The sequence below is a fragment of the Olivibacter domesticus genome (assembly GCF_900109575.1).
GTDB classification, from domain to species: domain Bacteria; phylum Bacteroidota; class Bacteroidia; order Sphingobacteriales; family Sphingobacteriaceae; genus Olivibacter; species Olivibacter domesticus.
Window position 1 is genome coordinate 115,344 of sequence record NZ_FOAF01000001.1, and the last position, 57,671, is coordinate 173,014.

Annotated in this window: 56 protein-coding genes (2 of these 56 cut by a window edge); 38 read left to right on the forward strand and 18 right to left on the reverse strand. The window is 39.6% G+C overall.

Going from position 1 to position 57,671, the window contains the following annotated elements:
- Positions 1 to 61, forward strand: the final stretch of a protein-coding gene (locus BMY50_RS00410; protein ID WP_093316480.1) for a hypothetical protein. The gene continues 377 nt to the left of window position 1, outside the view; 61 of the gene's 438 nt are visible here — the last part of the coding sequence; its start codon lies beyond the left edge, outside the window; the stop codon is at positions 59 to 61.
- Between the two features lie 79 nt (positions 62 to 140).
- Positions 141 to 533 (forward strand): DoxX family protein, encoded by a 393-nt coding sequence (locus BMY50_RS00415; RefSeq protein ID WP_093316485.1) that lies wholly within the window; start codon positions 141 to 143, stop codon positions 531 to 533.
- A gap of 72 nt (positions 534 to 605) precedes the next feature.
- On the opposite strand, the gene BMY50_RS00420 is transcribed toward BMY50_RS00415, so the two are convergent.
- Complete coding sequence (locus BMY50_RS00420) at positions 606 to 1,349, reverse strand: glucose 1-dehydrogenase (protein WP_093316489.1); 744 nt, start codon at positions 1,347 to 1,349, stop codon at positions 606 to 608.
- A gap of 85 nt (positions 1,350 to 1,434) precedes the next feature.
- Here BMY50_RS00420 and BMY50_RS00425 point away from each other — a divergent pair, with 85 nt between their 5' ends.
- Complete coding sequence (locus BMY50_RS00425) at positions 1,435 to 1,776, forward strand: winged helix-turn-helix transcriptional regulator (protein WP_093316493.1); 342 nt, start codon at positions 1,435 to 1,437, stop codon at positions 1,774 to 1,776.
- A 196-nt stretch (positions 1,777 to 1,972) separates the two neighbouring features.
- Here the strand turns inward: BMY50_RS00425 and BMY50_RS00430 are convergent, their stop codons facing one another.
- Both BMY50_RS00430 and BMY50_RS00435 read right to left on the reverse strand, forming a co-directional pair.
- Positions 1,973 to 2,476, reverse strand: coding sequence for a lipocalin-like domain-containing protein (locus BMY50_RS00430; protein WP_093316497.1), 504 nt, complete (start codon positions 2,474 to 2,476; stop codon positions 1,973 to 1,975).
- 14 nt (positions 2,477 to 2,490) lie between these two features.
- Positions 2,491 to 3,054 carry a short chain dehydrogenase gene (locus tag BMY50_RS00435; RefSeq protein WP_093316501.1) on the reverse strand — a complete coding sequence of 188 codons (564 nt, stop codon included), beginning with the start codon at positions 3,052 to 3,054 and terminating at the stop codon, positions 2,491 to 2,493.
- 86 nt (positions 3,055 to 3,140) lie between these two features.
- Here BMY50_RS00435 and BMY50_RS00440 point away from each other — a divergent pair, with 86 nt between their 5' ends.
- The 3 genes from BMY50_RS00440 to BMY50_RS00450 all read left to right on the forward strand — a co-directional run bounded on the left by BMY50_RS00440 (position 3,141) and on the right by BMY50_RS00450 (position 6,161).
- Positions 3,141 to 3,986 (forward strand): AraC family transcriptional regulator, encoded by an 846-nt coding sequence (locus BMY50_RS00440; protein ID WP_093316504.1) that lies wholly within the window; start codon positions 3,141 to 3,143, stop codon positions 3,984 to 3,986.
- A 339-nt stretch (positions 3,987 to 4,325) separates the two neighbouring features.
- Entirely contained in the window at positions 4,326 to 5,456 is a 1,131-nt protein-coding gene (locus BMY50_RS00445) for a sensor histidine kinase (protein WP_093316507.1), read from the forward strand.
- A gap of 3 nt (positions 5,457 to 5,459) precedes the next feature.
- Positions 5,460 to 6,161 carry a LytR/AlgR family response regulator transcription factor gene (locus BMY50_RS00450; RefSeq protein WP_093316510.1) on the forward strand — a complete coding sequence of 234 codons (702 nt, stop codon included), beginning with the start codon at positions 5,460 to 5,462 and terminating at the stop codon, positions 6,159 to 6,161.
- Here the strand turns inward: BMY50_RS00450 and BMY50_RS00455 are convergent.
- The 3 genes from BMY50_RS00455 to BMY50_RS28035 are packed head-to-tail and all read right to left on the reverse strand — an operon-like array spanning position 6,144 to position 9,796.
- Positions 6,144 to 9,212 carry a lantibiotic dehydratase gene (locus BMY50_RS00455; RefSeq protein WP_093316513.1) on the reverse strand — a complete coding sequence of 1,023 codons (3,069 nt, stop codon included), beginning with the start codon at positions 9,210 to 9,212 and terminating at the stop codon, positions 6,144 to 6,146. The two genes, BMY50_RS00450 and BMY50_RS00455, sit on opposite strands and share 18 nt — an antisense overlap.
- Positions 9,213 to 9,228: 16 nt before the next feature.
- The gene (locus BMY50_RS00460; protein ID WP_093316516.1) at positions 9,229 to 9,603 is read right to left on the reverse strand and encodes a LytR/AlgR family response regulator transcription factor; all 375 of its coding nucleotides are present in this window, start codon (positions 9,601 to 9,603) and stop codon (positions 9,229 to 9,231) included.
- Between the two features lie 34 nt (positions 9,604 to 9,637).
- Positions 9,638 to 9,796: a hypothetical protein gene (locus tag BMY50_RS28035; protein ID WP_162276493.1), complete on the reverse strand. Its 159-nt coding sequence runs from the start codon at positions 9,794 to 9,796 to the stop codon at positions 9,638 to 9,640.
- Positions 9,797 to 10,630: 834 nt separating this feature from the next.
- On the opposite strand from BMY50_RS28035, the gene BMY50_RS00465 reads away from it, so the two are divergent.
- The 7 genes from BMY50_RS00465 to BMY50_RS00495 all read left to right on the forward strand — a co-directional run bounded on the left by BMY50_RS00465 (position 10,631) and on the right by BMY50_RS00495 (position 20,410).
- Positions 10,631 to 11,290 carry a TetR/AcrR family transcriptional regulator gene (locus BMY50_RS00465; RefSeq protein ID WP_093316520.1) on the forward strand — a complete coding sequence of 220 codons (660 nt, stop codon included), beginning with the start codon at positions 10,631 to 10,633 and terminating at the stop codon, positions 11,288 to 11,290.
- Positions 11,291 to 11,985: 695 nt separating this feature from the next.
- Positions 11,986 to 12,912, forward strand: coding sequence for a phage upper tail fiber protein (locus BMY50_RS00470; protein ID WP_093316523.1), 927 nt, complete (start codon positions 11,986 to 11,988; stop codon positions 12,910 to 12,912).
- On the forward strand, positions 12,909 to 14,165 hold the full coding sequence (locus tag BMY50_RS00475) for a hypothetical protein (RefSeq protein WP_093316528.1): 1,257 nt from the start codon (positions 12,909 to 12,911) through the stop codon (positions 14,163 to 14,165). Before BMY50_RS00470 ends, BMY50_RS00475 begins: the two co-directional genes overlap by 4 nt.
- A gap of 126 nt (positions 14,166 to 14,291) precedes the next feature.
- Positions 14,292 to 15,068 carry a hypothetical protein gene (locus BMY50_RS00480; protein ID WP_093316532.1) on the forward strand — a complete coding sequence of 259 codons (777 nt, stop codon included), beginning with the start codon at positions 14,292 to 14,294 and terminating at the stop codon, positions 15,066 to 15,068.
- Positions 15,069 to 15,070: 2 nt separating this feature from the next.
- A complete protein-coding gene (locus tag BMY50_RS00485; RefSeq protein WP_093316537.1) occupies positions 15,071 to 16,252 on the forward strand; it encodes a hypothetical protein in 1,182 nt (393 codons plus the stop codon).
- Positions 16,253 to 16,654: 402 nt separating this feature from the next.
- A complete protein-coding gene (locus BMY50_RS00490) occupies positions 16,655 to 17,809 on the forward strand; it encodes a sialidase family protein (protein ID WP_093316541.1) in 1,155 nt (384 codons plus the stop codon).
- A 204-nt stretch (positions 17,810 to 18,013) separates the two neighbouring features.
- Positions 18,014 to 20,410, forward strand: coding sequence for an ABC transporter permease (locus tag BMY50_RS00495; RefSeq protein ID WP_093316546.1), 2,397 nt, complete (start codon positions 18,014 to 18,016; stop codon positions 20,408 to 20,410).
- Between the two features lie 345 nt (positions 20,411 to 20,755).
- Here the strand turns inward: BMY50_RS00495 and BMY50_RS00500 are convergent, their stop codons facing one another.
- Together BMY50_RS00500 and BMY50_RS00505 are read right to left on the reverse strand one after the other, a co-directional pair.
- Positions 20,756 to 21,397, reverse strand: a complete 642-nt coding sequence (locus BMY50_RS00500) for a DNA alkylation repair protein (protein ID WP_093316550.1) — start codon at positions 21,395 to 21,397, stop codon at positions 20,756 to 20,758.
- A 37-nt stretch (positions 21,398 to 21,434) separates the two neighbouring features.
- Positions 21,435 to 22,001, reverse strand: coding sequence for a dihydrofolate reductase family protein (locus BMY50_RS00505; protein WP_093316553.1), 567 nt, complete (start codon positions 21,999 to 22,001; stop codon positions 21,435 to 21,437).
- 201 nt (positions 22,002 to 22,202) lie between these two features.
- Here BMY50_RS00505 and BMY50_RS28535 point away from each other — a divergent pair, with 201 nt between their 5' ends.
- The gene (locus BMY50_RS28535) at positions 22,203 to 22,337 is read left to right on the forward strand and encodes a hypothetical protein (RefSeq protein ID WP_262496869.1); all 135 of its coding nucleotides are present in this window, start codon (positions 22,203 to 22,205) and stop codon (positions 22,335 to 22,337) included.
- Positions 22,338 to 22,502: a hypothetical protein gene (locus BMY50_RS28040; RefSeq protein WP_162276494.1), complete on the forward strand. Its 165-nt coding sequence runs from the start codon at positions 22,338 to 22,340 to the stop codon at positions 22,500 to 22,502.
- Positions 22,503 to 22,892: 390 nt separating this feature from the next.
- Here the strand turns inward: BMY50_RS28040 and BMY50_RS00510 are convergent, their stop codons facing one another.
- Positions 22,893 to 23,768, reverse strand: a complete 876-nt coding sequence (locus BMY50_RS00510; RefSeq protein ID WP_093316558.1) for an AraC family transcriptional regulator — start codon at positions 23,766 to 23,768, stop codon at positions 22,893 to 22,895.
- Positions 23,769 to 24,124: 356 nt separating this feature from the next.
- Between BMY50_RS00510 and BMY50_RS00515 the strand changes: the two genes are divergently transcribed.
- The 15 genes from BMY50_RS00515 (at position 24,125) to BMY50_RS00595 (ending at position 41,970) form a co-directional block, all read left to right on the forward strand.
- Complete coding sequence (locus BMY50_RS00515; protein WP_093316569.1) at positions 24,125 to 25,690, forward strand: sodium:solute symporter; 1,566 nt, start codon at positions 24,125 to 24,127, stop codon at positions 25,688 to 25,690.
- A gap of 27 nt (positions 25,691 to 25,717) precedes the next feature.
- A complete protein-coding gene (locus BMY50_RS00520; protein ID WP_093316573.1) occupies positions 25,718 to 26,656 on the forward strand; it encodes a dihydrodipicolinate synthase family protein in 939 nt (312 codons plus the stop codon).
- 80 nt (positions 26,657 to 26,736) lie between these two features.
- Positions 26,737 to 29,802: a SusC/RagA family TonB-linked outer membrane protein gene (locus BMY50_RS00525; protein WP_093316578.1), complete on the forward strand. Its 3,066-nt coding sequence runs from the start codon at positions 26,737 to 26,739 to the stop codon at positions 29,800 to 29,802.
- Between the two features lie 46 nt (positions 29,803 to 29,848).
- On the forward strand, positions 29,849 to 31,276 hold the full coding sequence (locus tag BMY50_RS00530) for a RagB/SusD family nutrient uptake outer membrane protein (protein ID WP_202907709.1): 1,428 nt from the start codon (positions 29,849 to 29,851) through the stop codon (positions 31,274 to 31,276).
- Positions 31,277 to 31,287: 11 nt separating this feature from the next.
- Entirely contained in the window at positions 31,288 to 32,469 is a 1,182-nt protein-coding gene (locus BMY50_RS00535) for a sialidase family protein (RefSeq protein ID WP_093316586.1), read from the forward strand.
- 3 nt (positions 32,470 to 32,472) lie between these two features.
- On the forward strand, positions 32,473 to 33,849 hold the full coding sequence (locus BMY50_RS00540; RefSeq protein ID WP_238383628.1) for a DUF3748 domain-containing protein: 1,377 nt from the start codon (positions 32,473 to 32,475) through the stop codon (positions 33,847 to 33,849).
- Positions 33,850 to 34,010: 161 nt separating this feature from the next.
- A complete protein-coding gene (locus BMY50_RS00545; protein ID WP_093323387.1) occupies positions 34,011 to 34,451 on the forward strand; it encodes a pyridoxamine 5'-phosphate oxidase family protein in 441 nt (146 codons plus the stop codon).
- Between the two features lie 431 nt (positions 34,452 to 34,882).
- On the forward strand, positions 34,883 to 35,455 hold the full coding sequence (locus BMY50_RS00550; RefSeq protein WP_093316589.1) for a hypothetical protein: 573 nt from the start codon (positions 34,883 to 34,885) through the stop codon (positions 35,453 to 35,455).
- Positions 35,456 to 35,678: 223 nt separating this feature from the next.
- Complete coding sequence (locus tag BMY50_RS00555; RefSeq protein WP_093316592.1) at positions 35,679 to 36,209, forward strand: DUF922 domain-containing protein; 531 nt, start codon at positions 35,679 to 35,681, stop codon at positions 36,207 to 36,209.
- 164 nt (positions 36,210 to 36,373) lie between these two features.
- Positions 36,374 to 37,591, forward strand: a complete 1,218-nt coding sequence (locus tag BMY50_RS00560) for a carboxypeptidase-like regulatory domain-containing protein (RefSeq protein ID WP_093316595.1) — start codon at positions 36,374 to 36,376, stop codon at positions 37,589 to 37,591.
- 465 nt (positions 37,592 to 38,056) lie between these two features.
- The gene (locus BMY50_RS00570; protein ID WP_093316601.1) at positions 38,057 to 38,935 is read left to right on the forward strand and encodes an Rpn family recombination-promoting nuclease/putative transposase; all 879 of its coding nucleotides are present in this window, start codon (positions 38,057 to 38,059) and stop codon (positions 38,933 to 38,935) included.
- Between the two features lie 120 nt (positions 38,936 to 39,055).
- On the forward strand, positions 39,056 to 39,190 hold the full coding sequence (locus tag BMY50_RS28540; RefSeq protein ID WP_262496870.1) for a hypothetical protein: 135 nt from the start codon (positions 39,056 to 39,058) through the stop codon (positions 39,188 to 39,190).
- A 497-nt stretch (positions 39,191 to 39,687) separates the two neighbouring features.
- On the forward strand, positions 39,688 to 40,440 hold the full coding sequence (locus BMY50_RS00585) for an SDR family NAD(P)-dependent oxidoreductase (RefSeq protein WP_093316610.1): 753 nt from the start codon (positions 39,688 to 39,690) through the stop codon (positions 40,438 to 40,440).
- Between the two features lie 26 nt (positions 40,441 to 40,466).
- Positions 40,467 to 41,237 carry a glucose 1-dehydrogenase gene (locus BMY50_RS00590; RefSeq protein WP_093316613.1) on the forward strand — a complete coding sequence of 257 codons (771 nt, stop codon included), beginning with the start codon at positions 40,467 to 40,469 and terminating at the stop codon, positions 41,235 to 41,237.
- 148 nt (positions 41,238 to 41,385) lie between these two features.
- Positions 41,386 to 41,970 (forward strand): Crp/Fnr family transcriptional regulator, encoded by a 585-nt coding sequence (locus BMY50_RS00595; RefSeq protein WP_093316616.1) that lies wholly within the window; start codon positions 41,386 to 41,388, stop codon positions 41,968 to 41,970.
- Positions 41,971 to 42,279: 309 nt separating this feature from the next.
- On the opposite strand, the gene BMY50_RS00600 is transcribed toward BMY50_RS00595, so the two are convergent.
- Together BMY50_RS00600 and BMY50_RS00605 are read right to left on the reverse strand one after the other, a co-directional pair.
- Positions 42,280 to 43,284, reverse strand: a complete 1,005-nt coding sequence (locus tag BMY50_RS00600; RefSeq protein WP_093316619.1) for a phosphotransferase enzyme family protein — start codon at positions 43,282 to 43,284, stop codon at positions 42,280 to 42,282.
- On the reverse strand, positions 43,281 to 43,520 hold the full coding sequence (locus tag BMY50_RS00605) for a hypothetical protein (protein WP_093316622.1): 240 nt from the start codon (positions 43,518 to 43,520) through the stop codon (positions 43,281 to 43,283). Before BMY50_RS00605 ends, BMY50_RS00600 begins: the two co-directional genes overlap by 4 nt.
- Before the next feature lie 90 nt (positions 43,521 to 43,610).
- On the opposite strand from BMY50_RS00605, the gene BMY50_RS00610 reads away from it, so the two are divergent.
- The gene (locus BMY50_RS00610) at positions 43,611 to 43,892 is read left to right on the forward strand and encodes an ABC transporter permease (protein ID WP_093316625.1); all 282 of its coding nucleotides are present in this window, start codon (positions 43,611 to 43,613) and stop codon (positions 43,890 to 43,892) included.
- A gap of 291 nt (positions 43,893 to 44,183) precedes the next feature.
- Here the strand turns inward: BMY50_RS00610 and BMY50_RS00615 are convergent, their stop codons facing one another.
- The 7 genes from BMY50_RS00615 to BMY50_RS00650 form a co-directional block, all read right to left on the reverse strand.
- The gene (locus tag BMY50_RS00615) at positions 44,184 to 45,218 is read right to left on the reverse strand and encodes a Fic family protein (protein WP_093316628.1); all 1,035 of its coding nucleotides are present in this window, start codon (positions 45,216 to 45,218) and stop codon (positions 44,184 to 44,186) included.
- Between the two features lie 277 nt (positions 45,219 to 45,495).
- Positions 45,496 to 46,980 (reverse strand): serine hydrolase, encoded by a 1,485-nt coding sequence (locus tag BMY50_RS00620; RefSeq protein ID WP_093316632.1) that lies wholly within the window; start codon positions 46,978 to 46,980, stop codon positions 45,496 to 45,498.
- 154 nt (positions 46,981 to 47,134) lie between these two features.
- Entirely contained in the window at positions 47,135 to 47,968 is an 834-nt protein-coding gene (locus tag BMY50_RS00625; RefSeq protein ID WP_202907710.1) for an alpha/beta hydrolase, read from the reverse strand.
- 66 nt (positions 47,969 to 48,034) lie between these two features.
- Entirely contained in the window at positions 48,035 to 49,672 is a 1,638-nt protein-coding gene (locus tag BMY50_RS00630) for a S41 family peptidase (protein WP_093316635.1), read from the reverse strand.
- 851 nt (positions 49,673 to 50,523) lie between these two features.
- Positions 50,524 to 50,952, reverse strand: a complete 429-nt coding sequence (locus BMY50_RS00640) for a hypothetical protein (RefSeq protein WP_093316642.1) — start codon at positions 50,950 to 50,952, stop codon at positions 50,524 to 50,526.
- An 8-nt stretch (positions 50,953 to 50,960) separates the two neighbouring features.
- Positions 50,961 to 51,377, reverse strand: a complete 417-nt coding sequence (locus BMY50_RS00645) for a helix-turn-helix domain-containing protein (RefSeq protein ID WP_093316643.1) — start codon at positions 51,375 to 51,377, stop codon at positions 50,961 to 50,963.
- 1 nt (position 51,378) lies between these two features.
- Positions 51,379 to 51,900, reverse strand: coding sequence for a hypothetical protein (locus tag BMY50_RS00650; protein WP_093316647.1), 522 nt, complete (start codon positions 51,898 to 51,900; stop codon positions 51,379 to 51,381).
- Between the two features lie 742 nt (positions 51,901 to 52,642).
- On the opposite strand from BMY50_RS00650, the gene BMY50_RS00655 reads away from it, so the two are divergent.
- The 7 genes from BMY50_RS00655 to BMY50_RS00685 all read left to right on the forward strand — a co-directional run.
- Positions 52,643 to 52,915, forward strand: a complete 273-nt coding sequence (locus BMY50_RS00655) for a hypothetical protein (RefSeq protein ID WP_093316651.1) — start codon at positions 52,643 to 52,645, stop codon at positions 52,913 to 52,915.
- Positions 52,916 to 53,440: a hypothetical protein gene (locus BMY50_RS00660; protein ID WP_093316653.1), complete on the forward strand. Its 525-nt coding sequence runs from the start codon at positions 52,916 to 52,918 to the stop codon at positions 53,438 to 53,440.
- Between the two features lie 242 nt (positions 53,441 to 53,682).
- The gene (locus BMY50_RS00665; protein WP_093316656.1) at positions 53,683 to 54,546 is read left to right on the forward strand and encodes an Rpn family recombination-promoting nuclease/putative transposase; all 864 of its coding nucleotides are present in this window, start codon (positions 53,683 to 53,685) and stop codon (positions 54,544 to 54,546) included.
- A gap of 805 nt (positions 54,547 to 55,351) precedes the next feature.
- Positions 55,352 to 55,651, forward strand: coding sequence for a hypothetical protein (locus tag BMY50_RS00670; RefSeq protein ID WP_093316659.1), 300 nt, complete (start codon positions 55,352 to 55,354; stop codon positions 55,649 to 55,651).
- 422 nt (positions 55,652 to 56,073) lie between these two features.
- A complete protein-coding gene (locus BMY50_RS00675) occupies positions 56,074 to 57,132 on the forward strand; it encodes a type I restriction endonuclease (protein WP_093323394.1) in 1,059 nt (352 codons plus the stop codon).
- A 74-nt stretch (positions 57,133 to 57,206) separates the two neighbouring features.
- Entirely contained in the window at positions 57,207 to 57,527 is a 321-nt protein-coding gene (locus BMY50_RS00680; RefSeq protein ID WP_093316662.1) for a hypothetical protein, read from the forward strand.
- A protein-coding gene (locus tag BMY50_RS00685) for a PfkB family carbohydrate kinase (protein WP_093316664.1) crosses the window boundary here: on the forward strand, positions 57,524 to 57,671 show its 5' portion. Its footprint extends 1,070 nt past the window's final position; 148 of the gene's 1,218 nt are visible here — the first part of the coding sequence; its start codon is at positions 57,524 to 57,526; its stop codon lies off the right edge, out of view. The genes BMY50_RS00680 and BMY50_RS00685 overlap by 4 nt, the downstream gene beginning before the upstream one ends.

Consider the following 57,671-nt stretch of genomic DNA (forward strand, 5'->3'; position numbering starts at 1 on the left):
CGAGGTAGCAGATAAACAGGAGAGAATAAAATACATAATGAGCTATAAACCGGTTTTCTAGCTGGCCTATCAGTAAATCCCTTTATACACACAGAAAGGTCGGCTACTTTTTAACGCAATAATTAATAAACGCAACAAAAATGAACACTAAAACAACAAAAATCATCTACTGGTCGGGTATTATTTTCATGTCGCTTTGGTTTGGAGCAAGTGGCTATTTTGAACTGACCAAGAATCCAATTGTATGGGGTATTACACAACAATTGGGTTATCCACCACATTTTATCTATCTCTTGGGTGTTTTTAAACTTTCAGGTATTATGATACTCTTAATCCCCAATAAGCTGCTGCGGTTAAAAGAGTGGGTATTTGCAGGCATGTTCTTTGATATCGTATTTGCTTTCTTTTCGAAGATAAGTGTGATTGGCTTCCCTGCAACAATTGATGCGCTGCTTGCCTTCAGCATATTAACGATAGCATACATTCAGTTTAGAAAGCTTTATCCTTTTAGTTATACATTATTTTTCAGGTAGTTAAAAAAAACAGCAAGCCATTTACGGTTTGCTGTTTTCTTGTTTGAATAAGGCCTATACAAGTGATCTTCATTAAAGGGTCAGCCCACCATCCACAATAATTTCGGTACCGGTAATGAAAGATGCAGCATCGTCACACAAGTAAGTAACCAATCTCGCAACATCCTCCGCTTCACCCATTTTTTTCAGTGGAATTTCGTTTATCAAGCGTTCATGGATTTGCTGCAAAGTTGCTTCGTCCAAACCAGCTTTACCCATAATTTCAGTTTTATGCGGCCCAGGGCTCACAATATTCACTCTGATTTTTCTTGGGGCTAATTCTGCCGCTGCTGTTTTCGCTATGGAGTTTAAGGCCGCCTTGCTTGCCTGATAAATAGAGCTATTAGGGTTATGTGTAGAGGCGACGATAGATGAGAGTATTACAACCGAAGCCCCATCGTTTAGCAAAGGGATAAATTTGCTCAAGGTAAAATAGGCGCCTCTAAAGTTAATATCCATTACACGATCGAAATTTTCAACACTAGCATTTTCGATGAGTCCAAGCGTCCCTGTAACTCCCGCATTGATAAACAAAATATCTACTTTGCTAAATCGTTCTTTAACGGCTGTAGCTAAAAGTTCTGTATCATGCAGTTCTGCTTGGTCGGCTAAGAAGGGAATGGCGCCCAATTCCTGGGCAGCTGCTTCTATTGCTTCTCTACGTCTACCAGTAATGATGACTTTTGCACTTTGCGCTATTAACTCTTTTGCAGTGGCATAACCAATCCCGCTATTTCCGCCGGTTACAATGGCCACCTTATCTTTTAAATTGTTCATTTTTTTTGTTTTTTCTACAAAGTTATGCTGAAAATGGTATACTTTTGTAATCAGTATAACAGAGTATATCAGATAACATGTAGAAATGGAACGTAACCAAGAAGAAGAATTGAGGGCTTTGCAAGACACTCTCTACTTTATAGGAGGGAAGTGGCGAATACCCATTATCAACTCCATTTGCAATGGTAATAGGCGTTTTCGGGAAATTGAACGCAGCATTCCTGGAATCACGACACGTATGTTATCAAAAGAATTGAAAGAAATGGAAATGAATAAACTCGTAAAGCGAACAGTTTATGCAGATACACCTGTATTGATTGAGTACGAACCAACAGGGTACTGCAGAACATTTGGAAATATCATTCAAGAAATGATCAACTGGGGGCGGGCGCATCGAAATGTAGTGACCAAAGAAGCTATTCCTTAGATTTTATTTAAAAATAGGAAGGAGGATCGTAATAGATGCGAACGGTACGTATTATGATCCTCGTAATCTCTTATGTAGCGCTTATTGGGGATGGGCAAGTCGTATTTCAGGTATGGGGCTCCCTCACGTTCGTGGAAAAATGCTTTCTAGAGCGAGCGCGTCAAGAAAATTCAGATAGAACAAAATACACCAACAACTATTTTTTCTTCCACACCACAGTTGCCGTAACAGCCCCGCCATTAGTTGTATTCGTTACAACATAGTGCAGCATATTGTTTTCAAGTTTGTAAGAACGCACCTGCATATTGCCTTCCCAGTTAGGATAAAAAGCATGCTGCACATTGAAATTAATAGTGTGCTTTTCAGGGTGAACAGTATAGGTGCCAAAATGCGAATTATTGCCCTGCACCAAGGCTGCATTTTCATCTGGCGTAGCCTTATTTTTATCTCCCGCTGCAACTTTCGGACGAGTAGCTTTTAAAATTTGTATAGCATAATCACCAATGTCAGTAAACACGAGCAAACCCACAGGATTTTCGCCGTAAGGCAATGTTTTGCTTCCATCGGCATTGGTATTTACGACAGCTATTAATGACCATGTACCGACAAATTGTTTTTCGATTTTTTTTGATGGCTTTACGTCTTGCGCCTGTAACGCAGTAAATGACATTATAAATGCAACACACAGTAAGTATTTCATAAATCATTGTTTGTTTAATTGTAACCAATTCTTATAATTCCTCCATTAGCCGAAGTTGTAATGCTTTTTAAATAGCCATTAATCAAATCTTCGGTAGCAATGTCTGTGATTTTTGATGGGCTTATCACATTAATCCGTACACCTCTTGGCATTTCCAATGCAGCTGCCAATACGAAGCTGTTTACAGCGCCATTTGCTACAGCTTTGCCTGATGAACCTTTTGTAGGATGTTCACCCATTTTACCTGATATGAGTGTAAATGAACCATTGTCGCTGATGTGTTTCAAACCAGTGATTACGAGATTTATTTGAGCCAGTAATTTTTGTTGCACTCCGGTAAAATATTTTTCATCCGTCATAGAGAGTAGGTCGCTTGTAATACTATCACCTGCTGCACAAACAGCTGCATCTACAGTTCCTATTTGTGCAAATAGATTTTCAAGGGAAGCGACGGAAGAGATATCCACCGAAACATCGCCACTGTTTCTTCCTGCCGTAATTATTTCGTGCCTTTGTTGTAAGATAGGTGTAATGATTTTTCCGATATGGCCATTTGCACCGATAATTAAAATTTTCATTTGCTTATAGTTTGATGATACAAAATTATTCAGAAAACATGCCTTTATATTTGTACTATTTTGCACTTTTTCTGTATTTTTACTAAATGAAGGGAGAAGCTTTATACAGTCCTTATGAAATAGAATGGAAAGAAATGCAACGCTTCCCTAGGACCACGAAGCGCAACAATTTTTTTGAATTGATTTATGTAATAGATGGAACAGGCATTCAAATAGTAAACAAAAATAGGTTTAACTACCGCAAAGGCAATTTATTTTTGCTAACCCCACAGGATGTATATTCATTTGATATTGCCACGCCAACAACTTTCTTTTTTCTCCGTTTCAATGAATTATTTGTAAAAGAAAAAACCGGCAAAAACAAAGATGTAGTAAACCAGGTGGAATATATTTTGCAGAATGCCAGCCACCGCCCGGGATGTATTTTAAAAAACAAAGTGGACAAGCCATTAGTCACATCACTTATTGAAAGTATTCTAAAGGAACAAACCAATCAACAGTTGTACTACCATCGCATTACAGAGCAAATAGTTAACACCATCATTACCATTGTGGCGAGGAATATTGCTTTGAAGCTTCCAAAGAACATAAAAGAAAGTACCGGTGAACCAGTGTTAGAGATTCTGCAATATATTCAGGAAAATATTTTTAACCAAGAAAATTTAAGGGCAGAAAAACTCAGCGACCATTTTAATATATCGCTTCATTACTTGGGACGTTACTTTAAAAAGCAAATAGGTGAAACCCTTCAAAGCTATATTGTCAACTACAAATTGAGACTAGTAGAGACAAGGCTGCTGCACAGCGATATGCGAATAAATGAAATCGCTTACGAACTTAATTTCTCCGATGAAAGCCACCTGAACCGTGTATTTAAAAAATATAAAGGGATGAATCCTTCCGAGTTCAGAAAGACAAATAACACAAATTAAAGTTTTAACAACAGAACATGTACACCTAACATACGACCCAAATCAAAGAGAAACTGATGCGAAAATTGGTGAAGGACTAGCTTCCCCAGTAATAAAATCTGAGCAGTGATAAACTTTTTAAAGTATTAAGAATCCTTTTTCTAACTCTTCATATCAAGGCTAAAATAAACGCCAAAGAATATATAGAAGCCGAATCCTTAATGGGTAAAATAGATATGAAATTTTTTAGCTTTTTTATTTCACGAGTGGCCAACAACAAAGAAAATTCACAACATCGGCAATAAATTAACCAAAGCAAGAAATAAAACTTATTTTTATCGAATTTAAAGAACTAGATAGATGAGATTTTACGATATGCTCCGTTTTCCGTCTCCAAGAAGTAAAGGTAATCAAAAAGTGGGATTACGGCTAACCTATCATTTCTGTTTCTGGCTTTTAATTATGGTTGTTTATTACTTCAACTATTACCGTTTGGTCGGAAATGCCCAGCATGTGTGGATCTTTGTGTTAAAAGAAATGACGGTAGTCATGGCCGCCTTCTATTCTCTGTCTTCCAGAAAAGTTGTAAAAATTTTTTCAAATCCACTCGGCATCCTCTATGTTCTGTTATGGATTGTTGTCTTGTACGTTTTGTGGGCGCTAACCACTTATATTGCCTGTTTGCTGTTCCAATCTGTTTTCAAAGACTATGGACCTAGGTTCGGGAAATACCTTGAACTCGTTTTAGCCGACGGCCCTTTCGGTATTGTCAAAAACATCTATATATTTGCGCTCGATTTTATCTTTCTCATCTCGCTGCCCGTAGGTCCAAAATTTGTGAAAATCATGTTAGAACAGGTGCTCACCAAAACAAAGTTGGAACGAGATAACCTAGAGCTCGAGCTAAACTTCTTGAAGTCCCAGGTAAATCCACACTTTTTATTCAATACACTCAACAATATTTATCAACTGCTCGAGATAGACTATGATAAAGGTAGAGACATGGTATTACGCCTTTCCACACTGATGAGGTACACCTTATATGAGTCAAAGAACCACTTTATCCCATTGCGTAAAGAGCTTGATTTCATTCGAGATTTTATTACGTTGATGCGCATCAGATATGGCAAACGAGTTAACATTGAAGAGCATATCATCGACGTAAAAGAACCCTACAAAATAAGTCCCTTAATGCTCATTCCCTTCGTAGAAAATGCCTTTAAACACGGGCCAGATAAAAGTCCCAATAATAATTTCGTTTCCATTAACCTTACTTTGGAAGACGACTTTATAATTTTAAAAGCTATTAACGCAGTAGACGGTCGGCAGCATACAGCAGAAGAAAACGTTCATTCAGCCATAGGCGGGGTGGGGCTGAGTAACATTCTAAGGAGGCTCGATCTTCATTATAGGAATAAATATGAGCTAACATATGGCGTGCATGAGGGGCAATATTTGGTAAATTTGAAGATTAATCTAAAATTTAGTTAGGATATGGTGAGTTGTATATTAATTGAAGATGAGCCTTTGGCTCGAAAAGGAATAGCCGAACACATCAGCCAGATACCTTTTGTGCGCTTAGAAGCCATCTTTGAAAATGCGATGGAGGCCATCACTTTTTTAAACCAGAAAAACGTTGATATCGTGCTTTCAGATATCAACATGCCCGGCATTAACGGCGTTGATTTTCTAAAAAGCCTTTCCAAGCGTCCCCTTTTCATTTTCATTACCGGTAGAGCCGATTATGCTGTAGAAAGTTTTGACCTAGAGGTATTCGATTATATCTTAAAACCCTATTCGTTCGAGCGACTTTTCAAAGCCCTTTCGCGTGCTCAAGCACACCTTTTCAAAAAAGAAGTGCCAGAGAAAGTCGAAACAGGCAAGTTCACCATAAAAGAGAACTATAGAAATTACCTAGTGCCTTATGACGAAATACAATATGTAGAAGGCGATAAAGAATACATACGTATCTCTACCATTGAACGCGAATTTCTGATCATTTATTCATTGAAGAAAATCACGAACGATCTGCCGGCAGAAATATTTATCAGGGTGCACAAATCTTATATCGTTAACAGCGCATTTGTGCGCGCTGTCGATCCCGATAAGATTATTATGAAAGGAAGCATAAAAGACATCCCCATAGGCGTTACCTATCGGGATGATGTATATAAGAAATTAGTGCACCACCATTAAATTATTTTCCCATTCAACCGTAGCTTTTTCATATACGGACGCTTGCTTACTAGTCCTAGCAAGTTTAGAACGATAATATTTAGCCAGGTAAGCATAAATCACCATTTCATTGGCTCGTTGATCAGAAAAGAACAGCCTGTTAAGATGCATGTGGCATAAACTACCAAGCAAACCCATTACTTCAATCTTTTTGATTTTTCTTTGTTGAAGCAAAAGAACTATTTTCGTATATCTCGTTTCAAAAATATCTTCAAAACCACCCAAATCATTCCTGTTAGATTCATTCAACAGCGTTTCAATAGACATGGCACTGTAGCGGTAGTTTAGGTTCAGTTGTTTTTTCTGGTTTTTATTAAGGTCAAATTCTTTGCCCAAGGCGAGGCTCCATGCCTCTGTTAACTCAAACCGTTCATGCATATCAATGCCAAAAATATCCAATAATTGGTGGGTTGCTCTCAATGCAAGCAACCAGCGAGTGGTATGATCCTCTCTGTCCAAGCGCTTCAACAGATTAAGAACAGCAACGCTGTCAATATAAAAGATCGATTCACAAAGCTCCATATTGACTGACCCATACCGTTCCAGCTCCCTCACATAAGTATCATACTGTACCTTCCAAATTTTCCGCTCGGCTATCAGCTGTTCGAAAGTAGCATGTAAAATGCCTTGAATTTTACCGAAAAAGCGCTTATTTTTCTTACACACCAAGAAGCGTAAACGAATATGGAAATCCGGATCGTAGTAACGTGTAAAGAACCATTTCATAATCAACCGATCACCCACTAGCTTTTCCGCTAGCGTCAGCAGTGCATTAACCAGCATTTCATCAGCCGTTTTTTGCGTACAGTAGAGCTTCACATAGATCCATTCACTACCCAAAATAAAGCTTCGTTTTATCTGCTGCTCACCGATAGGTTTCGCTTCTAGCTGCTTAGGTCTTCCAACTACCGATTTAAAAGGAATTATCAGCTCATTTATATAAGCATTTTCCTTTTTATCAAGTAGCACAGCATTGTTATGTGCAAAAAACTCGTAAAGCACCACATCGCCCATAACCAACTTATCCCTAAGAAGTTTTATACCCCAGTCAGTCCGTAAATTAATATACAATTCATTATCTCCCTCAGCGATCAATATCTCATCTGGCAGTGCCATTTCAGCTTGCAACTTATTGATTGATATTTCGTTATAATCTATTTTTTTTACAAACCAACGCGCGCGCGATAAGATGATATGCCTATAATAAATTCTTGGCAAGAACGGGGTTTCCTTAAATCTATCCCATGCCCAATGAATCGCAAACGGTGAGTCCTGATACTGCAGATCGCATAAAAAGCGATAGATCGATATACCCATTTTAAAATTGTGTGCACAGCTCAATCGTGGGATTACCCGTTTTTGAAGCTTCTTCGAAAATAGTATAACCACATTATTTCTAACAGAAATGTAAAGGTCTGTTAGTGGGATTTGTTTTTCATCACTTACTGCTCCATGCGCCAGCAGTGAAATTTGATAGTTGTACAAAGCAGGGCGTTGTAAGATATTAGCAAGTCTGTTTTCCGGTACATGTACAATGTCGGCCAAAACAGCATTTTCAAAACAGCTTTCCTCATAAGCGGCACAGCGCTGCAAGCTTTTCTTCAGGTCTTGATCCATATAAGCAAAGCGCGACATCAGATTTACTGCCGAAGAGCCGCTGCAAGCGGTAAGGTTAAAACTAAAATTTCCCTTATCCAATTCCTCCGAAGTGTTAGCTAACAAATTGCCAATAGCATAAAAAGTAGGCGCAACCGTAACCTCCTCTAACGGTCTTTCCAAGGTTTTATACATCTTTTCGAGATCAATCTGGCCTGATCCATATCCTAAACTGTTTGCTATCAGCAGTTCCTCCAATGCTACAGTAATATTCTTAGTATCTATACGCATGCTTAATTCTCTGATCAGCGGGTGTTCATTTTTATATTGGTCCTCAAGATCGCCATAACCAATTCCTAGGTCGCCATCTAATACTTCTAGAAGAGACACCTCCATCATATCATAACGCGCTTTAAATCGTTTGATAAAAAGCTGAAGATCTGGCGGGATAGATGATTTAAATAATGGATATAGCGCATTTAGCTCGTTCGATATTATCCGTATCACTGATCGGTTTAAGCAAGCCTTTTCCGGAATTAATTTTTTATCCGCCATCAAGACAGCATCCTGCGGTAACTTATTAATGTGCATGTCCAAGGTAGAAGTTGGAAGTGACGCTAATAAGGCCTTCAGCTCTTTACCAATCCCTTTCGCAGTCATTAGCTTAGATTTAAGCCAAGCCGAATAATCAACACCGAGTACAGTAGGTTCAAATTCCCAGATCAGAAACTGGTTGGCTATCAAGCGCAAGAGGTAGGCTGCTGCTTGTTCGTGCGCAATATCAAAAGACTGCAAGAAAAGAAGCAGCTCTTTGAAAGTTCGGCCTTCCTTCGCATGGTCATGCAATACATTCAAGAGCGGGTTTTTCTTTAATCTGATCTGGAAGAAGCTCTTTTTATCCGCAATATATTCATAGCGGATATAACTAAAATAATTGCTGGCGGTACTAATGCTATTGTTAGTATAAAAAGTAATGTCCTCTAAAGTACGATCATCTTTCAATAAGGGGCTAATTTTATCAGCAAGGTAATCGATGCTTAAACGCATGTGTATTTCAGCTTCACCTTTCAACCTTAAAGCCGTAGGTTTATCATCCAGTATACCTATGCTCACACCAGCAAAGCAACCAAAAGGAGTAGGGCGGGTAGCCATTCGTGCAATATACTTATATAAAGTCAATAGCAACTTTTCATCCAGTTCATGGCCGTTTCTCAGCCAGTCGAGATAAGTGTTATACAGCTCCCTATTGGCAAAAGAAATCGCCTGAAGCACCTCTGGATAGTTCGCCAAGGTAGCTTGCAAAGCGCCGTCTAATTGCGTCATCCCATTGTTTGCATTGATTTGCTGGATTACCTTTAGCGGTAAGCTAGGCGCTCTCAATAAAAAGAAATCGAAAGATTCTATATTGCGTGGCATAAAATTAATGATCTCATTATTTGTTCAGCAGGAAGTCAATACACTCATTGAATTTTTCAAATGAAAACGGTTTCAATAACTCGTAGACATTGCGTTTTAAGCTTTTTTGCAAGGTATTAGTAAAGTAAGATACAGGTGAGGCTGATATATTAATAATAACAGACCTAGTAGAAATACTGATCAGAATTTTCCCTATATCACCATCAAAACATGGTGTCTGAAAATCTAAGAAAATAAGATCAGGCGCTATTTTTTTTATCACATCATGAAAATCACACACATTATCCATCACCGAGATTAGTTCTAGATCCGCCCGCCTTGCGATGTAGCCGGTCAGCATTTGTATAGCCAGTGGTTCATCTTCCACAACAGCGCAGGTCAGGCGTTTCATTTGCGTTTTGTCTAATCCTATGCAATCAGTTTTCTTATATGAAATTTGAAGTAGTAAACGTCATACTACTCGCTGTTTCGTCTTTTCCATTCGCAAGGTGAGTACCAAGTGCAGGTCGCGCATCAATACTGCAGATCCGTTCAGTTTCAATTCTTAAGTAGCTTTCCAAAAGCTGTCTGTCAAATATTTCCATGTCATTTTAAGATTAAGTCTGGGACGAATCTGCCCGAAATGGGGCCAAAAAAAACTTTTATTTCACTAACTGAATAGATTTTTATACCAATGAGCTTGAGCGCTCAACATCATCATGCTATTCTGCGGATGATAATTTTTTGTACTATTCCGGACTAATTTGTGGGTGATATTGGTGAATATCCTACAGAATGACTACTTATGTAGAAGATGCTTCAAATAAGCCAAAAGTCTGTTTAAGTAAAGATAAAATACCGTGCTCGTGTCTGAATAATTTTTTAGGGCGAGTAAATATGTGAAAAAATGAGTTGCATTTCATTTTCAACTACTTATGTGAAAATGTAGTAGCAAAAAATATAAATTACATCTAACCCATATTTTCTTGCGTGAAATTTCGTTGAGATATGCTGGTACTATTACTTTTGGATCAGGATATTTCAGATACTAATTTGAAACATGTTTGAAGGTATTCCGGTGATGTATTACTTTATTGGGAAGTACAAGTTAATGTTATACTAATACGCTTTCAAAAATACACTCACCCGTAGAGATTACGGCAGCTGCTTCTTAAGAAGAAGAAAACAGTAAACATTTTGCCTACTTGTAGCATTCCGGCCTTAAATTTTGAATACAAAACCGGGATACCATTCAACGTGAATTTAATAGCTATATCCACATTTCGTTCTTTGATTTTCTTCATCCATTAGTCTATAAAAATAAAGTTGATGCCAGCGTGCAGTTCATAGAAGCTACGGCACCGTTCATGAAAATGATTTTTTTCCGTCAAAAAAACCAATAAAATTTGGGCATGCCTTCGAATAAGGTATTAAAATAGATGGAAGTAAAAAAGAAACATTCACAGCGCAGCAGAGCAATCATTTTAGAAACGGCTGCCAATATTATTAGAGAAAGCGGGTTGAAAGCCTTAAAGATGAGTTCACTTGCCGAACGATCAAAGCTTACACGGTGGACGATATACAATCATTTTGGAGATCTAGGGGGTGTTAAAAAGGAGCTTTACAATCGACATGATTACCTCACTGTAAACTTGCCTAAAATTGCTGCCTTCGCCACCCAAACAAAGGGGGCGATTCAGGTAGAGCTTGTAGCCCACATCATTACCCAGCATTTCGACTCACTGATGAAAGACGCTTTATCACGTGAATTTGCATTGGCAGAATTTATGGGAACAGATCCAGTCGTTGCTCAGATGGTTTCATCTAGAGAGCAACGGATGTTCAAAATGATCAGGGCTTCCAATGTAACAAATGCAAGTGGGCAACAATTACCTTTAGCCCTTCTGTTTCCAATTATCCTGGGAGGTATCACTTATATGGCCTTTCAGTACAGAGTAAGTGGTGAAGTCACGTGTTTTGGTGTAACATGTTTGGAAAAAGAGTTTAAAGCAAACCTGCAGCAGTTTATTGAGCGTCTACTTAGAGCTGCGGTTATTGACACAGATGATAGCTCAGAACAACAAGAAATGGTAGGTTAGCCAATACCTTAATTTCTAATAATAAGTAAAATTATAAAGCGTTCGAACGCTTTGGTACATAAACACACATGAAAAACGATAAGAAATAGAATCAACCTAACCTATTCTAAATCCTATAACTATAAAACCCTAAAGATTTCTTCTTGGAAGTCTTTAGGGTTTACATAAAATGATTCTTCTCACAATTTCTCATTATTCTCTTGCAAATAATAAAACCATTAATTAGATTAGTACTATCAAACTAAAATATACCACTAAACCAAATAGAAAGTTAATAAAAATATAAGTTAACAAGTCGAAGGGACTTCTTTCCATGATGAGAAGAGGCTACCTCGAAGTGTTTTAGTTTAACAAGCTGGTTAATAATAAGATAAATAACTTCCAATAAGGAAAAATCCAGCCTTGTTTCGATTTGCCTTGAAAGAAATGCCTAAGATATATGCACGAAAGCTCGGAATTAACTGTTTTTAATTATTAACATTTTATGTGTATAAATAAATATTCACAATTATGTTTTTTAATTAAAGTTGTTTGCTAAATTGGAGTGTGAAATAAAGTGTGAATTTTAGTAATTAACTGAGAATATTCCGGCCTAAAATGAGGCGGTAATCTTTTCGGTATCTAGCTTTTCAACCATAGTATCTAGATCATTCTGTAGTATACATCTAAAGTTAAACCATTATAAAGAAAAAACCATGGCAACTAAGCAAAAAGACCTAACTAGCAAGAAAGAGATGGCAAATTTGGCGGCGGGAGATCCGATCGTATCAGATTTAGCGAATGTAACCCCCATAGCAAGTATACGTTATCTCACACAAGAGGAGTACGATGCGCTGTCTGTGAAAAGTATCAATACTATTTACATCACACGTGGATACGTTGCTGAACTATTAACCCTAATCGATTTCGCAACAGCCGCGGGTTATACCCTTCCTAATGAACTAGATTTAAGAAAGCTGAACACACTTATCAAAAACCTGAAATTCGATTATATCTGGGATCGCTTAGATCTATTTTATATTTTCGCAAATTCCGGAGATGATAATTTCAGAACACTTAATTATAAAAATCCATCAGCTTTCAAGGGAGATAAATTAGGAGGATTGATGAGAAGCGTAAGTGGGTTCGAAGGAAACGGAATAGACGGATATATAAAAACCAATTTTTCTGGGTCTGCCAATGGCGTCAATTATTTACAGAATGATGCGAGTAGAATATGCTACGCCTATAAAGCAAGTACAGATAGTAGCAATGCTAATCTCTCCGTTATCGATGGTGTTGAAAGCTTATCGCCCAATCGCTTTTCGCTGGCAAACACGGTAACCCATCGCATCAACCAAGAGAATGCAAATCTCGCGACCGCTGCCGATATGAGTGGAACAGGATACAGGGCTATTCAGCGAAATATCGCTGCCAGTATCGGTCTGGTGAAAGATGAAACTATAACAACCCATGCCGCACAGTCCACGACGCGACATTCAAATGCACAAGTTATATTTAGAGCTGCCGTATCATCATGGAGCAATATTGGCCTTAGTTTTTATGCAATGGGAGGCGCTTTAACATTAGAGCAGCATAATGCATTTAGAAAACATTTCATCAATTATTTACAACAGTCATGATATTCTTAGAAAAAGACAGAGCAAGGGGTATATCTCTGGGGCATCAAGAAATAGAAAACGTTTATGTGGGAGGGACGAAAGTGTTTCCGGATCAGATGTATAAACCCGTCATCGAACAACTTGGTTTTGCCGTTTACGCCACGACGAACCGGGCTATGGGAGGAGGAAATACAAAATACACGAAGGCGCTGACCCAGCAAGCGCAGATGAATCTATTAAAGGAATGCAGAGCAAGATGGTGCAGAGCAACCGTCTATCCTAAATGGGATGGCGATTTAAACAATACACCCGGAAATGGTGGAGGAAATTATGGTAACTTCATTACCAGATATACCAACTGGATCAATTTATGTGTGCAAAACAACATTAAGGTTTCGACCTGTGTGATTGATTCGTTAAGCACTGTGTACGGAAATATTGGTGGCGGCACCAATACCACAGATATAAATAGCGCTACCGCGACTGACAAAACAAACGCTTATAACGCCGGATTTTTATTGGGTAGTGGCTTCATGTCACGTTACGGCTATCTTCAGTTAAGACCAGTTATAGAACTATCCAATGAAATAGAACTATTCCGTGATATTCTAAGGGAAGGGAATACAGGTGGAGGGTTACTGGCATCTGACTATTTCCCCAATAAGGTTGCAGTGGCAGTTTCCTATTTTAAAGGCATGGCCGAGGGGATTAAATCTATCAACCCGGATACAATAATCACAACACCGGCAAGCTCAGGTTACAAGCCACTTTATCTGTATGACTTACTAATTAATGAAATACCCATTATAGATTGGGTAAATTGGCATTGGTACTCCGACATGCAGGCGAATGTGGGAGCGGGAAACTTTCCGAATACAGGCCAGGGAGTTGCCAATATTTTTGATTTTTTGTATATGCGTTGGGGGAAACCGCTTATCATGACCGAAATGAATCAGCGTGGCATTGGTTATAATGGCGCAGTTGATGGTCCGGAAAGCGGAGATTTACATCAAGATAAACAGGTCGCTTATTGGAACAAGATGTTGCCATTGGTGCTAGAAAGAAGCTTTATTAAAGCAGCTATCTGTTACGCGCAGTTATCAGACCCCTATAATTCCAGTTCAGTAGAAAGCACTTATGGCGTTTATTATTTTCCAGGGTTGGATACTAGTCTACCGCCAGGAGATCAAGATCTTACGGGTTTGTTAACACCAAAAAAAGTCGTTAGTTTTTTTAAGGAATATGTCGTCAAAGGAAGGAATGGTGACATTTAGATTATTTCATATAAGGAAAAATCTTTATGAAACGTAGTTCAGCCACATTTGCTAAACTCTTGTAAAAAAAATAGAATTAAAAATAATAACGCTAATAAATATTAAATTATAATTAACAATAAGATTATGGCAACAAACGCTGAATTGGTTGAAATAACAACCGGACCTGGCCCTAATGGGCAACTATTTAATGTCGGTACTTACATAATGAATAGACGTATTAATCAGAATTCACCATGGAATGTACAGACCACGGCTCCAGAAACTCCGTATGGCATATCTGCGGTTATTCCCGCAACAGCAGGTTTAAGTTACTTTTTAAGTTGGACAGCTGGTACAGCAATTAGGTCTTATAGATTTTTGGACAGCGCGCAAGTGGCAATTGCAGGAGGGATGTGGGCACGAAACTCCGCTAAAATTGCTCCTGAAAATGCTGCCTATGTGCAAATCACCTGTAGATGGGAGAATGAGACAGCAATACCCAGTGACTTAAAACTGGAAAAAGGTACTGCAAAAACACCAGGTACACAATACGAGGATTACGTGATAGCCTTAAACGGAATGAAAATATTGGCAAATGGCGGTGTAGGTTTAAGGTCAGACCCGGTTCAGGTTTTAGGTACAACGATTGACGGTTCGCTTTCAAGTGTTTTCTATACGGTTATCACTGCTACTACAGCAAATAATTATACCTATACATTGAACTCTTTGATAGAAGGTCAGCGTTATGATTTCATGGTACAGAATGATTCGGCTATCCCTTTAGCTATAGCTTTTTCTGGTTTGGATTATTTCTTTGGTAGCCAAATAAACCTGGTGCCTAGAGATAGAAGGGGCATATTCAGCATTATCCAAATAAATGGTAAATTAAACATTGCCTGTGCAGTACAACCAGAACCTTAATTATGTTTGGAGTAATAGGAAATAAACCTGACATCATTATTCCTCAAGGTAGGGATTTTAGATGGGGTGCCGTGCTCGCTTCTACAACACACAATCCTAGTAGCGGTTACGGTGGCTACACATTAGCCCCAACAATAGATGATTATCTCGATAAACTAGTAGAAGCTGGTGGGCAGGCGGTGCGATTGTATGCTGAACCGAATCCTGAAGGAGACCTTAATAATACCTCTCCACCCCCAGCATACGGCAATATGCACAATATCTTTATTGATGCAATTAGCAAATGCCATCAAAGAGATCTTCATTGTATTATTCTTTTAATGGATAGAATCCGGGATATTAAATATATTCCAACTGAAGATAATCCTGAAAATAAGTCAGTTTGGAGCTTAAAAACAGATTTAGATACTTACAGAGAATCAGAAGCTATTGCCACTGCTGAATATGCCACAAAGTTTATGCAGCGATACAATCAATACCTTGATCCTCAGAAAGACATTCTTGAAATAAGCAACGAACCGGAGTTATTTCGAAATTTACAGAGACCTGAGACATCTGGCGCAGTAAGAAACCAATACTTTGAGAATAAAACAGATACCTTTCTGAAGCATGTATCGGAGGTCGCTAAACGAATCAGAACGGCGAATCCTGCGATAAGAATAGCAACTCCAGCCAATATTGCTTGGAAACAATTTTATCTAATGGACAGATACATTGCCGATTTTTCATATTATAGGTATTTGAATTTACATTGGTATAGTAATCAGGAGCGAAATATGAGGAATGGAATATTTGAACCAGGAGTTTCTGACGTGACCATTTTCTACAGTGACAAATATAATATGGATCTGATTTTTACCGAATTTAATCAAAGGGGGATAGCTTTTGGCGGGGCAAATGATGGCCCAGAAAGTGGCGATAATCATCAAGCAAGGCAGATCAAGAATTTTGAGCAGGTTTTCCCCAAGTTTATTAAAAATCCCCGGGTTAAATATGCGTTGATATATCAGTGGTCTAGCCATCCGCATGGAACAAGTGCTACAGAAGGATCTTACGGTATACTATATTTTCCCGGATTGGATACTAGTTTGCCGAAAGACCAGCAGAATATGAAGGCACTTATGGCGCCCAAACGATCATTCTACTGGTTAAAAGGGATAATCAATAAAAATCTAACTCCATGAATAAAACCGGAAAAGCTTGCCCAGCCCAATATTTCTTTTGAGCCGGGGCACAAATGGCCTCATTAAATAAGCATAAAGACGATCCAGGGTTTGCAGTGGTCAAAAAATTATGTGAAGAAGCGAAGAGAAGATTGTGGAGGGAGCGGCTGCACAGGATTGAGTGTAGACCCTAAATCACTAACCAAAAAAGAAATATATTTTTTTACTAACCCACTTTTGTCCATAGATTCGACTAGATGGACAAATCGAATAGGGGATTAGCGAGGCATTAGGTCTGTAATCAGTTTGAGTCCTGAAGAAGAAAAATTAGGAAAATAGAATTTTTATAATGTTATTTGTTTTATATGTACTACATATAAAACAAATAACATTATTTCAGATTGCGTTTCAAGCTAAAGAAATATGGCTTACTGTAGAAAAAGGATCGTCAACATACAACTGATTTTTACATTGGTGCTGGCTGCTCTTGTGTTGGATCTGTCGGCCCAAGACGCAACCCCCAAGCTAATAGAACAAAAAGTACATAAGACCATCGTGTGGAAAGAAAGAGAGAACGGTCTGTTTGCACATTTTGTTTATGGTCTTACTGTGACGGATAAAGGCAGCATACTTGCCTTTGCAGAAGCACGGGTAGAAAATAGCCTGGATGATGGCGCACATCATATCGTTTTAAAAAGAAGTATAGATAAGGGGCGGAGCTTTTCAGCATCACAGGTTCTTGTTAAAAGTGTGGATAGCCAATCCTGGGCCAATCCTACAGCGCTGCAAGATCGAAAAACAGGGGAGATATTTCTCTTTTACGCCTTGAACCGTCAAAACATAAGTACAGAAGTATTTTATATCACGAGCAAAGACGATGGACTTAACTGGTCGGAACCTGTAAACATAACTTACCTCTTCAAAAACAATGAACATCAATGGACATTTCATCTGCCTGGCCCCGGGCACGGTATTCAACTTAAAAACGATCGTTTGTTGATTCCCGTATGGAACCGGAAAGCAGTTTCCTTTACCCCAAAAGAAAGGAACTATGGTGTTAACTGTCTTTACAGTGATGATCATGGTAAAACCTGGAAATTAGGAGGAGATACACCTGTTGGAGAACTGAACGAATCACAGATCGTAGAACAAGAAAGCGGCGATGTGATGCTTATCGGACGTACTTATTCATCTAGTAATAATTCATGGCAAGCGAAAGTGATCAGTAAGAACAAAGGTCTTAGCTGGTCAAAGCAAATAGCATACGACCATGGATTAACAGGAAAGGCTTGCGATATTGGGTTGGTGAGCTATCCTAAACCTGGTATAGTGTTGGTTTCGCAGCCGGCCAATATTAAGAAAAGGATGGATCTTACCATCAGAATGAGTAAAGATAACGGGAAAACATGGTCAGTAAATAAGCTGCTTCAGGCAGGCGGCGCTACGTATTCAGATTTGGCAGTGCTTCCCGACAAAACGATTATATGTCTTTATGGTCATGGAGGTACGGAACATATGCCCCAAAACGTTTCACTGTCACGTTTTAATTTGGAATGGCTTCAAGAAAAAACAAAATAACATGTAAATAAACATTACTAAATATACTTGGAGGCTGTGTACTGGTTTACTCGCATAAATGTACAAAATCTACTGTCCGTTTTCGTACAGTAACCGTTCATTAACGAACAGCAAGAAACTCACTAATGTGAGCTAACAGGGCTTTTAAACTATTTAGACCCTGATGGCAGCGTTCTTGTTTCCCGTTAATGAAAAAGCTGTTTTATGATAAGAAATTATCTCAGGATCGCATTGCGTAACCTCAGAAAAAGTCCAGGATATTCATTTATTAATATATTCGGACTTGCTTCAGGACTAGCCTGTTTTATTCTCATCCTGATTTTTGTGCAGCATGAAATTTCATACGACATATTTCACAAAAATGCAGATCAGATATACCGCGTTATACAGCGTCGGCCGGGTGCTGGCGGAGCAAAATACTGGGCTGCCACATCACCGGCTTTAGCAGGCAGCCTCCGGCAGGAATTTCCAGAAGTAGCGGTTGCCACCGCCGTATTTCCAACATCTAATCCACTATTAAGCTTGGGTGAAAAACATTTTACAGAAGAAGGCATCCTCGCTGATAATCATTTTTTTGATGTATTTACCTATTCTTTCTTGCAAGGCAATGTAGGTAAAGCGCTAAAAGACCCCAACAGTATGGTGCTTACCGCCTCCTTGGCACATAAGATCTTTGGCAACAAAAATCCTATGGGGCAGACGGTGATGTATCAGAATAAATATCCTCACATTGTTACCGGTGTTATAGAAGACGTGCCCGAGACCTCCCATCTAAGCTTCAGTTATATCCTTCCCGCAGTATCTGACCAATACTACCAAGACTGTATATCCAGAGAACCTTGGTATAACAATGGCTTGTATACCTATGTGGCGCTAGCCAAGGGAGCAAATGTCCAGCAGATTGAGAAAGGGATGCGTAAGTATATTGACAGAAATTTGGCAGACTGGAGACCGGAAGATCGCATGACTTTTTTGTTTCAACCCTTGAAAGATATCCACCTCAAATCGCAACACCTACAAACCTTCACCTTTGAGAAAAGCGGAAATTACAAGTTTATGTACCTCTTTTTAGCCATTGGCTTCATTGTGTTAATGCTTGCTTGTGCCAACTATACAAATCTTGCCGTTGCACGTTCCATCCGTAGAGCCCAAGAAGTCGGTATACGAAAAGTAGCTGGTGCTTGGCGTTGGCAGCTTATCGGCCAGTTTCTGGGTGAGTCGTTAATTATGGCCTTTTTAGCGCTTATATCCGCAGTTGTAATGGCCCATTTAATATTGCCTTCATTCAGTCGACTGGTAGAACGCCCCATACGAATGGAATACCTCACAAACCCCACGCTCTTACCAGGCCTGTTACTGTTAGCCCTATTGGTAGGTCTCATTTCCGGCAGCTATCCCGCGTTCATCATGAGCAGGCTTAAACCGGTTCAAGTACTTAAGGGAACGCAAACAAAACTAGCAAACCGTTTTACCTTACAACGAATACTAACCGTTGGGCAATATGCGGTTTCCATTGCGCTTTTGGTTGGAAGCTTTATTATATACAAGCAAATGCAGCTAGTCCAACATCAGCAATTAGGCTACAATCGTGACCATGTGTTAACTATCAAGGTTAATGATGAAACTTTGAGTCAACAATACGCCACTATTCGTGAAGACCTCTTGCGTGATCCTCATGTCACTGCCATGAGCTATTCGCAATACTTGCCTACCACCGTGATGACCATGCAAAGCATGTCGCGCTGGGAGGGGAGCGGCGATCAACTACTGCCAAGCAATACCAGCAGCGTTGATTATGATTTTCTTGACGTTTATGGCATCCAACTCGTTGCCGGCCGCGGATTCTCCCGTGAGTTTGGTACAGACACCCTGGGCGCTCCCATTGCACTCATTAATGAGTCGGCAGTAAAAGCACTGGGATGGACACCCAAACAAGCTATCGGTAAGGAGTTTAACTATTCCGACGGCCGCGGCAAGAGAAGCATCGTTGGTGTAGTAAAAGACTTTCACTTTAACTCCATCCACCAGTCATTAGGGCCACTTGTGCTGACCCTTAACCGAGAATCTGGCGGCTATATTTCTGCGAAGGTCCGACCAGAAGATCTCGCGGGAACAATCGCGCGGTTTGAAGACGCCGTTAAACGGATCAGCCCATATCCTTTTGAATACGAGTTTCTCGATGATAATTTTAATAAGCTATACAAAAATGATCTAAGGCTGGGAGAAATATTTACTTCATTTACCCTATTGGCCGTACTAATTGCCTCTTTAGGTTTGTTCGGATTAGCCGCCTATTCCACACAACAACGCATGAAAGAAATTGGTATACGCAAAGTGTTGGGAGCATCCGTTCCGGGCATCATAAGGTTATTAAGCAAAGATTATCTTAAGCTTGTACTTATCGGCTTTGTCATCGCTGCACCATTGGCTTGGTACGTTATGAACCGCTGGTTGGAGGACTTTGTTTACCGAATTGATATGAGCTGGTGGATTTTTGCCCTAGCAGGCGCGTTTGCATTAATGATTGCTTTGCTTACCGTAATCTTTCAATCATTAAAAGCAGCATGGATGAATCCGGTAAAGACATTAAAAACAGAATAATGATAAGATTTTTTCTATGGCAGCAGTTACTTAAAAAATCGAACTTGGCGAAGAAATGTGGATAACTCCTGTTATATGCAATATATTCTTGTTGAATGGCTTTTTATTATAGATCACTGGCAAGTCAAACGGGGCTCGTGAGCTAGGGCCCAAACGGCCTCATGGATTGAGCGTAAAGATGATTTAGGCCCGCTATGGCCTAAAAATCATGTGACGAAGCGAAGGGGTGGTCGGTGATGGGAGCGGCTCCACAGGATGAGCGAAAGCCCTGAATCATTAGCGAAGTCCGTGCAGCCTTGGACTTTGATTACTTTGGGCCAATCCAAAGTAATATATAAATTCCCATTACAGTTTTCGCTTGTTACTTTCAATCGTAATAAACTCAGGCAAATATTCTGGAGTACATCCTTTTGATACCATCTTACCTTTGTAAAGACCAGTTTTTTCTCCAAGTGCAATACAACGATTCCTGTGTTTTTTGTCATAAACGCCAATCCAGCCCGCTGTAAAATTCATTGCCCACTGAACTTCCGGCTCTTCTTTTTCAATTTGGTTTTCAATTTTAGATAATAACGCTTCATTATTTGACGGAGGAGTTTGTCCCATCCAACGTAAACGACCCTGATAATACCAGAAAATCCTCCTTTGAAGTGAGGAAGGACTATTCTCCCAAGATTCCATCAGTACTATGGTTTTCTTGTCTTTGGATAGTTGATTTGCCATTAGCCAATCAATCAAATGATTCCTGTCGTCTTCTTTATGTCGTTTGATATCCTTATCCAGCTTATCTACGAATGCTTGCGAAAGAAGCTTTTTGTCCATAATCAAAATTGCCAACTGTCGGGCTAAGTATTTTTCCGTTGCCCATAGTTCTATAGCCAAATCGTGGTCCTTTTTTATATCGTTTGCAATTTTTCTTAGATCTCCCAGTTTGGTTTTATCGTCTATTTGATTTAAGATATTTTCGGCTTTTGAAGAAAGTTTCATATCGATTATGTTAGTTATTTAACGAATGCACTTTACGTTAGCGGTTCGTTGTTTTTTCATTTGTAGGTTTATAGTAGAGCGTTACAGCACCACCGCTAAAAGTTTTTGTCTTTATAAGTTTAAGAACGGTTCGGTCTTTTATATTTTCAAATAAGGGCAAACCTGTTCCCGCTATAACAGGATGAATACAAAGTTGGTATTCATCAATCAAATTAAGCTTCATTAGTTGTATAATTAAACTCCGACTGCCAACTAAAATGTCCTTACCCGATTGTCGTTTGCGTTCCAAAACTTCTTTTTCAAGGTCTTGACTTGCTAATTTCGCACTTTTCCAATCTACATTTTTCAGTGTGCGGGAAAAAACAATCTTCGGGATGTTGTCCATTGCGATTGCAAAGTCGTCCATTGCTTTATCGCCTGTGGGATTTTCCAGCACAGTTCGCCAAAATTCCATAAGCTGGTAGGTTATCCTGCCATATAAGGCGATATCAGCGCTTCTTAATAGGTCGGCGTAATGTTGATGTATTTCTTCATCAGGAACACCTGAGGTATGGTCACAAAACCCGTCAAGCGTCATATTGATTGCTGCAACTAGTTTCCTCATACTGTTTTGTTTAAATCAATCGTCAAATTTCTTTCAGCTGGTAGATTTTCCTCTATCATCTGTTACAATGACCACTAATAATTGTTTATACAAAACTAATTTACAAAATGTTTCACTAATCCATCTATATTCGAATTTCGCATTTTGAAATTTTATTAGGTGTAATATATTGATTTTTAACCTATCAGCTGGCGTTACAAAATGAAAGAAGAGCTGTTAAAGAGTGATAATCCTTTTGCCATAGCCATATTGGTGGGAAGAACAGCATTCGCAGGAAATAGAATAAAAGATAGCCAGGAACACGATGCAGTACTGATGAAGCTTAAACTACAATAGTTGAGGAAGCTAATCGAGAGAAAGACCAGAAGCCGTGATGTGGTAGAAAACCTATTAAGCAAACTGGGTTTAAATGACGAACAAGCAGCGGAAGTTGCTGAGGTATCCATTGAATTTGTCCAAAAGATCCGCGCACAATTGAACAAAAAGAAAAAACTAGATTAATAGTTTTAAAAATATATATTACAAGCCATGCATTTTAAATGTATGGCTTTTTTCTTATAAATCGCTGGAAAATCAAGCGGGGCTCTTGCGCGTTCGGACAAAACGGCCTTCTAGCGCGAGCATTAAAAAATTCAGTCAGCGCTAAAGATTAGAGAGCTGTGAAGAAGCGAAGAGAGGGTAGTAGGGAGAGCGGCTCCACAGAACTGCGGGTAAGAACTGAATTTTTAGCGAGCGCTAGACAGCCTTGATGTTTATTCATTAAGTGTTCCTTTTAATGGTATTCATGAACTCGTCGCCAGCTCCTCGGTTGACCCACTTTGCATCCAAGGTAAAGTGGGAATATATAGGGCATGTGCGTCATGATAAAAGTGTTCTAGATTGGGTAGGAGTTTAACTTAGATAAATATTATAACGTCGTCTGAAATCCTTTGGCGTATAGCGCGTAACGCGTTTGAATTGCCGATAAAAATTAGAGAGATTGTTGAAGCCACAGGTATAGCAAATCTCATCAATCTGTAAGGTATTTTCAGATAACAGTTTGCAGGCGTGATTAATGCGGACTTCGTTCAAAAAGTCGGCATAGGTTTTTTTTGTCATTATTTTAAAGTACCGACAAAATGAAGTCATCGTCAAATTGCTAACAGAGGCAATTTCTTTCAGCGAAATGTCTTTAGTGAAATTGTTGAGTGTGTAATTATAGATGCTGTTCATTCTCACCATATCTCCCTCTGTAGCTTTCAAGAAGGGAAACATTGTACTGATATTTCGATATTCCTGTGTTTTGGTTAATATCTCTAATATCTCCAATAATAAGATGACTTTCCGTAAGTCTTCTGCCATGACAGCTTGCATCATCAGTTGCTTCAATTGCTCGCGGCTGGTACCGAAAATCTGCATACCCCGTTTCGCTTTTTCAAATAGCCGCATTAAGGCGTTTGTTTCAGGTAAGTTTAAGAACTCATGTCCTAAACAAGAGGATGAAAAATGTACTACAATCGCTTCGACATAATTTTCTGCATATTTTTCAAAATAGTCCTCTTGACAGTGCCAAGTATGGGGCAGGTTTTCTCCTAACAGAAGTAACTCTCCGGCATGAAAACTGCCAACATGATCGCCAACTAAACGCGTACCCTCTCCTTTTACCACATAATGTAATTCCAACTCAGGGTGATAATGCCAAACATTACCAAAATTGGGCTGTACGTCATGTCGAACACTAAATGAGCTCCTCATCTGTATCGGTACTTTGTGAAAATGTGGTTTCATATTGGCTTTTGCTATCAATTAAATAAACAATAAGCTATCTAGGTTAGGATAGACAGCCGCTGCTATACAGATACATAGTTGGTTAAGTATGAATGTCGTTAGCTTTTATGTCAACATCCTATAACGACACAAACATATAGAAAGTGGTTTTATTATACAAGCTTTTGGCCTTATTGATCTTTGAGCAATTATTTTAATCAGCTTGTAAATACCATTAGACGACAATAAGCACAGGTGTCCATTATACATAGGATAAAATTGTACAAAAACTCGGCAATTCAGGGCAAATCGGTACCTCTAAAAAGTTAGCATTTTTGTTTCCAGTAAACCATTATTATACCTAACAAGCAAAACCAATGAATAAGTTACCAATTGTGGATCTGTGTATTATCGGCCTGTATCTCATCGCAATGATCGGTGTTGGTTTTTGGTTTTCATTTCGGAATCAGCGTGCAGATCAGTTTACCAAGGCTTCCGGAAACATCCCTTCCTGGGCGATAGGGCTATCCATCTATGCTACCTTTCTAAGTAGCAATACCTTTTTAGGGGTTCCCGGCAAAGCTTTCGGAAGTAATTGGAATGCCTTTGTTTTTAGCTTGTCTATGCCGGTAGCTGCCTTTTTCGCCAGTCGTTTCTTCGTGTCCTTTTATCGCCGTTCGGGTGAGGTTTCTGCCTATACCCATTTAGAGAAACGCTTTGGACCATGGGCTAGAACCTATGCTGTTACCTGTTTTCTATTAACCCAGCTAGCCCGTATCGGTTCCGTATTTTTTGGTGTAGCGCTAAGCCTACAAGCGCTTACGGGCTATTCGATGGAACTTATCATGACGGTCACCGGCATATGCATCATTATCTACACCGTATTAGGTGGCATAGAAGCTGTAATATGGACAGAAGTGGTGCAAGGTGTCATTAAAACCTTCGGTGCAGTACTCATCCTTTACTTATTGATCGATCGTATAGATGGAGGCTTTGAAACGATCAATTGGGTTGGGGTTAGCGAAAAGAAAATCAGTTTAGGAAGTTTTGATTTCGATTTTAATCATTCCACTTTTTGGGTCATCTTTCTATATGGGGTGTTTATCAATCTGAATAATTTCGGAATGGATCAAAACTATGTACAGCGTTATCATGCAGCGAAATCGCCCAAAGATGCTGCACGATCTATTTGGTTATGTGTTTGGATTTATGTGCCTACTTCTCTGCTGTTTTTCCTAATAGGCACTTCCTTATATGTGTATTATCAAGCCAATCCCGCATTAATCGAGCCTGTAAAATTACAAGCTGCGGCTGAGCGTCTAGGATCAGGGGCTACAGCGACGGAAATCTCCCGCCTTGCAGCCACCTTGCAACCTGCGGATTATGGGGATAAAGTCATGCCGCATTTTATGGTTACGCAAATACCCACCGGTCTAATTGGCATCATCATCTCGGCTATCCTATCGGCCGCTATGAGCACGATAAGTTCTGGCATGAATGCCAGTGCTACCGTTTTTGTTGAAGATATCTATAAACGCTATTTCAAAGCCCCTACCAACGAACGGACGACATTACGTGCCTTACATATTGCCACGGTCGTCGTTGGTCTGTGTGGTATGTCTGCAGGAATCGCGATGATCGGTATATCCAGTGTGCTCGACTTGTGGTGGGTACTTTCCGGCATTTTCGCCGGCGGTATGTTAGGCTTGTTTCTGCTGGGATTGGTTAGCAAATATGCACGCAATGCCGATGCGGCGATTGCAACCGCTGTCGGGATCATCATCATTATCTGGATGACCTTTTCGGAGTACCTGCCACAAGATATGGAATCCTTAAGGAGCCCGCTAGATAAAAATATGATCATTGTGGTGGGTACACTCAGCATTTTTCTGATAGGAAGCCTGCTGTCCCGTTTACGTAGTTTCTCCCGTAAAAATATATAGGCCTTTAACAATTTATCCATTTATTATATGAACCAGCAAAAGAAAAAATTTGTACCTGTGATGCTCACACCTTTTTTAGAAAATGGTGCCGTTGATTTTGAGGGATTAACGCAACTCACTGAATTCTATTTAGAGGCAGGCGCATCTGGGCTTTTCGCCAATTGCCAGTCGAGCGAAATGTACCACTTGCAACCAGAAGAACGCATTCAGGTTACCAAACATATTGTCAGAACAGCCAATGGAAGAGTACCTGTAGTAGCTACAGGTAGCTTTGGAGGGACGATTGCTCAACAGGTGGATTTTATCAAGAACCTTCATGACCAGGGTACAGAAGCCATTATCTTAATAAGTGGCATTTTGGCCAATAAAGAGGAAGACGATGACATATTTCGCAAGCGTTTCTATCAATTGCTTGATCGTACAGAGGGAATACCTTTCGGTTTTTATGAATGCCCCGAACCCTACAAGCGTCTCCTACAGCCTAATCTCTTGGCAGAGTTTGTTGATACGGGCCGCGTCATTTATCATAAGGACACCTCTTTAGACATTCAGCAGGTACGTGAGAAAATAGCAGGTACCCAGCATTGCGCAGCCTTCGGCCTTTATGACGCTTATATGGCGCATGCGGTAGCCTCTTTGGAAAGTGGCGCTGCAGGACTATCGTGCATACAGGGAAATTATTTTCCAGAATTGGTGGTTTGGTTATGCCAGCATTATGCGCAGAAAGAGAATCAGACGATGGTTAATTGCGTACAGCAGTTCTTCATAAAGCATATGGACCTCATGCATACCAATTACCCTCTTATTGTCAAATTTTATCTACGTAAACGGGGTCTAGGCATCGGCACTTTTTGCAGAACATCACATACCGACTTGGATCACCTCGTAAAGATCGGTTTGGAAGAACTTGAGCGCGAGCGGAAACTTTTGTTCGAGCAATTGGGCATCACTGCCGTGCTGGGTTGAACAGTCGCCATAATGAATTAGCAGTAGCGGTGCGGGGAGCACCATCAGGTATATCACGTTAACTAACTAATTATTTAACCATGAAAACTATAGTGAAGATAAAGGTCGTCGTAAGCACCGCTCTGTTGCTCATGTGCATCAACGAAGTGCTTGCTCAGGTGCGCATTAGCGGATCCGTGGCCAATGAACTCAGCGGCGAAATGTTGCCGGGTGCCAGTGTTAAGGTTGTCGGCGCAACTATCGGTGTTTCCACCGATGAGAAAGGCAATTTTTCCCTGCAGGTGCCTAATCTGCAAGTCAGCCTGAGCATCAGTTACATGGGGTATTTACCCAGCGAAATTAAATTGAATAATCGCAATGCGTTAAAAATCCTGCTAACCCCAGATGCATCGCAGCTTGAAGAGATTGTAGTCGTAGGTTATGGTACGGTCAAAAAGAGCGACATCACCGGTTCGGTAACCGCCTTGAAAAGAGCGGATTTTAATGAAGGACCAATTGCTTCGGCCGATCAGTTGTTTTTTGGTAAGGCACCAGGTGTACAGGTCGTACAAAATAGCGGTGAACCGGGTGGCGGTTTTTCAGTCAATATCCGCGGTGCCGGGTCCATCAATGCCGGCAATAGTCCGCTCTACGTCGTTGATGGTCTTCCGCTCGACAATTCAACGGTCGTAAGTGGAGGAGGAGAGAATTTTACCAATTCAAGGGCGCCGCGAAATCCCTTAAATACGATTAACCCTGCAGACATTGAATCAATTGAAATATTGAAAGACGCTTCAGCTACCGCTATCTACGGGTCTAGAGGGGCCAATGGCGTGGTGATGATCACCACAAAAAAAGGAAAAGCTGGCAGGCTCAGTATTACTTATGACGCGTATGGGGGCATACAGCAGGTGGCCAATAATATCAAGCTGTTAAATGCTGGCGAGTATCAACAGGTCATGAATGATATCATAGACGCGGGTGGTGGCAGCGAAAATGATCGTGTTGCTACCCTTACAAATGATGGTACTGATTGGCTGGGATCCGTTTTTCGGAAAAATGCACCAACGCATAATCATAACTTATCTTTTTCCGGAGGAAATGAAAATACGCAGTTCAACACCTCTTTTAATTATTATTCGCAAGATGGACTGATTATTAACTCGGCATTTAAACGCTACAGTGCTCGGTTGAACTTGGAGCATCGTGTTAAGGAAAATTTTAAACTGGGTGTTAATATCAATACGTCTTACACCAAAGATGATTTCGTTCCCAATGGGTTTGATCTCAATGAGCGCGCAGGTGTCATCTATGCTGCCATCAATTACGATCCAACCTTACCCGTATGGGCAGATAATGGCCGATATTTCCTATCACCCAACATGAATATTGATAATCCCCTGGCTATTGCGAATGGTAAGGATGCCTTTTCCAATAGTTACCGTACGTTTGGAACCGCTTATGCTGAATATAATTTTCTAAACGGGTTCAAGGCGAAGATAAATGTAGGAGGGGATATCGTGAGCCAAAGAACCGATACCTATATCGACCGGAGTACCATCGACGGTTTGGCTGCCGGAGGTATCGGTAGCATCGAACAAGGGAAAAACAGCAATTACTTAGGAGAAGCCACTCTTTCCTATAATCGGTCATTTGCCGAACACCAAGTCAACGCCGTCGTCGGCATGACCGGACAAAAATTCATTGACGACAATTTTTTTGCCTCCGCACGTGGCTTCGCTTCTGATGCCACTGGGACCAATAATTTGAATTTAGGCGATCCCTTAACCCGGCAAACCACCAGTAACAAGGGGATCAATAGCCTGCTCTCTTATTTAGCGAGAATAAATTATAGCTATAAAGATAAATACCTGTTTACAACTGCTTTTCGGGCCGATGGTTCCTCCCGTTTTGGTGAGAACAACCGCTTCGGTTATTTTCCCTCTTTTGCTTTAGGGTGGAAAATTAAAGAGGAAGATTTTATGAAATCGATCAACAGCATTAGCTCCTTGAAATTGCGGACGAGCTGGGGGCGTACAGGAAATCAGGAAATCGGAAACTATCAATCTTTATCCACGCTCAGCAGTGGTTGGACCGCTGTACTAGATGGTACGCAGGTCATCGGCATTGCACCCAGCCGTATTCCCAATCCGAACTTGAAATGGGAGAGTTCCGAACAGGTAAATATTGGGATTGATTTTGGCCTATTTAAAGACCGCATTAGCGGTACGATCGATTGGTACAAAAAAGACACCAAGGATATGTTGCTCAACCTACCCGTACCCCGTTCATCAGGTTTTTCAACCATGATGACTAACGTCGGCAGCGTACAAAATAGCGGGTTGGAGCTCGGTATTACCTCCAGTAATCTAGTTGGAGCATTCCAGTGGACAACCACTGCGATGTTTACAACCCTTCGTAACAAGGTCAAGAGCTTAGGCGGTATACCTAACATCATCACGGGGTCGGCAGGCTCAACCAGTCAGGTGGCTATCATCCAAGAAGGTGAGCCACTTAATTCCTTTTATGGTTACCAGATTGTTGGTGTTTGGCAGGAAAATGATGATTTCTCCTCCACGGTGGATAACGTACAAGCGGGAGACTTCAAATACCTCGATGTAAACGGCGACAAAACAGTCAATGCAGCTGATCGCGTTATTATCGGCAAATCGTTTCCAGACTTTACCTATTCACTAACTAATAATTTTCAGTACAAGGGGTTTGGTTTGTATATTTTTATTGAGGGCGTGCAGGGCGTCAGTATGTTGAATAATAACCTGGTAGATACGTATTTTCCACCTAATTTGCGTCGCAACCGACTGGCGGAACCTTTGTTGAATCGGTGGACACAGCAGAATCCTTCTAATATATATCCATCTTTTGTTACACCCAATACGCAGGGGCAAAAGGGTGTCAACAATTATACCGTTGAAGATGCATCCTATATACGTTTGAACACCGTGCGCATCAGCTATAACCTGCCTATTAAATCAGGACCTATTGCCGGTGCTACGATTTATGTTTCTGGACAGAACCTGTATACCATTACGGATTATACAGGTTTCGATCCGGCGCTAAATCCCAATGGAGGAGCCAATTTCCGGATGGACTGGAATGCCTATCCTGCTCCGCGTACTTACCTTTTTGGTGCAACCTTAAATTTTTAATACCATGAAAAAGCCAATATTTATTGCTAGTTTGCTGTTCATAATAATGGGAAGTCTACAAGGCTGCAAAGATTTTCTGAAAGAAGAAGTATTTTCGCAGCTCGCTCCCGAGAATTTTTTGAATACCAAAGAGGGCCTTGCATCTCTGTTAACGGATACTTATGCTCGAACAGCCAATATGAATTCGAACAATTCGATCTATGTAATTGCACCTCAAGAATGGACCACGGATATCTTGTTCCAATCGGGAGATAATGTTGAGCGAGATGCCAGCAACTATATTGAATTCACTTGGGATCCCACGGTAGATTTTCTCGTCACCAACTGGGACCCGCCTTACCAAGCCATTCGCGATGCCAATATTGGGCTAGAGAACATAGCGAATGTGACGAACATGTCGGAAGAAGAAAAGGCAGTATCTACGGCAGAGTTCCGTTTTCTACGAGCCATCAATTACTATAAGTTATATTTCTTTTTTGGGAGCGTGCCCTTAAGAACAAGTTCACAGCAGGAGCTTCAACTGGCCAAGGCGTCCGATGAGGAGGTACGTAGCTTTATTTCCAGCGAGTTGATAGCAGTCGTAAACGATTTACCAAATCCCGGTGATGAGGCCCAATACGGCAGAGCCAATAAAGGTGCGGCGCTGGCTTACCTGGCAAAGTTTTATCTCAATATAAAAGACTGGGAGCAGAGTGCGTCCTATGCGCAGCAAGTTATCGCGTTGAATCATTATCAGCTCTTCGCCAATTACGAAGATTTGTTTAAAGTAGAAAATGAACGTAATCCAGAATATATTTTTGTGAGACCTGCTTTTGCAAGTTCGAATAGAGCGTCAGCAAATTCATGGATGAATGTCTCATTTCCTGATAATTTCCAACAAGATCCTAGAACAGGCCTTGAGTTTGCAAATACATGGTTAAATTGGCCTAATGAATTTCGCATACTTGATGGTTTTTACAACTCCTTTGAAGAAGGTGATAAGCGTCGAAACTTGCTCATCGGCGAATACGTGGATAAATCGGGACAGCTCATCTCTTTATTAAACAACAATAATACCCGATGTTTTAAATATTGGCCCGATCCTAACGCACAGGGAGCATCACATGGTAATGATATTCCAGATATCCGCTATGCCGACATTCTGCTGTGCCGGGCCGAGGCGCTCAATGAGTTGACAGGCCCCAATAACGAGAGTATCTCACTTATCAACCAAGTACGTGCGCGTGCAGGTCTTGCGGCATTGAGCCAAGGTAATTTTGATCAACAAGGCCTGCGCGAGCAGATCTTACGTGAAAGAGGGTGGGAGTTCTACGCCGAAGGCCATCGCAGGATGGACTTGATCCGTATGGGGCGGTTTATTTCTGGTGCACAGGCCCGAGGAAAAAGTAACGCCAAGGATTTTCACGTGCACTTTCCCATCCCTCAAGTAGTAATGGATTCCGATCCCAAATTAATTCAGAACGAAGGTTATTAAATACGAAAAAGATGAAGATATATTTGTTAACAATATGGTTCAATGCAGTGATCTTAGCGAACTCATTGGCCCAAGTGAAAATGGATCAAGTTCCCGGTGTGGTCGTAACGCATAATCCCGCATCGAGCGGACAATACATAGGTTCACCTAGTTTAGCGGTTTTACCCAATGGCGATTACGTCGCCTCGCACGATTTCTTTGGCCCAAATAGTTCAGAATTTGTGCAGGCAATCACGCGTGTCTTCCGCTCATCTGATAAGGGCAAAAGTTGGAAGCAAGTCAGCGAAATCAGAGGCGCCTTCTGGTCAAGTCTCTTTGTCAATCGTGGGGCACTCTATCTTTTAGGACCCGATCGCCATCATGGAACCGCCCTGATCCGTCGCTCCAATGATGGGGGTGAAACCTGGACACAGCCTACCGGAAAAGAAAATGGTTTACTATTGGCCGGCCAGTATCATTGTGCTCCTATGCCCGTTATGGAATATAACGGACGACTTTGGCGTGCTATAGAAACGGCTCATGGACCCATCTTACAATGGGGTAAACGCTATGGCGCGATGATGTTATCTGCACCGGTAGATGCAGATTTACTGAAGGCCAGTAGCTGGACCGCTAGCAATAGCCTATTGTACGACTCTACCTATCTCAATGGCAACTTCGGTGGTTGGCTGGAGGGTAATGCCGTGGCCGACCCCGATGGAAACATAGTGGATATCCTACGCGTAGATGATCGCTCTACCCTAGATGAGAAAGCCGCTATCGTGCATATAAGTGCAGATGGAAAGCATGCCAGTTTTGATGCGCTTTCAGGTTTTATCAACTTTCCCGGTGGCAGCAAAAAATTTGCTATTCGGCGAGATCCAAAAAACGATCTGTATTGGACGTTGAGTAATGCCATACCTGATAGCGTAAAGCAGGCGAACCAAGGGAAAAATCCCGCAACAATCCGTAATACGCTCCAATTATTCAGTTCTCCTGATTTACGTACCTGGACTTTACGCAGCACCGTATTATCGCATCCTGACGTTAAGGCACACGGTTTCCAATACGTAGACTGGCTTTTTGACGGCAACGATCTGATCGTCTTATCTAGAACTGCTTACAACGATGGGGAGGGAGGTGCACACAATAATCATGATGCCAACTACCTGACATTCCATCGCATCAAAAATTTCAGAAAACAAAAACAATAATCTATGTTAAAGCCATCCCTATACCTTTTTAGTTGGATATTTGGTTTGGTAGGCCAACAGCAAGACGATATATATATGCACTACAACGAAAAGCAGCTTACTTTTAGCTCATATGGGCACACTATTCACAATGGACAGGTTTTTTCGCCCGATAATGAGTGGATAGTTTATGATACACGGAACGATGATACCCAAATTGGAAGCACTGATCATATTGAGATGGTCAATATCCACAGTGCTGAGGTGAAGGAACTTTATCGCACGGAAAGGCAGACACCCTTCGGCCCAGGAGTCGGTGCGGCAAGTTTTTCACCTGTCGAGAGCAAAGTCCTATTCATTCACGGTATCCGCAATGCTGATGAAGAGAAGCCCTATTCTATTACCAGGCGTACAGGGGTTGCCATCCAAACCGATCAGCCCCTAAAGCCAATTTTTATGGATGCGCGCGATATTACTGCACCCTATACGCCAGGTGCCTTACGAGGAGGTACACACGCGCATAGCTGGAGCGGTGATGGAAAAATGATCAGCTTTACATACAATGATGCGGTGCTCGCCGAACAGCAGTCGGGTAAGGCAGGTCAAGATTTAAGAACCGTAGGTGTTATGGTACCTGGAATTGTATCTGTTGATGAGGTTGGAGGTCTGGAAAACAATAGCGGAACCTACTTTTCCGTAATAGCAGCACAGGTGATAGCAACTCCCCGGTCGGGGAGTGACGAAGTCGATCGTGCATTCGACGAAACGTGGATAGGCAATAAGGGTTATATCAAAGCCGACGGCTCACGGCAGCACCGGGCAATCGCCTTTCAGGGCAATGTTCACGATGAATCGGGCGTTTCCCTTACCGAAGTATTCGTGATCGATTTACCCGAAGATGTAAAAAAGCCGCGTAGTGGTTATCCATTGGAAGGTACCTCAATAACGCTTCCTAATACTCCGTTAGGCGTTGTGCAGCGGCGCCTTACTCACGGGGCACATGTTGGCGGGCCCAGGCACTGGCTGCGGAGCACGCCGGATGGGAGTCTGATCTTTTATCTAGCACAAGATAGAAGAGGCCTTGTTCAGCTGTTCAGTGTAGCCACAATAGGAGGGGGAATTAGACAAATAACCGACAATGATTTTTCCATTCAGGGGCCCTTTAACGTACATCCAAATGGTAAAGAGCTTGTCTATCCCGCCGACAATAGCTTGTTCGTTACCGATATTTTCTCCGGCAATACAGAACGCATCACACCTAGATTTTCGGACAGACAAAAGCCGGTGGGCGCACCGGTATATGCACACAACGGAGAACATATTGCATATAATCGCTACGTCGGTTCCGGGCATCATCGGTTTTTGCAGATTTTTCTTTTAACGCATACGCCGCGCAACTGATGGCCCGTGCAATAACTCCCTAAACTGCATTTAATAGTCAGTTGGGTATAAAACAATTTATTAACCTGCCGCTTTAATAACTGTACCAATAAGTTTAAATACGATCGTTTTGGAAACACAGAGAGTTTATGTATTTTTAATGAAAATAATGATTGATGCCCATGCTAGGAGAACTAAATAAAAGAGAAATAATAGATTTCTTAGAAAGCCAATTCATTGGTCGTCTGGGATGTCATTTAAATGGTGAAACCTACATCGTGCCTGTCAACTATGTATACCAAAACAATGCGATATATGCGCATTCGGGTGAGGGGAAAAAAATAGAAATGCTTCGTGCAAATCCGCGAGTTTGTTTTCAGGTTGATGAAATTGATAACATGTTCAAATGGAAGAGTGTAATTCTATGGGGAACCTTTGAGGAATTGAAAGGTGAGGAACGCCAACAGGTCATGCAGGGTTTAATTTTGCGTATTATGCCAAATACGAATGATCCTGCAAGGAATCCTTCCCATGCAATAAGTCCAGCGCTTCACAACGCTCTTATTGTTTACCGTATCAATATCGAAGAAGCAACTGGCCGTTTCGAATCGCACAGCGGATAGCTTAAGAGCTGGCCTAAAAATCATGTGAAGAAGCGAGAGGGGTGGGCAGTGATGGAGAGCGGCTCCACAGGGTTGAGCGTGAGCCCTGAATCATTAGCGAAATCCATGCGGTGCTTGACGATATTCAATTACAAATTGATGTTTGCAGGTGTGACCTTTTTATAGATGAAACGAGAGTAAAATTTTTGTATTTTTACCTTTGAAATAAATTGAAGCGTAATAATTACCCTCGATATGGCCGTATTTAACAGAAAGATTCCCTATAATGATCTTCCGTCGTTACTACTAAGATTTGTAATATTGAAACAAAGGAAGTGCTTCTCAAAACTACTGGAGCTAGTAGGGCTTTGGCAAAATTAAATGGTGCTCTCCCCAATCTACCCAATCCCATACTTTTTGTTGATACCGTACACTAAAATATATATTCCGTTATGAGAACAACCTTATCCTTACATCTGATTTTAATTTTCCTATGCTTGGCTTGCTCACCATCAAAAGAAGCTGTTGAACCAGAATTAAATTACGATGAGAAGGAAAACGTGTTTTTAAAAGATTTCCGACAAAAAGCGCTCGGACGCTGGCGCATAGACAAAATGACGATAGCAAAAAACTACATTTTTAGCCCTTCCGAAGAGGACTCAACCGCGTTGAATGTAGGGTATATAGATGTTAATAACATTGATAACGATGCCAATCAAAAAGAGAAATACAATCAATTGCAGGCGAGCTTTACCATAAATAATCAATCCATGCCCATCAAAGGGAGACTTTTTGGATATAACAAGGATGGAAAACAGTTCATAGGTGCTTCTGGGCTTATTGAATCTGCGTACATATTTTCAGTACCCGTTTATATTGACGAGCTTCCCTTAGAATATCAATTTTTAGATAAATATTTCTTTGGGGATAACTATGTTATAGAACTGGATGAAAATGCTGAACATATGACTTGGAAAGGTTTAAACCATTTCATCCGCTCGATGGAACTTACCAAAATCAATTAGTTTTCAATGTTAATCAAATGTGTTTGAGCCAAGCGAAAGCGCTTGTTTACTTCTTTATTTTTGACTTCAACAATTCGTTCAGATTAATAACTGGCAAAATAAAATCTTTAAATGGAGTGTCAGCTGCTTAACGCTGGACTTTTTTGGACATCTCTGACCGTATTTTATTTTTGGTATCATTAGATTTTTATATTTTAGATGATCGTTAATTAAAGAATATTTTATGCGTCATTCCATCTTGATTTTTCTGTTAATCTTTTCTCTGAAAACTTCCGCTCAAGAATATTTTAAGCTAAGCATTACAGACTTTCAAGGAACACCAGATGCAAAAGTTTCTTTTCTCGCCTATACCCAATGGAGATTAAATTATCGCTTCAATATAACAGTATTGAATAAAACTTATACACCAGAATTTAAAGTGGTTTTAATGCTCGATAAAGATGCTTCCTGGATTAAAACAAATGAAATAAAAAAAGAGCGCTTAGCATATGTCCTGAATCATGAACAGGGGCATTTTAAAATAGGCGCAATTGCAAAAAAAGAGCTCCTACAACAATTCCAAGCATTTACCTACAGTAAAAATTATAAAGCTGAAGCCGATTCCATATTTCAGAAAGTGGTTACCAAATACAAGACCATTGAACAGCAATACGACAAAGAAATTCATGCTGCCAAAGACACTGTACAGCAATATAAATGGGACGCTTACCTAGAAGAAAGTTTCCACAAAAAATTTGTCACAGATGTTAGATAATGTATGAAGAGCTGCTATGTTGCCGAGATCCTTTAAATAACAATGACATACATATTAAACGAAGAAGGAGTAAAATACTTAAATAAACAGATTAAAGTGAGCCCTTTTTAATTAATAATAATAATCGGTTTCTGTTAGGGAAAGGAAACAAAACTAAACCGACCATGTTACAATTAATCATTTATGTTCGGAGCAGTGATATGCGTCAATTTAGAAAACTGACTTATCTCAGTATGCTGATTTGTCTTCCTATTCTTGGATATAGTCAAGTTGTATTACAAGGTAAAGTGGTCAACGGCCAAAATGATAAACCAATTTCCGGGGCCAGTGTATTTCTAAATAGCTCCAGCATAGGCAGCAGTGCCAACGCTCTTGGTGAATTCAGTTTTCCGATCAGTCAGCCAGGTAATTATGAAGTCGTTGTCTCTTCAATCGGCTACGAGCCATTGGTTTTTATGTTGCAAGTAACCGAAGAGAAGCTTGCCCCACGATTAATTAAACTGAAACCTGCACCGAATATATTGGACGAAGTGGTTATAGAAGCCAATCCTGGGGCAGGATGGCGCAAGTGGGGTCGGGTTTTCGAGGAGGCATTTATTGGTACGGGAAGAAACGCCCGTTCTTGTAGAATATTAAACAAAGAGGATATTTACTTCGAATATAATAAGGAGCAGCATATACTTCGGGCTTTTGCTCGCAAACCTATTGTTGTTGAGAATAAAGCGCTCGGATATACCATTAACTATCTGTTGCAAGGTTTTCATATCGATTACCGAAATAAGATCCAATTCTACGCTGGTTATCCGCATTTCGCTAATATTAAAGTGGGGAAGAAGTTTGAGAGACGCCGTGAACGTTCTTATACAAATTCTCTTATGCATTTCATTCGAAGTCTTTATCAGAACAACCTTGCCGAACAAGGTTTTGAAATGCGTTATATAGCTAAAAGCCCCAATAAGGAGAAATTCCGTGTGAAGGGAATTTATAAGAACAATAAAGGTCACTCTGATGATTCTCTTGCCTACTATAGAGAAGTTTTGAAACAAGCCGATACATTGTCGCTTCTTTCCCCACAGCTCTTAACGGCCGATAGCGTTATTAAAGTTGATGCCAATGGAAATAAGTGGTTGTCATGTACACATGATCTTCAAATTGTTGGCAATAAGATCAAAGAAGATCCATTATATGTAAGTCAACAACTGAAAACAAATAGGGGAGTACAACATCCAGTTTCGATACTTCAATTTAAAATAGGAAGGCAGATCGTAATAGATGCGAACGGTACCTATTATGATCCCCGTGACCTCTTATGTAGCGCTTACTGGGGCTGGGCAAGTCGTATTGCGGATATGGTACCTTTAGATTACAAAGCAAAGCACTAAAAGATTAAGTCCGTCGATTTATCGTCCCATTCTCCAGATTCAAGATCAGATTTCAGTCTGTTCACCCCATTGCAAATACTAAAACACTTATTTTTTTGAATAACAATGTCTTTAAGTTCTTCTAAAAATAGAAGCTATTGAAGCTAAACCCTACTTGCCGGTTCAGCTCATTTAAAATTCAAGACCAATCATGTCTTATTTAACTGAGCGTAAATATCAATGAAAAAGACAACAATCATTATCGCATTATTCATAGGATTTGTAATAACTGCTTTTCAATTATACAGCATAAACCACCAGTTTGGACAAGTAGAGATTCTCACTTTGATATTTTTAGCGGTTCTAATTGGTGTTATCATGTTTTTGTCTTACGAAAGAAAAGCTAAACTGTTAAATTTTTACTAAAAATATTAGCTAATAAAATAGATTTTACGTATCTTTACTGAAACCAAAATCTATTAACCAATGACCAAAGAGACCTATCCCCAACCGGGTAAATTTATTGATCCATTGAGCGACTGGGGTTTCCGGCATTATTTCGACAGCGAACCCAATAAAGAAATACTGATTGAATTTCTGAATGACCTGTTTGAAGGCGAAAAGCATATTGAAACCTTGGAACGGGGGCCTACAGAACATGACGGAGATAGTGAGGAAGATAAACGAGTGATCTTTGACTTACACTGTCGTGGCAGTAATGGAGAGTACTTTATCATCGAGATGCAACGTATCCGGCAGGAATATTTCAAAGACAGGGCGCTCTATTACACCTCCCGTCTAATTCAACGCCAGTTGCCAAAAGGTAAAGCTTTTAATAGCTACCAGCTACCCGAAGTTTTCCTCATCGCTTTCTTGGAATTTCGTATGGATCAGCTGCAGCAGATAAATTATTTTCATGATATTGCATTGTGCAATAAATCAACGGGAGAAGTTTTTTACAAAAAATTTGGCTTTAAATTCATAGAACTTCCTAATTTTGTAAAAGAAGGGGATGAACTGGAAAGTGAAAGGGATAAATGGTTCTATCTGCTCAAACACATGAGCAAGATGAATAAGATACCCAAATTTTTGGATAAGCGCGTTTTTAAACTTATCTTTAAGATAGGAGAAGTGTCAAAATTAAAAAAGGAGGAACGTATGGCGTATGAAGCAAGTTTAAAAGCCAAATGGGACACGCAGAATGCTTTTGATTATGCAATAAAAAAAACGCAGGAAGAAGAACAAGCCAAGGCAGAAGCCGAGAAGCTTAAGTCCGCACATTCATTAAAGGAACTTGGTGTTTTGACAAACCAACAAATAGCGAAAAGCTTAAAGCTTCCTTTGGAAGTAGTAGAGAAACTATAAAGTTAATCGGTATACGAATAAAATCAAGCCATGCATCTGGAAATGCGTGGCTTTTTTTCTTATAGGTCGCGGGTAAGTCAAACGGGGCTCCCGCGCGTACGAACAAAACGACCTTCTAGAATGAGCGTAAAGAAAATTCAGTTAGATGAAGAGGATATAAGGGCTGTGAAGAAGCGAGGAGAGGGTATTGGGGGGAGCGGCTCCACAGAACTGCGGGTAAGAACTGAATTTTTAGCGAGCGCTAGACAGCCTTGACTTTTGTGTTGGTTTATTCATCAGTGCTTGTTTTCAGAGGTACTCATGAGCTCGAAGCAAAGCTTCTCGGTTGTGTTAAGACAAAGCAACAAAGTAATTCTCATTATTCCCTTGCAAATAATAAAGCCCTTAATTACATTAATACTGTCGGCGTATATGAAAAGAATTGGACAAGATTGAACGGCATTGAAACAGCTAAATGCAAAAGCCCACGAAAATCCAACAATCGTTGTCATTAGAAAAGTAATAACCATCATAAATGGATTTCCAAGTACGTTGAAAGTAAACCAACCTGCCACCGCACTAATTAATTATAATTCGAATCTCATTAAGGAAAGTTTCCCCGACCGCCAGCATGGTTGTTGGCGGCATTAAGCCACGCACAGTCAGCTCGGGTTATGATTTATTGACATTTGTCACACTGCTTTTGTAACAAATGTCCTCTTTCCCCGGGCATCATATTACTCACCTTTGTTTCATAAGAATATAATAGGAAAATGAAACTAAAGAATAAGGTAGCCATAGTTACAGGGGCATCAAAAGGAATAGGCGCATCCATTGCCACTTATTATGCGGCAGAAGGTGCAAGGGTAGTTGTGAATTATGCTTCAAGTAAAGACGGCGCAGATAAAGTGGTTAAAACCATAACCGGAAATGGCGGTACGGCGATCGCGCTGCAGGCCGATGTATCAAAGGAAGCAGACGTGATCCGTTTATTTCAGGAAACGAAAGATACCTTTGGCACGTTGGACATCCTGGTAAATAATGCAGGCGTTTATGTTTATGAACCGATTGAAGCAGTATCAGAGGCTACTATCCAACAGCATTTGAACATCAATATAATGGGTGCGGTATTATCTATCCGCGAAGCCGTAAGATCATTTGGTGACAAAGGTGGAAACATTATCAATATCAGTTCGGTAGCAGGCAAAGTGCCAATGGCAACAGGATCAGTGTATTCTGCAACAAAAGCAGCGTTAGATGCCGTTACAATAGCACTGTCAAAAGAATTCAGCGGTAGGAATATCCGTATCAATTCTATTTTGCCGGGTGCTGTAGAAACTGAAGGTACACATACCTCTGGGGTGATCGGCAGCGATTTTGAAAAAGTATTAATAGAACATACACCGCTCGGTCGTATGGGACAGCCGGAAGATATCGCTAAAGTGGCGTTGTTCCTGGCTTCTGATGATTCGGCCTGGATAACCGGTGAGAAGATCTCCGTTTCAGGCGGCATTTACGGCTTATAATTTTCACAAAAATAGATTTAATAGAAATGAGCAAATTAAAAAATAAAATAGCAGTAATAACCGGGGGCAACAGCGGCATCGGGTTCGGTATTGCAGAAGCATTTAAAAAAGAAGGCGTGACAGGCACGATCACCGGACGAAATCAGGAGACACTTGACCGGTCGGTTAAAGAACTTGGATCAGGTTTTACAGGTATAGCAGCCGACGTAACAAAGATGGCAGACCTGGAGCGGGTTTTTAAAAGCACATTTGAAAAGTTCGGCAAGATCGATACGCTGGTTGTGAATGCAGGCGGCGTAGTAGACGGTAGCCCGATGGCAAGCATCACTGACGTTACAGAAGATAACTATGATGGATATATGGACCTGAATTTAAAGAGTGCTTACTTTACCGTTCAAAAAGCGCTTCCCTATTTAAATGACGGGGCCTCCATTATTTTAATTGGGTCCAGCGCTGCACACCGCGCTGCGCCGGGAATGACGATATATGCCGCTGCTAAGGCTGCAATTATATCATTGGCTAAAGGGCTGTCGCTCGATCTGTTGGAAAGAAAGATCAGGGTAAATACCTTATCGCCCGGTTCTATTGATACGCCGGCATTTGACAAGTTGGTACCTCATGAACTGGTAGAACAGGTAAAACAAGCGTGGACAGACCTGATTCCGGTAAACCGGATGGGACACCCGGCTGATATAGGAAATGCGGCGGTTTTCCTTGCTTCTGACGACTCTTCCTTTATTGTAGGAACGGAGATACTTTCAGACGGAGGTATGACGAATATCAGTTTAATGAAATAATCCAATAGAAAATCGCAGTTAGCCACCAATTACCTGGCTATGTTCCGCCTTACGGCAAGATAATGCAGCGTCATTTGAACAACATATTTCATAAAGTTGTATAAGAGAATCGGTGGCTTTTAAATAGCTTTGTGAAAAAGTTGTTCAAATGTTTGGATCACTCGCAGAATATCTTGTTGAAAAAGGTGGGCTTACATCAGGTGAACTGGAACTGGTAAAACATGTTTCTGTTCAAAAAAAAATCCGTAAAAATCAATATTTACTAGAAGAAGGCGATAATAGTGATTTTATTGGCTTTGTTGTCAAAGGGAGTTTCCGGCTATTCCGGATAGGAGAAGCCGGCGTGGAACATATCATGAGGTTCGCTATCGAAAATTGGTGGATATCAGACTACACCAGTTTTATGACCGGCCAGTCATCCCATTGTTACATCGAAGCACTTGAAGATAGTGAGTTGATCTTGTTCTCCAAAGAGCACTGGGAGCAATTGCTGGTTACGATCCCTAATTTCAAACAGATGATCGACAAACTGTCCGCTAAAAATTTCGAAGCGCATCAGAACAGGATCTACAGCAATATAAGCGAAACGGCTGAGGTAAGATATGACAACTTTGTCAGGCTATACCCAACCATATATAATCGTATACCTTTGTATATGATCGCATCCTTTCTTGGCCTAACACGGGAAACATTAAGTCGCGTCAGAAAGCAAACTACAAAAAGAGCCGTTTGATATGCGCCATGGTTAATATCAAGTGTTACTTCAATTCATCAACACTTTTAATTTCACAATGCAGCCTCATTTTTGTTTATTTTTAAAGATTTGTCCAAGTATATTTTAGGTTCTTTTGTGTTTTTTTAATCAAAAAACCTTTGGCAATTTCTGCATTAACGTCATCGTCAGTCTTACTCGAGGAACCCGAAACCAGATGCTTCTACCTGATGATGTCGTTGTTAGACGGTATTGTCATGGAATTTCTAATCTGTTTAAGCTATATATGCCTCAATGTGCAAAAGTCTAGGCAACTTTTTACCTATTGTCTCATACATCATCATTATTATCCCAATAAGTTTCCACCATATTTCTTAAAAATCCGGTAGTCCATTTTAAGTGTGGGGGTTGCGTAAATACATAAAATTGGTCGTGGGTGGTATGAAATCCCATATAAAAGAGCCAAAAACCTAAACCGAGATAGGGTACTATAGCCAATTCCTGTTCGGTAATCGGGCGGCATTTGCGATATGCATCCAAGAAAATAGCATATGCATCAAGGGCTGCTTGTTGTGTCATCCTTCCGGTATAAACATCCAGTATAAGGTGTTGCCAAAAGGTCACGATATCATTCACCAACCACCCATATCCCATAAAGTCAAAATCAAAAAAAGTCACCGAATCACCGTCAAAATGAAAGTTTTTTGGAAGGAAGTCAAAGTGGCAATAACCGTTATAAAATCCGGATGTATCCAGTTGCGAAAACTTTTTTTTAACCAAATCTGCTTTTTCTAGTAGCCAAGCGTACCCTTCAGCATCTTCCGAGAAAGCTGATTCCAACATTTCCAGAGGTTTGAAAAGAGTTGTTTCCAGATTAAAATTCCATCTTTCTCCACCTGGTCTGATTGCAGAGGAGACATTGTGAAAGCGTGCCATTTCATAGCCTAGATTGCGAAGTTGGTTTTTATTTAATAATCTCAATGAACGACCAGGTGCGTAGCTAAATAATACGGCGTGTCTTTCCCCTTCAACCGCTCCTAGGTTCTGTACAGCTTCTCCGGAAATATCTAGAATCGGATAAGAAACGGATACATCAGCCTGCTTTAAAGCCAACAATAAGCTCACTTCCTCTTTTATCTGTGGCAGGTTCCGGTGAGAAGAGCGGTAAACACGAAGTATAAAACGGTTTCCAGACGATTCAACCAAATAAGTATCACCAACCCCACGAGTCAAAAATGTGCAATGAACATTTCTTAAATTATACTTTTCTGAAATAAGTGAGGATAGTGCTGTAGGGCAGAGGGTGGAGTAAGTCGCAGGGAATACAGATTTCATGTGCTAAAGATAAATAAAACAGAAGAGCTTACCATCGTAGACGGATCTAATGGATTGACATCCTGATTGTAGTCTTTAAATCCTAATGTAAAGATATTCGTAGCCGTTTTAGCGGTAATATCGATCTTTGCGATCGCATTATTCGCAATAACCAAGCATGTGTCAAAGTAACCCATAGTTTCCTGTGTCTCACACCCAATTATCAAAACCGGATAAAAATGTGCGTTTTCGGACATAAGTGTCCGCTTTCGGACAGCTGCAAAAAAGAGGTTGCTTATCTGTGTTAAATAACGTGTTTTTTAACATGGCAATATCATTGTTAAAAAATCGGCGTACGCAAGGTATTGGGAGCGCAGGTCGGTACCATTGTAAGGTTGCTGTCGATTGATTTCATCAAGCTTGCGGGACTCGCTTTCCTGATCGCATCACCGATCGCGTGGTATGCAATGCATCAATGGCTACAGGGATTTAACTACCGCATTGCCGTGCCTTGGCAGGTGTTTATGTTGACAGGCCTATTGGCAATGGTCATCGCCATATTGACCGTGAGTTGGCAGGCCATCCGGGCGGCAGTGGCAAATCCGGTGGAGAGTTTGAAGGATGAATAGCTGGGGGCCACATATGATCAGAGGGGAAAAGTTGAGTGTATATGGCGAGAACCTCATCTCCTACACTTCACGGATTTATTTGGTTTCCATTCAATATCTCCGTCCCGCATTGCCAATAGCCAATGCTAACGTATTTGCAAGATTAAAATGCGGTGCTACTTGAGGGCAATTTTGCGTCTTGTCTGCTGTTTTTATATTGCTATCAAATAAAATAATCACATGTTCACGGTGAGCCTCAAAATAAAGTACGGGGATATTCTGAAAGCCGACACCTTTAGTGTTATCACAGCATCAAAAATAGGTTTTAACCGCAAATTTGAATTGTTCTATAAATATTTCCTTGAAAACACTGATATTATTCTGCTCATAAAAGATCAGCATCGCTTTTTTGTATTCAACAGAATCAATGGTCCTAAAGGAGATTGGGCAGTACTGATTGGCAATCAGAATGGCGTTACTAATAATCCGTACCGTTCGTTTGTTACCATCGTTAAAGGCCTGGATATAGGATAACAGTACTAGCGCTAACAGGGATTTTTCGAATATGTTTTTCTTGTTATTAATGAGGTTACACATACCTTCGAGAGCTTCCCTTATCTGATGTTCATTGTCCAAAGGTTTATAATTTGTGCCTGAAATACCTACGCGGCGTTGTCTGATGTTGCGTTCTACCGGAAGATCCTTAACTAGGATGCTATGTATATCTTCAATTCTTGCTATGGTCAAAGGCACGACATAATCAGGATTATCAATAATAAAGTTTAATGCTTCTTTGTGATTTAAGAGCATGGTTGCATCATCTTTCGGTTTTCCCGCGGCGGTCTCTTTGTCCTTTAGCAGACGTTCCGTTTCCAGCAAAGAATAGGTGTTGCCTTCGATCTGTGATGATTTCCAACTCAGATCGATGGCAAGTCTTTCCATTTCTTTATTGTACACATCTGGGCTCATGTGCGCTATGTTATGTCGAAATTCTTCTTGCAATTGCTGTAGAGTGTTAGCTTCTTCCGCGGTAAAGACGTCGACTTCGGCCAAGATCTCCCTGACCAGTTGAAAATTAAATCCTTCTTGAATATCACGTTCATCAATCTCTTTTTCAAAGTAAGCAGCAATATCAATATGCCCCAAAAGCTGATTTGCTGAACTTACCTGATATCGGGTTGCACGACGCTGGCCCTCGGATAAAACTTGTCCGTTTTTCAGCAAATTAGCAATGGCCCGCTTCACGGTAGCATAAGAACCCTTACCGATGCCTTTATGGATTTCAGGAGAGGAACTTAATGGGTTCTCTCGTAGGAATTTAATAATGTCATTGTCGATCTGTGCCATAATAAAGCTCACATGTTTTCTTTTATAAGCTCAAATATACGGATAAATGAGCTTATTTGTTGAGGATTTTGAGCTTATTTTAATGATGAGCTCAAATTGTATCCATTTTAAGCTCAAATAATCAGCTTTTTGAACTTAAAATCGTTTGTGATTGAGCTTATTATTTCCATTCTGCAATTGTAGTCTACACACCTCATTAAGCATTAAAATACACAGATGTTCAACTTTGACTAAAAACCGCTCTTTTGCAGAACTAATTGTCAAGAGTAGTTTAATATCAATTTTTGTCTTTTAAATAATTACTAGCGTTAGAATTGTCTGGGTTGAGTTCAAGAGATTTTTTATAATTTATAATGGCTTCTTTCTGATATCCCAATGTTGCTAATATTTCGCCATAACTGTCATATACATTCCAGCTATTGGGAAATAGAGTAGTATTTAATTTGAAAATTTGTAAAGCTTCATTTTTATGCTTTTGTTCTAAAAGTTGATAGCCCCAAGAATTTATTTCGTCTTCTGTTACTGTAAAATTCTTGTTTTGTTTCTCAACTTTCTTGTAAATATCATTGACGTTTTTAAAATCATTTTTTAAGAGTTCATGACGTAATAATTTTAAGTTTTTACTCAATCCAAATCCATTTTCTCTTTTCATATCCGGAATATAAAACCCCGCTATCTCGTCAATAAACCATTCAGGATTTGAACCTTGTAGGTTTGTTAAAACAACGATGGATAAATCATCTTGAGGATATACGAATAATGTGGACCGCATTCCACCGACAGGAGCTACCGCCGGATGTTCTTCTCTCACTACTGTTGGCCATCCCAAAGCATAGCCATTTGTTAACTTATTAAAGCCCCCTATTTCTCCACTATTCAATCTTGCTGTGGTAAACATTTGATCGATACTTGCTTGACTCGTTAGTAGTTTTCCATTTTGCAATGCGATAAGCCATTTACTTAAATCTTCTGCAGTAGAGATAATTCCTGTAGCAGTTCTAAAAAATAAAGGGAAAGTGGCATAAGAATTATGCAGTTTCCCGTCATTTATCCATTTCCCACTGTCATTATAAATAGTCGAATATGAGTTTGAATTATTTGGGATAATGTCATTAGAATCTCCAAATTGCGTGGATTTAATAATACAAGGTTTAAATTGATTTTCAGCAATAAACTGAGTAAAATGTTGTCCACTTACTTTACTAAGTATCCTCCCCAAAATATAATAACCTGTTTGATTGTAACTGAATCTTTCTCCAGGAGAGAACTCTATTGGCAGCTTTTTCACCAGTTCCCAGTTTTCGTTTTCAGTACCGTCACCCAACACTTGCTCTTTTTCGTCTATATTGTTTGGAAGCCCGGAAGTGTTACTCAATAACTGTTCAATCTTTATTGACTTCCATTCGTTGGGAATATCGGAAATATAAAGGGAAATGGGATCTTTCACACTTAGTTTTCCTCGTTCTTGTAATTGCATAATTGCTACGCCAACAAACGCTTTAGTCATAGAATTAATGGAGAAGGTGGTCTTAGAATTTGTAGCAATTTGATGTTCTAAGTTTGCAAACCCATAGCTACCCGACTTTTCTAATTTTCCATTTTTCACAACGGATAACTGAAGTCCAGGGATTTTGAGTTGTTCCATTTTTTCTTTGATAAATGTATCAATGCTATCTGAGACAGTTTGAGCTTTTATTGGGAGTGAAAAAGCTAATATAAATGAGAACAAAATAATTTTTACTGCATTCAATAATTCGTTCATTAGATTCTTTTATTAGGAGAAGATAACTGTTGTGTTTATGAAACTAATATACAAGAATTTGCACTAATCCTCTCTACTTCAGGGGCTCGTATTATTTATTTCCAAAAAGACCATTTTCTAATTACTCAAATTCTTTTCCAAAGAAGTAGTAAGCCTACAGTATCCAGCCCAATAAGTCCTTCAACGCTTTCAAATACTGCTGATTTTTAGTAAAATCATTATGCCCTTCACTCTTTAATGTTATGAACTCGTCACCATCTTTTAAGAGTTTCGATAATTTCTGCGAAGAACCATAATAAACAGCATCGTCCGCATCACCATGTATCAGAACAATAGGGCAGCTTATTTGCTCAATCTTTTTATATGTTTCAAATGTAAAAGGATTATCCACGATCTGAAGGTTCGGTGCCAATTCATGTATCCAGTCTTCAATGGAATAATAAGGTGCCTGTAAAATGAGTTTTTTTGGATGGTTATTCGCAGCTAAAAAGGCGGCGGCTCCGGTACCGATAGATTGACCAATAACGATGATGCGCTCTTCGCCATATCGTGCTTTCAAAGTATCATAAGCTAATTGAGCGTCCATGCAAACTTGCTGTTCATCTACTACTTTTCCTTCGCTCTTTCCATAACCCCTATAGTCCAACAGAAAGAAATCATAACCGATGCTTGTATAAACCGGAGCAATTTTCCCCCAAACATCAGCAGCTCCGTTGCTTCCATGTAAATATAGAATAACATCTTTGGCTTTAGGTGAAGGAAAGAGTAAAGCGCATAAATTAATACTATCTGCTGTCCGAAGTTTAATTTCTTTGAAGGAATAGTTGAAATTAAAATTATAGTCTGAGGGCAGGGGCGTTTGAGAGAAAATCTGTGAACCAAGTTCTCTACCGGTCATCTTTAATGTATCTACACTTTGGGCATGTCCTGCAAAGTTTAAGGCCATTACTGTTGCAAATATTAGTATTCGCGAGAAGGTGGTATTCATGTTTAAGCGTTTATTGCTTCTAAATCTTTTCCAACAATCGCACAAGGAGGGGACTATTCCTGTCTGCTATCTAGTCTCTTTCTCGGCGACGAATATTGTATATTCCAAAGTTATATTTTTCGCAGACAGTATGTCTTTAAAATTTTCTTTAACCTCGTAGTCTGGCGAGATACCATCAGCTCTTCGAAAACCATTAACAGCTGTTTCGTAAACATATTTCGGGCAGAATACCCTCAGCCCCGTGTGCGGCAAAGTGTAAGGAACACCATTTGTGTTACAGGAATAGGAGGCAGAAGTTGTTTCTCCTATGAAAGTACCGATCTTATAATATCTCAATAGCGAAAGAAGATGTCCGGTAGAGGAAAAGCAACCACCGTCTATCAAAACATATACTTTGCCTGCAAAGCAGTTTTTAGCAGGAGTAATGAGCGTCTTGAGATCAGCTAATTCGGGTAAAGGAGCAATATTGGAGTATCTGAACTCCTGTGGAATCAAATACTTTAGAAAAAAAGCCGAGTTATGAGGGCTGCCTCCGCTATTGCCACGCAAATCAATGATCAGCCGATCGATTCCTTCTGTTCTAAGTTTCGTGAAAGTTTCCTCTAAAAACCTGTTTCTCATGTTTGTGTCTGGAAAATCTAAACTTGGATAACTAAGTAAGGCAGTCTTTTTATTTTCCAGTATGTTGAGTTGATGGCGTTTGGAGGGAGGAGGAGGGATACGCTCCCTGAATGAAGCTTCGTCTATTGCAGCGAGATTTAGGTTACGTTGTTGCCCTGTTGAATCCAACAAAACTAAATTATACCGTTTTATATCGTACCAATAAGGCATTTCATGAGTAAACCAACTCATCGGTTGATTGATCAGGTAATACTGAACATTGAGATGTACACCGTCGCCACTGGTACGGGCCAATAGATTTTGAATACGTTCGGTTATGGGAACTCCATTGACCGATATTACTTCGGCGCCAACTGGCAAATCTTTATTGGCGCTGTATCTTACGAAGGCCTGTTTCCCTTCATAATAGAGAATGAAAGGAGGAAAGTCGTTCGGTCTTGATTGCTGAAATTGTATAGAAGGATCGAGCTTTGTATGACCGCAATGTATTTTTGCCACCAAAGGCATTAGCCGATAATGGAAAGCTAGTTCATTCATCGGCTGGTTTATTGAAGCCAGTAGGCTGTCATAGGTGCGTTCAAATATTTCTTTTGAAGTAAACTCATAAGGCCGTGGATGATTTTCAATTAAAATAGTTCTCATAGACTTAAGGTCGGTCTTGAGTTGCTCTACCGAATATAATTTATCGTTATTGAAATGGTCAGTAGGTTCAACCCGACGGGCTTCCGTTTTTTCTCCATGCTGGTTGAGAATCACTTTTTCTACCAATCCGCTGCCGTTTAGCAAAAACTCCATCTGCACTTTTTTATCGTTCTTATCAGCAAAAGTATTGGTGTTAATTTTAAGGATTGGTATCGGTTTTTGGCCGGGAGGGATAACTGCCAGTTCACCGTTGATAACTTTAAATGTTAATATGAAATTAGGCGAGACTGCATACTCGCCCACGTAAATAGCTAATGTATCCTGATTGCTTACTGTATTTTGCGAAGGAGGTTTAACTTGTCCAATTGCATCGAGATTTGCTAAAGAGAGGGACGCGAAAAGAATATAGAAATAGCGTGTATTGGTGATATATGTTAACATAATGCTGAAAAATTAAACTTTTTGTTCTAAGAAACCGCGTCAATCAATCAAAGGTTTTTCAACGACACCACCATTTTGAAAAAGCAGAAAAATGCGGGACGGTTTCCCCGTTTCAGTTGCTTCAAATTGAACTTGTGCATTTTCATCCAACAGAAAAAGATGATCCTTAATGAAGGTTAGCTGGAAAATGTTGCCACCTAATTCATCATTTTTACACCACAACTTACCACCCTCCTTATAAAATCGCAGTCCACCTATCGAATTTCCATTCCTTGGTGGATCTTTGCTGTAGCCGCAATACTAAGTATATTCATAGCCTGTCTAACTGTTAGTTTTCAATCGATAAAAGCTGCTCTAACAAACCCTGTTAAAAGTTTACGAAATGAATAAGTTTGGATGTTGCAGCTAATCCTCTAAACTATCCAGCTTGGAATTCTGCTCTTTCTAGCTGGAGAATAATTGGCAAATCATTTATTCGTGTTTTTTATTAATACTGTTTTTAATTCTGTCATATACATGTATCAAATCACTTTTGGGGTTATTATCCCTTTCTTTGTCCATTAAAAACAGTCCTGAAGATAATAAATACTTATCGAATAGATTTTATTGATGTAGAAGTCTTTGATGATATTATTAATAAAAAGGAGTTCGAGGGAATTGTACAGATTAACTTTTGTATAAAAATCAGGCGTGGGGCCCTAGCGGAGATATTGTTATGAAACACCACCCTATGATAGTCGAGCGAAGTACAGACAAAAGCAACACTCACTTCCCAAAATGCAGGGCTGAGGGGTTCGATTCCCCTCTCTCCACCCATCATTGGATGCAAAACGGAGATATTTACTGTTTGTTTAATTCTTTATTTTCGACTTCAACAATTCATTCGGACTGATAATGGGCAGTATAAAATCTTTAAGTGGGGTGTCAGCTAATTTAGTATGCAATATGCCCCTTAGCGTGGAATAAGCAATAGTAAGTAAGGTGCTTATAAGAATGCCTGAGAATAGGGGCTTCTCCTCTTTTTTAAGAACATATTCTTCTAAATTTTCTACCTGAAAAATAAAGTCATAAAGATAATCTGCAATTTTCTGACTCTCATATTCTAGAAAAACGGAAAGCGAAATCTTAAAAGATTTTTTATCCGAATTATGTTTTGTTGATTGTGCAATGCTAAGTTTTAACTCTTTATCTGCAAGTGCGTATTGATGGTCAAAATATTCTTTCGAAGGAAGTATCCGTACTAAGTGAATTTTTTCTGCGATGATTGTCTTTTTTTCCATAGTATCCGTTAAGCAGAAACCTCTTCATATAATGAATCCTCAAAAATATCTTCTTGGATGGCAGGTTTAATATCTTCAACCCGTACATAAGCAGTAAAGTAAACGTTTCTTACGCTCGGCTCGATATGAATAATATCTTCACCTAACACTTCTTCTATTTTTGTAATCGTTTTGGTAGTAAAAGTATGTTGGCCTGATAGCCATTTTGATACCTCTGAACGCTGTTTTCCCATGGCGACAGCTAAATCAGCGGGTTTCATACCTTTTGATTCTAAAAGCGAAGCGATCTTGTTGGCGATAGCTAGGTTCTTCTTAACGAGGCGTTCCATAGCAGGGTCACCATTATCCTTCAGCCAATTGTCTATAATATCGATTTCCAGTCGTCCGTTTTGCTCCCTATTAATTTTTCTTCTTGAAATTTTCATGTCAAAATACAATTTTCAAATTCTGCTCGTAAATGATATCCAAATAGTCATCATCCCATTCAATATCTCCGTCCCTAAGCGCATTGTCAATCGCCAACGCCAAAGTATTTGCAAGATTAAAATGCGGTGCTACTTGAGGGCAATTTTGCGCTTGGTCTGCTGTTTTTATATCGCCATCAAATAAAATGACCACATGTTCATTTAAACGGTGACAATACAATCTTAAGTTGTTACTCGCAGTCTGATCTTCTTCAATGTAGCATGGTTCTCTCTTCGCCCCCGGCGGAGGCAATGCTGCGGCATCCTTTTCATCCCTAAATAAATGAGATAATGCCCCATGCCGATTTCCGATCACTCGTAACCATGTTAAAATATGGTTTAACTTCTCTTTATTTACAACACTATGTTTGTCTATAAATCCTTCGAATAAGGATGTCTGATCTTCATCTTCGTTGATCACAACCGAATAGTAGATCACCTTATTATACTCTTTAATGAACTTTATACATACAAAGTTATCCATAAAACGATGATTTTACAAATTTTGTTTATTTTTAAGTAAACAAAATGACTTTGTTGTAACCGGTGATGTTATTGTAGATCGCATTTTTGGGATAACCTTTTGTGCAGCTTTTATGAGTTCTTTTACATCAATTAAAATAATGGAGGTGTGTTTGTCTAATTTTGATCTTTCAAATAAAATATAATGCATAAATGGTATTAGGTTTAGCGTCAATAATGTTAGCTAAGATAAGAAATAGTGCCTAAATCTATATTGATTATTTCTCACAATTTTACAAATTCATTTGCGAAATACTGTTTACTTTCCTAACTTTTCATTGTCAAACTAAAATATTAAAATAACCAAACCAGAAAGCCAAAAAATATAAATAAAACTCAATGGGATCGTCTTTCATTAAGTGAAAAACAGGAATAATTAATTTGTGATGAGGCATTGTGCGATTAATAACGAATAACCAATAATGAACAACGAATAATATTCTATTAGCCGTTCAGTAAAGATTTTAAATTGGAGCAACCCTTTAAGGTTCAGTAATACAACATATATTGAATTGATTTCTAATAATTTAGTGGCGATTAAGAGCCTTGTAAATTACTTTTTTTAGCCACCTTATTGATCTCTTATAAAGATACTAGTTTGCCGAAAGACCAGCAGAATATGAAAGCACTTATGACGCCAAAGAAGTCTTTTTACTGGCTAAAAAGTATCATAAATAAAAACTTAACGCCATAAATAAAACAGTTTGCAATCGAACCCCAGCAGAGATTTACCAAATAATTTAGGCGGAGCCATTGCTTTAGGTTTTGGAGATGAGCAATCAGCTTATTGGGGTACTATTGCAAATGATTGTATAACGGCACTAGTAGCAGGTGGAATTTACGACTCAGCCGAGGCAGCTGTTTTGGCTCTTAAGAATAGTAACTATCTTGGCGCTGTGAAAAACGGGTATGAAGCCTATAACGGTACTGATGATGCAATTAAATACTTTACTGAATATAAAAGTACGCATCAGTAGTTGGGATTCTTTAAAAAAGCAATGACATACACATTAAACGAAGAAGGAATAAAATACTTAAATAAACAGGTTAAAGTGATGCGCAACGGGTGGTATTATTACCTGCCCCTTGCGCTTTTCCTTTATACAACTGCGATAATTGATAGATGGGATGGGAACTTTGTTAAACATATTATAATTGGCTCACTAACAATGGGGCTTACATTGGTCTATCTATTCATAATTCTTCCGATTAAAAGAGTTAAGGTTATGAATAACATCGTTGAAAATTTAACAATAAATGAAGATTATATTTCTCTTCAGACGTTTGGCATTTTTTGGAAAAAACCACAAGTGATTCAAATAGCGCTAAAAGATTTTCATATTTTTGAACATGCGACAGAAAAAGGTCGCAATCTTTTTGAATTAAGCTCAACATATCGCATACATGACATCCCAACAGCAGAGCAATACTATTTGGCACCCCAATATATAGCTAGTTGGGATGATTTGTACGAAAAGTTAACCGAACTAAAATATCAATGAAAAAAACTACAATCATTATTGCCTTATTGATAGGGCTTGCAATAACTGCTTTTCAATTATACAACATAAACCACCGGTTTGGACAAGTAGAGATTCTCACCTTAATATTTTTAACGATTCTAATTGGTATTATCATGTTTTTTGTCTTACGGAAGAAGAGCTAAATGATGAGTTTTTACTAAAAATATTAGCCGAGTTAATAGATTTTCAGTATCTTTACAAAAACCAAAATCTATTAACCAATGACAAAAGAGACCTATCCCCAACCAGGAAAGTTTATTGATCCATTGAGCGACTATGGCTTCCGGCATTATTTCGGAAGTGAGCCCAACAAAGAAATACTGATTGAATTTCTGAATGATCTTTTTGAAGGCGAAAGGTGTATTGAAGACTTGGAATACGGCCCGACTGAGCATGATGGAGATGATACATCGGATAAAAGAGTAATCTTCGATCTGCATTGCCGGGGGAGCAATGGCGAGTACTTCATAATCGAAATGCAACGTATCCGACAAGAGTATTTTAAAGACAGAGCTCTGTATTACACCTCCCGTTTGATTCAACGTCAATTACCAAAGGGAAAAGCTTTCAATAGCTATCAGCTTCCAGAAGTTTTTCTGATTGCTCTGCTTGAGTTTCATATGGATGAAGCGCAGAAAAAGCATTATTTCCATGATATAGCCCTTTGCAATAAAAGTACAGGAGAAATTTTTTACAAAAAACTGGGCTTTAAATTCATAGAGTTACCTAATTTTGTAAAAGAAGAAGAGGAACTGGAAAGTGAAAGGGATAAATGGTTCTATCTGCTCAAACACATGAGCAATATGGATAAGGTTCCCAAATTTTTGGATAAGCGCGTCTTTAAGCTTATCTTTAAGATAGGAGAAGTGTCAAAATTGAAAAAGGAGGAACGTATGGCGTACGAAGCAAGCCTAAAGGCGAAATGGGATACCCAGAATGCTTTTGATACAATTAGAAAAGAAGAACGGGCCAGAGCAGAACGAGAAAAGCTAGACTCTGCAAAATTATTAAAGCAGTCTGGAGTTGCTAATCATTTAATAGCTGAGAGTTTAAAGCTTCCTTTAGAGGTAGTAGAAAAACTATAAAGTTAATCGGTATACGAATAAAAAAGCCATGCATTTTTAAATGCATGGCTTTTTTATTATAGGGTCACTGGCAAGTCAAACGGGGCTCCTGCGCATTCGAACAAAACGACCTTTTAGAATGAGCGTGAAGAAAATTCAGTTAGCGGTAAAGATTGAAGGGCTGTGAAGAAGCGAAGAGAGGGTAGTGGGGAGAGCGGCTCCACAGAATTGCGGGTAAGGAACTGAATTTTTAGCGAGGGCTAGACAGTCTTGGGTTTTGATTACTTTGGGCCAAACAAAGTAATATATAAATTCCCACTATTTCACACAATTTCTTGCAAATAATAAAACTCTTAATTACATTAGCATTGTCAAACTAAAACAATTAACCAAACCAGAAAAATCAAAAATATATAAGTAAACAAGTCGAAGGGAATCTCTTTCATTAAGGTAGAGATGCGACCTCGAAATTTTCGGATAGTAGAGGCTAAGTAAATGCAGAACCTTTCAAAGAAGATTTCCAGTCGCGAGTTTTGGTTTCTTTTGGCGATCCAAAAGAAAAAATAAAGAGTCAAACTAAAACATTTAACCAAACCATAAAAATCAAAGAAAGCACGATCAACAATCTTGGGGAGGTCTTTTATCTATTTACTGATGTAGATAATGAAATGGACTTAAAAAAATAATTAACAAAAAAACCAATAACCAATAACAAACAACCAATAACTAAATAAAAGACCAAACAATTACCTATACCATACCTGAGCCGTTTCCCGATTTTATAGCATTAATCATAAAGTAGTTGCGTCAATTAACAATCTAATACATGTCAACGCTACACCAAACGAAAGGCCGTTCGCCTGTTCAACAAATATTGGTACAACTAAAAGTGTACCTATTGCTAAGCTTCATTGTCTTAGCGAGTCTCCTGCCCAACCTGGGTATGGCAGCTATACCTGTTTCCACTAACCTTGTCGTAAATAAAGAAACCGTCGTATATATTACCCGAACAGGAGAGAAGTACCATCAAAGCGGCTGTCGATATTTAAGCAAGAGCAAGATAGAAGTTAGCAAGAAAGAAGCAGTAAAGAACGGTTATGCCGCCTGTAAAGTATGTAAACCTTAAAGAAAAATGTGAATTGAAAAATAAGATCAAATAGAAGTAAATCGAGGGAATGTGCGTCGGAACCAATAACTAATAGACGAAAAGTGTGTACTGGCCACTGTGCGTCTCGCAACTCACAACTGGCAACTCACAACTAATCAATATGACTACGGGAACCCGTAAAAAAGTGAGAAGTTTTGTGTTTAACTATGCGATAAAATAAAACAAAAAGCACGGAAACAAAATAGCTCGAAGGAACAAGCCTTTAATAAGAAAAAAGGCGACCTAGAAATTTTCGGATAGCAGAGGCTAAGTAAATGCAGAACCTTTCAAAGAAGATTTTTTATTGTCTTGTTTGTTTTTATAGGCAATAAAGCTTGCTAAAGCAGGTCCAGTCGCGAGCTTTTGTTTCTTTTGGCGGACAAAAGAAAAATAAAAAAATTATGGACTTCAAAGATGAAATTCAACAATTTGCCAAACGGGTAGACCGTTTGCTACCGCAGATCAAAACGGAGGAAGCCACTAAGACCTCCCTCATTATGCCCTTTCTGCGTATCCTCGGGTATGACGTGTTCGATCCATTCGAGGTACAGCCGGAGTTTATAGCCGATATAGGCATTAAGAAAGGGGAGAAGGTAGACTACGCCATCCTGAAAGATGAGAAACCCATCATACTCATCGAGTGTAAGCACTATGCCGATGGGCTCGATCCGCACAATTCGCAGTTGTTCCGTTATTTCCATACCACGGAAGCAAAATTCAGTTTACTCACCAATGGCTTGGAGTATCGCTTTTATACCGACCTGGTATCACCCAATAAGATGGACGAGAAACCATTCTTTGAGTTTAAGATTACCGAGATGCGCGATAATGAGATAGCCGAACTCCGTAAATTCCATAAATCCGTTTTTGATCTGGAGAGCATCTCCAATACCGCAAGCGATCTGAAGTATTTCAATGAAATCAAGATTCTGATCAATGCAGAGATGTATAATCCGAAGGAAGAATTCGTTCGGTATTTTGCGAAGCAGGTTCATCAATGTATAGTAACGGCAAAAGTGCTCGATCAGTTTACCGCATTAACCAAAAGAGTATTCAGCCAGATCGTGAACGATCAGATCAGCGAAAGGCTCAAAAGCGCTTTAAAGAAAGAAACAGAATCGGCGGCAGAAACTACGCCAGCTCCGGTAGAAGCAGAATCTTTAGTGATTACCTCGCAGGATGAGATCGATGCCTACCTCATTATCAAATCCATTTTGCGCAAAGATGTTGAAGTAGGGCGAATCTATATGCGTGATACGCAATCTTACTGTGGCGTACTGTTGGATGATAATAACCGGAAACCGATATGCCGTTTTTACTTTACCGCTAATCGGTTAAGAATCGGATTGTTTGATAGGGATAAGAAAGAAATCAAGCATGATATCGTGCGTTTGGATGATATTTATAATTTCTCGGAAGATATTGCACTGAGTATCGGATATTATGAGAAGGCGGCTTGAGAGCTGGAACTGTAATAAAACGAAACGCAAATAACTTAAAAATCAATTAGCTATTCAATATAAAATTAACAATTATGTCAGGGAGTTCAAATAATTATAGCCCATCATTTAAGAATACCAAGGAGGTCTCCTGTGAAGTGTTCTCTTTCAAGACAAAAATAGCCTCACCTAATCCAGATGTACTAGCTAAATGCGTCATCGGAGATGAATTAATACTTGTATTTAACGATTCGAATGCTTTCTTACTGTATACAAATGATGAAGAATATGCAGGTGGTATTGTTTCTTCCTATCGGGATAAACTTCTTAGTTGCATTAATGAAGGTTTCGTGTATAAAGCAACTATCCTAAAAATTGAAGGTGCCAATTGTGAAATTAGAATTTTAGCAAAATGATAAATGTAGTAGGAAGTGTTTACTATGAAAAATGTTTCGAACCGTTTGTTGAGGAAATTTATGGATCAGGACTGCGGGCATGTACTGCTATTAATGGTATAGATGTCAAGGTTGATGTTAAGTTGTTCACTTTTGGAGATTTAG

Excerpts from the sequence above, each read along its gene's own strand:
- BMY50_RS00600 (WP_093316619.1), bottom strand. The coding sequence starts at position 43,284 with ATGAAATCTGTATTCCCTGCGACTTACTCCACCCTCTGCCCTACAGCA.
- BMY50_RS00510 (WP_093316558.1), bottom strand. The coding sequence starts at position 23,768 with ATGAAACCACATTTTCACAAAGTACCGATACAGATGAGGAGCTCATTT.
- BMY50_RS00560 (WP_093316595.1), top strand. The coding sequence starts at position 36,374 with ATGTTACAATTAATCATTTATGTTCGGAGCAGTGATATGCGTCAATTT.
- BMY50_RS00545 (WP_093323387.1), top strand. The coding sequence starts at position 34,011 with ATGCTAGGAGAACTAAATAAAAGAGAAATAATAGATTTCTTAGAAAGC.
- BMY50_RS00520 (WP_093316573.1), top strand. The coding sequence starts at position 25,718 with ATGAACCAGCAAAAGAAAAAATTTGTACCTGTGATGCTCACACCTTTT.
- BMY50_RS00595 (WP_093316616.1), top strand. The coding sequence starts at position 41,386 with ATGTTTGGATCACTCGCAGAATATCTTGTTGAAAAAGGTGGGCTTACA.
- BMY50_RS00485 (WP_093316537.1), top strand. The coding sequence starts at position 15,071 with ATGTTTGGAGTAATAGGAAATAAACCTGACATCATTATTCCTCAAGGT.
- BMY50_RS00530 (WP_202907709.1), top strand. The coding sequence starts at position 29,849 with ATGGGAAGTCTACAAGGCTGCAAAGATTTTCTGAAAGAAGAAGTATTT.
- BMY50_RS00615 (WP_093316628.1), bottom strand. The coding sequence starts at position 45,218 with ATGGCACAGATCGACAATGACATTATTAAATTCCTACGAGAGAACCCA.
- BMY50_RS00415 (WP_093316485.1), top strand. The coding sequence starts at position 141 with ATGAACACTAAAACAACAAAAATCATCTACTGGTCGGGTATTATTTTC.
- BMY50_RS00475 (WP_093316528.1), top strand. The coding sequence starts at position 12,909 with ATGATATTCTTAGAAAAAGACAGAGCAAGGGGTATATCTCTGGGGCAT.
- BMY50_RS00640 (WP_093316642.1), bottom strand. The coding sequence starts at position 50,952 with ATGGAAAAAAAGACAATCATCGCAGAAAAAATTCACTTAGTACGGATA.
- BMY50_RS00625 (WP_202907710.1), bottom strand. The coding sequence starts at position 47,968 with ATGAATACCACCTTCTCGCGAATACTAATATTTGCAACAGTAATGGCC.
- BMY50_RS00450 (WP_093316510.1), top strand. The coding sequence starts at position 5,460 with ATGGTGAGTTGTATATTAATTGAAGATGAGCCTTTGGCTCGAAAAGGA.
- BMY50_RS00435 (WP_093316501.1), bottom strand. The coding sequence starts at position 3,054 with ATGAAAATTTTAATTATCGGTGCAAATGGCCATATCGGAAAAATCATT.
- BMY50_RS00650 (WP_093316647.1), bottom strand. The coding sequence starts at position 51,900 with ATGGATAACTTTGTATGTATAAAGTTCATTAAAGAGTATAATAAGGTG.
- BMY50_RS28540 (WP_262496870.1), top strand. The coding sequence starts at position 39,056 with ATGAGCGTAAAGAAAATTCAGTTAGATGAAGAGGATATAAGGGCTGTG.
- BMY50_RS00465 (WP_093316520.1), top strand. The coding sequence starts at position 10,631 with ATGGAAGTAAAAAAGAAACATTCACAGCGCAGCAGAGCAATCATTTTA.
- BMY50_RS00495 (WP_093316546.1), top strand. The coding sequence starts at position 18,014 with ATGATAAGAAATTATCTCAGGATCGCATTGCGTAACCTCAGAAAAAGT.
- BMY50_RS00570 (WP_093316601.1), top strand. The coding sequence starts at position 38,057 with ATGACCAAAGAGACCTATCCCCAACCGGGTAAATTTATTGATCCATTG.
- BMY50_RS00470 (WP_093316523.1), top strand. The coding sequence starts at position 11,986 with ATGGCAACTAAGCAAAAAGACCTAACTAGCAAGAAAGAGATGGCAAAT.
- BMY50_RS00500 (WP_093316550.1), bottom strand. The coding sequence starts at position 21,397 with ATGAAACTTTCTTCAAAAGCCGAAAATATCTTAAATCAAATAGACGAT.
- BMY50_RS00505 (WP_093316553.1), bottom strand. The coding sequence starts at position 22,001 with ATGAGGAAACTAGTTGCAGCAATCAATATGACGCTTGACGGGTTTTGT.
- BMY50_RS00430 (WP_093316497.1), bottom strand. The coding sequence starts at position 2,476 with ATGAAATACTTACTGTGTGTTGCATTTATAATGTCATTTACTGCGTTA.
- BMY50_RS00540 (WP_238383628.1), top strand. The coding sequence starts at position 32,473 with ATGTTAAAGCCATCCCTATACCTTTTTAGTTGGATATTTGGTTTGGTA.
- BMY50_RS00670 (WP_093316659.1), top strand. The coding sequence starts at position 55,352 with ATGTCAACGCTACACCAAACGAAAGGCCGTTCGCCTGTTCAACAAATA.
- BMY50_RS00585 (WP_093316610.1), top strand. The coding sequence starts at position 39,688 with ATGAAACTAAAGAATAAGGTAGCCATAGTTACAGGGGCATCAAAAGGA.
- BMY50_RS00605 (WP_093316622.1), bottom strand. The coding sequence starts at position 43,520 with ATGTCCGAAAACGCACATTTTTATCCGGTTTTGATAATTGGGTGTGAG.
- BMY50_RS00620 (WP_093316632.1), bottom strand. The coding sequence starts at position 46,980 with ATGAACGAATTATTGAATGCAGTAAAAATTATTTTGTTCTCATTTATA.
- BMY50_RS00515 (WP_093316569.1), top strand. The coding sequence starts at position 24,125 with ATGAATAAGTTACCAATTGTGGATCTGTGTATTATCGGCCTGTATCTC.
- BMY50_RS00645 (WP_093316643.1), bottom strand. The coding sequence starts at position 51,377 with ATGAAAATTTCAAGAAGAAAAATTAATAGGGAGCAAAACGGACGACTG.
- BMY50_RS00420 (WP_093316489.1), bottom strand. The coding sequence starts at position 1,349 with ATGAACAATTTAAAAGATAAGGTGGCCATTGTAACCGGCGGAAATAGC.
- BMY50_RS00440 (WP_093316504.1), top strand. The coding sequence starts at position 3,141 with ATGAAGGGAGAAGCTTTATACAGTCCTTATGAAATAGAATGGAAAGAA.
- BMY50_RS00680 (WP_093316662.1), top strand. The coding sequence starts at position 57,207 with ATGTCAGGGAGTTCAAATAATTATAGCCCATCATTTAAGAATACCAAG.
- BMY50_RS00460 (WP_093316516.1), bottom strand. The coding sequence starts at position 9,603 with ATGAAACGCCTGACCTGCGCTGTTGTGGAAGATGAACCACTGGCTATA.
- BMY50_RS00630 (WP_093316635.1), bottom strand. The coding sequence starts at position 49,672 with ATGTTAACATATATCACCAATACACGCTATTTCTATATTCTTTTCGCG.
- BMY50_RS00675 (WP_093323394.1), top strand. The coding sequence starts at position 56,074 with ATGGACTTCAAAGATGAAATTCAACAATTTGCCAAACGGGTAGACCGT.
- BMY50_RS00480 (WP_093316532.1), top strand. The coding sequence starts at position 14,292 with ATGGCAACAAACGCTGAATTGGTTGAAATAACAACCGGACCTGGCCCT.
- BMY50_RS00425 (WP_093316493.1), top strand. The coding sequence starts at position 1,435 with ATGGAACGTAACCAAGAAGAAGAATTGAGGGCTTTGCAAGACACTCTC.
- BMY50_RS00455 (WP_093316513.1), bottom strand. The coding sequence starts at position 9,212 with ATGCCACGCAATATAGAATCTTTCGATTTCTTTTTATTGAGAGCGCCT.
- BMY50_RS00550 (WP_093316589.1), top strand. The coding sequence starts at position 34,883 with ATGAGAACAACCTTATCCTTACATCTGATTTTAATTTTCCTATGCTTG.
- BMY50_RS00555 (WP_093316592.1), top strand. The coding sequence starts at position 35,679 with ATGCGTCATTCCATCTTGATTTTTCTGTTAATCTTTTCTCTGAAAACT.
- BMY50_RS00525 (WP_093316578.1), top strand. The coding sequence starts at position 26,737 with ATGAAAACTATAGTGAAGATAAAGGTCGTCGTAAGCACCGCTCTGTTG.
- BMY50_RS00445 (WP_093316507.1), top strand. The coding sequence starts at position 4,326 with ATGAGATTTTACGATATGCTCCGTTTTCCGTCTCCAAGAAGTAAAGGT.
- BMY50_RS28035 (WP_162276493.1), bottom strand. The coding sequence starts at position 9,796 with ATGGAAATATTTGACAGACAGCTTTTGGAAAGCTACTTAAGAATTGAA.
- BMY50_RS00590 (WP_093316613.1), top strand. The coding sequence starts at position 40,467 with ATGAGCAAATTAAAAAATAAAATAGCAGTAATAACCGGGGGCAACAGC.
- BMY50_RS00490 (WP_093316541.1), top strand. The coding sequence starts at position 16,655 with ATGGCTTACTGTAGAAAAAGGATCGTCAACATACAACTGATTTTTACA.
- BMY50_RS00665 (WP_093316656.1), top strand. The coding sequence starts at position 53,683 with ATGACAAAAGAGACCTATCCCCAACCAGGAAAGTTTATTGATCCATTG.
- BMY50_RS00535 (WP_093316586.1), top strand. The coding sequence starts at position 31,288 with ATGAAGATATATTTGTTAACAATATGGTTCAATGCAGTGATCTTAGCG.
- BMY50_RS28535 (WP_262496869.1), top strand. The coding sequence starts at position 22,203 with ATGAAAGAAGAGCTGTTAAAGAGTGATAATCCTTTTGCCATAGCCATA.